The following is a 52,975-nucleotide window of genomic DNA, read 5'->3' as shown; positions in this document are numbered from 1 at the left end:
GCGATCTCGGTGCCGATCGGCCTCACCGCGCCCGACGACATCTGGCGCCGGCTCGGCAACCGCCTGCGCGCGCGCGGCGCCGGCGCGCCGTCCGGCTATGCCGATCCGCAAGGCGCGCTGCCGCTGCGCGAAGCGATCGCCGACTACGTGCGCCGTTCGCGCTCGGTGCGCTGCGATGCCGGCCAGGTCGTGATCACGAGCGGCACGCAGCAGGGGCTGCACCTCGCGAGCCAGCTGCTGCTCGGCGCGGGCGACCGGGCCTGGGTCGAGAACCCGGCCTATCGCGGCATCACCGCGCTGCTCGAGAGCACCGGGCGACACGACGCGATGGTGCGCGTGCCGGTCGACGCCGACGGCCTCGACGTCGACGCCGGCATCCGCCTCGCGCCCGATGCGCGCGCCGCGTTCGTCACGCCGTCGCACCAGTATCCGCTCGGCATGCCGCTCAGCATGGCGCGGCGCAACGCGCTGCTCGCGTGGGCACGTGCACGCCACGCGTGGGTAGTCGAGGACGACTACGACAGCGAGCTACGCTACGAAGGCTATCCGTTCCCGTCGCTGCAGGGTCTCGACCCCGATCGCGTGATCTACCTCGGCACGTTCAGCAAGATCCTGTTTCCGTCGCTGCGGCTCGGCTACGTGATCGCCCCCCACGATCTCGTGCCCGCGTTCTGCGGCGCGCGCGCACTGATGGATCGCCATGTGCCGACCGCCGACCAGCACGTGCTGGCCGCGTTCATCGCGGAAGGCCATCTCGACCGCCACATCCGCCGCGTGCGCGGCGTGTATGCGGAGCAGCGCGCGCTGCTGATCGACACGCTCGGCGCGCGGCTGCCGCGCGAGCGCGCGTGGGTGCAGCCGGGCGATCAGGGGATGCACGTCGTGCTGTGGCTCGCGGACGGCATCGACGATCTCGACGTGGTCGAACGCGCCGCGCAAGCCGGCGTCGCGGTGCGCGCGGTATCGCCGATGTTCGCGCCGGGCACGGCCCGCCCGGGGCTCGTGCTGGGCTTCGGCGGATTCGGCCGCGCGCAGATGGAAGCGGCCGCGCAGCGGCTCGCGGACGTCGTATCGTCAGCGGAATCGCGGCGGCGGGTGCCGCAAAAGGTTGTCGATGGGCAACAAACGTAATCGTCTGTAAATCCTGCAAGCAAACGGCCGTTTTAGCGGGCGTCGCACGTGGGTCGTTTGCTAGGATCGCGCCTCCTCCATCCGCGCTCCTGCCGCCTTGAACCGCTTCGTGCCGCTTCTTCGAGACGCGTGGCTCCGTTGCCGCGCCCGCGTCGCACCGCTGGCCGCCGCCAGCCGCGCGCGCATCCGCGCGCTGTGCGCCGGCGCATGGCATCGCCTGCGCCATCCGACGCGCCGCGGCGTCGCGCTGACGCTCGCCGCGATCCCGCTGGTCGGCCTGCTGGTGCTGCTCGCGTTCGTGCCGTTCACGCCGAGCATCGGCGACATCCGCAAGGCCCGCATCGACCGCCCCGCGCGCGTGCTGTCGGCCGACGGCCAGATCATCGCCGAATTCCGGCCCGTCAACCGCGAATGGGTGCCGCTCAAGCAGATCTCGCCGCACATGGTCGACGCGCTGATCGCGACCGAGGACCACCGCTTCTACGCGCATCACGGCATCGACTGGCGCCGCACGCTCGCGGCCGGGCTGCATACGTTCTCGGGCAGCCGCCAGGGCGGCTCGACGATCACGCAGCAACTCGCGCGCAACCTGTACCCGGACGAAGTCGGCCGCGCACCGACGCTCACGCGCAAGGTGAAGGAGCTGATCACCGCGTTCAAGATCGAGACGGTGTACAGCAAGGACGAGATTCTCGAGACCTACCTGAACACCGTGCCGTTCCTGTACAACGCGTACGGCGTCGAGATGGCCGCGCGTACCTACTTCGGCAAATCGGCCGACCAGCTCGACATCGTCGAAAGCGCGACGCTCGTCGGGATGCTGAAGGGCAACAGCTACTACAACCCGGTGCTGAATCCGGAACGCGCGGTCCAGCGCCGCAACATCGTGCTCGCGCGGATGGCGGCGATGGGCATGCTGTCGCCGCGGCAGCTCGCGCTATTGCAGCGCCGGCCGCTGCGCGTCGACTTCGAGCCGCAGACCGCTCAGCCGGGCCCGGCTCCGCACTTCGCGGTGCAGTTGCGCAAGTGGCTGATCGCCTGGGCCGACCGCAACAACTACGACCTCTACTCGGACGGCCTCGTCGTGCGCACGACGCTCGATGCGCAACTGCAGGACATGGCGACGCAAGCGCTGACGCAGCAAACCGATCGCCTGCAGGCAGTCGCCGACAGCGCATGGCGCGGCCCGTCCGGCTGCGGGCTGCGCAACGACCTGTTCCGCGGCTTCATCCGGCAGACGCCCGACTATCGCGACGCGCGCGCCGCTGGGCTCGCCGATGTCGCCGCGCTGAAGCAGCTCGGCGCGAATCGCGCGTTCATGCATGCGTTGTGCGAACGCAAGACGCAGGTGCAGGCCGGCTTCGTCGCGATCGACCCGCGCAACGGCGCGATTCGCGCATGGGTCGGCAGCCCCGACTTCGGCAGCGAGCCGTTCGATCACGTGGTGCAGGCACGGCGCCAGCCGGGTTCGACGTTCAAGCCGTTCGTCTATGGCGCCGCGTTCGCGGACGGCATGCGGCCGGGCGACACGTTCGTCGATCGCCCCGTCGCGATCCCGATCGGCACGCACGCGGTGTGGCGTCCGACCGATGCCGAGCCGCCGACCGACGCGCCGATGACGCTGCGCGACGCGCTCGCGCTGTCGCGCAACCGCATCACCGCGCAGGTGATGCAGCGCGAAGGCGCGGCCAGGGTCGCGCAGCTCGCTCGCGCGATGGGCGTGCGCGAAAGCCCGCTCGACGCGGTGCCGTCGCTCGCGCTCGGCACGAGCCCCGTCACGCTGAAGGAAATGGTGTCCGCCTACGGGACGATCGCGAATCGCGGCGTATACGTCGCGCCGCAGATGATCACGCGCATCGAGGATCGCGACGGCAAGGTGCTCGCCGCATTCAACAGCGCACCGCCCGAACGCGCGTTGCCGGTGGCCGCCGCGCAGACGCTGGTCGACGTGATGCGCGGCGTCGTCGATTACGGGACCGGCGAGGACATCCGTTCGCGCTACGGGATCCGCGTCGACGTCGCGGGCAAGACCGGCACGACGCAGGACAACACGGACGGCTGGTTCATCCTGATGCATCCGCAACTGGTGGCCGGTGCGTGGGTCGGCTTCGACGACGGCAACGTGACGCTGCGCAGCGACTACTGGGGCGCGGGCGCGCACAGCGCGTTGCCGATCGTCGGGGCGTTCTACGATGCGGCACTGCGTACGCGCGCGATCGATCCGCGTGCGCAGTTCTCGCCCGACTTCCGGCCGCGCAGCGCACCGGCGCCGGCGCCGAAACGGCGTCCGCACCCCGGCCTGTTCGACTGGCTGAGGTTCTTCCGCTGATCGTCGTGCCGGCACGCCACGCCGGCATGGACGACGGCGGCCCCGGCTACCGCCGCGTCGTCGTCGCGTGCCCGTCCGCGTACAGCCATACGGGTACGCCGTCGTCGCGCAACGCGGCGACCGGTTCGCCCATGCTCCAGTTCTGCGCGACCTCGACACGACGGACGTACCACGGCATCAACGTCGTGTGCCCGGCAGCGGCGTCGGGATCGTCGTCGAACAGCGCATCGTCGCCGAGCCGCGTGTAACGCGCCGGATGCAGCACGGTGCCGTCCGCGCGAAACACCGTCGCCCGCACGTCGTCACCGCCCTCGTCCTGCACGCAGGCCAGCCAGCCGTGATCGGCGCCCCAGAACAGGCCGGCCACGTCGTCGTAGCGCCCCTGCACGACCGTCGCGCCCGTCTCGAGATCGCAGATCGCAAACTTCGCCGGCTCGCCCGGCAGCACGCCGATCGCGTAACGCGTGAACAGTTCGCCCGGCACGGCTTCGTCATCGGGCAACCACGGCAGCGCCCCCATGTTGACGAAATCGAACGGCGTCAGCACGTGGCCCTGCCCGTCGACGATCGCGCAACGCCCGTCGTCGCGCCGCACGATATGGCGGATCGCGCCAAGCTCGGACAGCATGTCCGTCCGTTCGTCGTCGGTCAGCGTGGCGATTTCCGCGTAATGCGGCTCGACGACGACCCGGCCTTTCGCATCGACCAGGCCGACATGGCCGTTGCGCCACGCGAGGAAGGCGCCGCATTCGGACGACCATTCGAGCGCGGCCCACTCGGGCGGCGCGCGCCATTGCCCGTCGCGCCCGATCAGCCCCCACTGCTCGCCTTCGGATACCCCCGCGACGGCGCCGTTCACGAATTCATGTGCATCGTCGAAGCGCGGCGGAATCACCCACGCACCGTGCGTGTCGACGAAGCCCCAGCGGCCGTCCAGGCTCGCGGACGCAACCCCGCCGGTGAATTCGCCGAAATCGTCGAGCGACGGTTCGAGCACCCACGTGCCGTCCGTGCCCACGAGCCCGAACCGCTCGCCGACGCGCACGCACGCGACGTCGCCGCTGAAATCCCACACGGCGTCGAACGCCGGTTCGCGCACGATCCGCATCTCGTCGCCACCACTGTCGCCATCGCCATCGGCGAACAGCAGGCCGACCTTCCCGTCGCGCGCGGCCCACAGCAACCGGCGATCGCGTGCGCCGCTCGTCCACAGGTTCGTCCACGCGGGCGGCACGATCACGCGCCACGCGTCGTCGACTTCCCGCCGCACGCCCCACAGGCCGTTGCGCGCGCGAAAGCTGAACGTGCCGTAGCCGAGCCAGTTGCCGTGCACTTCGCCGGCGTCGAACATCTCGGCAAACGCCACGCCGCGCGGCGGCTCCTGTCGCTGGAAATAGTGATGCGACACGCCGCCGAACCCGAAGCCCCACGCCCAGTCGCGCCAGTCGGCGGGTGTATCGATCTCGAGCACGTCGCGCACGCCGCGCACGTCGCGGAAATCCATGCAGTTCGCGACCCGCCACCACAGGCGCGTGCAGTTGTCGCGCTCCTCGCGGATGTATTCGTCCGGATCGCCGCCGTCGAGCCATGACAGTTCGTCGAGATTCGCGGACAGCCGCGGTGCGCCATGCGCATCGCCGAACGCATCGATCGACTCGCCGAGGTGACGCACGAGCGCATCGAACTGGCGCGCGAGCGCCGGATCGTCGCCGGGCAGCGGATACGCGACGACGAACGACGCGAGCCGGCTGAGTCGCGCATGCGCCGCGCGTGCATCGCTGGCGAGGTTCGGCGTGCCGGCGTCGCCGAACACGCGCTGATCCGTTATCGCGTCGCCCGCGCCGCCGTCGGCCAGCAGCACGCGCCACAGCAGCGGAAAGTGATTGTTGGATTCCGCGAACTCGATCGTTCGCGCGTCGTCGCCGTCACCGGCCTGGAGATAGAGCCATGATCGATTGCCCATCGGAAGGGTCGCCCTCGTCGTGTCGTCGTGTATCGCGGTACGTCGGCTCGCACGCCGTCAGCGTGCCGCGGCCGGCGGCGAATCGCCGCGGCGCGCGACCCGATACAGCTCGGTGCCGTCGACCTGGAAACCCTGCACCGTGCGCAGCAGGACGCCCGTGGTCGAATGCTTCGTGGTGAAGCTGTTGCCCGTGATCGACGTGACCTGATACGGCGAGCCAATCGGCATCTTGATCAGCTCGCCGCCCGGCACCTCGAGCACACAGGCGCCCGGCGGCGCCTTGTCAGGGCCGTCGGTTTCCAGCTCGGCCTCTTGCGTCGGTGCCGTTTCGACACTCCATTGGCCGGCGTCGCGCCCGCGCAGCACGATCTTGCCGCCCACTTTCTCGACGCGCAGCGTCGCCGGTTTGCCGGCGGCCGGCGCGTAATCGCCGAGCAGCCCGTCGCAGGCACTGCCGGCTTGCGCGGACATCGAGACGAACAACATCAGACAGAAAACAGGAATACGCACGGCGGGCCTCTCAGGATTCGAATTGTTGTCGGAATGCCGGCGCGGGCGCGCACGGCGGCAGCGGCACGACCGGGTGCCGCCGGACGCCAATATAGCGAACGCGACCGACGTGCGCCAGCCCGCAAGGCTGCATTTCCACCTGAACGAAGTACCGGCCGGCCGATGTGGCAGGCAATGCGCTCAACCGGCCGCGAGCGTCGCGGCCAGCGTGTCGAACTCCGGCGCCCACGCCGCGCGCCACGCGGCCTTCGTCGCGTCGTCGACCCACGCGCCGTCGATCCCGTTCAGCATGAATTGCTTGAGATCGGCGACCGTAAAGCCGAAATGGCTGAACATCAGCTCCCACGCCTCCGACGGGTTGACCTTGTGCAGCGTCGGATCGTCGGTGTTCGGATGGATCTTCAGCCCGAGGCCCGGCATCTTGCGCATCGGATGCCGTTCCGCCCATTGCTCCGGCGGCAGCGTGCGCAGGTAGTACGAATTCGTCGGCACGACGGTGAAGACGATCCCGCGTTCCGCGTAGCGCGCGCACAGCTCGGGGTTGTCGACGATCGTATAGCCGTGATCGACGCGATCGACCTGCAACAGATCCACGGCCGTCTCGACGTTGCGCCACGGCATCCCGAACTCGCCCGCATGCGCGGTCGTGCGGAAACCGGCCGCGCGCGCATTGCGGTAAGCCTTCCAGAACAGCTCCGGCGGCCGGTCGTTCTCGCGATAGTCGATCCCGAGCCCCGCCACTTCGTCCGCGCGATGCGCCTTCATCCATTCGACGATCGCCACGGCCTCGTCCGGATCCTGCTCGCGGTCGATGCTCGGGATCAGGCGCGCGCCGATTCCGAAGTCGCGCGCGGCGTCGCGGATCGCCGTCACGATCGCGGCCTGCGCGTCCGCATACGCAATCCCCGACACCCGTACCGTGCCCGTCGGATTCCAGAAATATTCCGCATGCCGCACGTTGTGCGCGGCCGCATCCTCCAGATACTCGTAAGCGATGCGCCGCAGGTCGTCGGGCCGCGTGAGCAGATACTTGTCGAGCGCGCGCAGCACGTGCAGCACGCCGACCGGCTTCTCGCCGCGCGCATAGAACGCGTCGATCTCCGCGCGCTCGATCGGCGCGCCGCTGCGTTCCGCGAGCGCGACGAACGTGTCGTGCCGCACCGCGCCGAGCAGGTGGCAATGCAGCTCGACCTTCGGCAGCGCGTGGAAGAAGGCCCGATGGGCCGGCGTGATCTCGATGCCCGTGCGCGCGGCCGGGACGTTACCTGGTGTTGCCTTCATTGCAGTCTCGTTTTGGGTAGTGCCGATACGTCGCGAAAGCCGTCTCTCAGTGCGGCTTCACGACGGTCCAGAAGTAATAGCCGAGCGGCAGCGCGAGCACGACGAGCCCCCACGACACGTCGCGCCGGCGGCCGGCCAGCAGCTTGACGAGCACGTAGCACAGCAGCCCGCCCGCGATGCCGGTGCCGAAGCTGTTCGACATCAGCGTGAGCAGCACCATCGACATCACGAGCAGCGCATCGGTGAAGTCGTCGAAATGCGTATGGCGGATCGTTGCGAACATCGACAGCCCGATCAGGATCAGCGCCGGCGCGGTCGCCTCTTTCGGGATCGCGAGCGCGACCGGCACGAACAGCAGCATCGCGGCGAACAGCACGGCCGCGGCCAGCGACGACAGCCCGCTGCGGCCGCCGGCCTCGACGCCTGCCGCCGATTCGATCAGCGCGGTCAGCGCGGGAATGCCGAACACGGGCCCGATCGTCGCCGCGAGCGAATCGACGAGGAACGGCCGGTTGATGTTCGGCAGGTTGCCCTGTTCGTCGAGCAGGTTCGCCTTCGCGCCGACCGCGAGCGCGGTGCCGAGCGTCGAGAAGAATTCCGCCGCGAAGAACGCGAACAGGTACGGCGCGGCCGCGAGGCTCAACGCGCTGCCGATGTCGAGCTTGAACGCGATCGGCGCGACGCTGTGCGGCAGCGACACGAACGACGCGGGCAGATGCGTGACGCCGAGCGGCACGCCCGCCGCTGCGGCGACGAGGATCGCGATCAGGATCGCGCCGGGCACCTTGCGTGCCTGCAGCACGATCGCGACCGCCAGGCCGATCAGTGCGACGAGCGCACCCGGCCGCGAGAAATCGCCGAGCGCGAACGCGTTGGTCTTCGCGTTCGCGACGACCATCCCCGCATTGCGCAGCCCGAGCATCGTTACGAACAGCCCGATCGACGCGCCGAGCCCGAGCTTGATCTGCACCGGTATCAGCTTCATCACGACGCCGCGCGCGCCGAGAATCGTCAGCAGGAAGAACAGGATGCCCGACACGCACGCGATGCCGAGGCCTGTCTGCCAGCCCACATGCTCCGTCGTCGCGAGCGTCACGCCGATGATCACCGAGCCGCCGATGCCGGGGCCGACCAGGAACGGCAGGTTCGCGTAGAGCCCCATCAGCGTCGTGAACAGCACGAACACGACGATCGTCGCGGTTGTCGCCGCGCCGCGCTCCATGCCGCCCGTCGCGAGCAGCGACGGGATCACGACGAGCAGGTACGCGGCCGCGAGAAACGACGTGACGCCCGCGATCGTCTCGGTGCGCACGCTCGTGCCGCGCGCGGCGAGCGCGAAGCGGCGTTCGAGCCAGTTGGCCGGCGCACGCGCCGGCATCGTGTCAGTCGCTGACATGGTGGTTCTCCTGTGATTCCGAATATTGTCCTGTGTCGATGCACGCAGCGCGGTCTTATACTGCCGCGTACCGTATCCCGACCGTTATTGCCCGATGTCGTCCGACCGCTCGTCGCTGCTGCCCGCGCTCACGCTGCGGCAGGTCCAGCACTTCGTCGTGCTCGCCCACGCACGCAGCTTCACGCAGGCCGCGCAGGCGCTGTCGCTCACGCAGCCCGCGCTCACCGCGTCGATCCGCCAGATCGAGTTCCTGCTCGGCGGGCGCCTGTTCGCGCGTTCCGCGCACCGGCTCACGCTCACCACCGCTGGCGAAGCCGTGCTGCCGCTCGCCGAACGCCTGCTCAACCAGGCGCGCGGCACCTTCGACGACATGACGCGGCTCATCGGCGAACGCATCCAGACCGTGCGCATCGCGTTCATCCCGTCGGTCGCCGGCCGCCTGCTGCCCGCGCTCAACGCACTGCGCGACGCCCACCCGACGCTGCGCTTCACGCTCACCGACCTGCCCAACAGCGCACTCGTCGAGGCCGTGCGCGACAGCGTCGCGGATCTCGGCATCGGCGTACGCGAACCCGACAGCGACGACGGCACGCTGCGCTACCGGCAGCTGTTCGAGGACGAGATCGTGATCGTCGTGCGGCACGACGATCCGCTCGCCCGCGCGAAGAGCGTCACGTGGGCGAAGCTCGTCGATCGCGAACTCGCGGTGTTCGTGCGCGGCAGCGTCAGCGAATCGCTGCATCGCACCGGCGGCGCCGAGAAGCTGCGCCTGAACGTCACGTACCGGATGGAATACACCGAGCCGCTCTACGCGCTCGCGCGCAACGGCCTCGCGACCGCCGTGCTGCCGAGCCTCTATACGATGCATCTGCACGATCCCGAACTCGTTGCGTTGCGCGTCGACAAGCCGCGCGTCACGCGGGCGATCTCGCTGATCTCGCTCGCCGGCGACGATCGCGGCCCGCACGTGCGTACGTGCCGCGAGTGGATTGCGAAGCACATCTGATGGCGTCGACCGAGTGCGGTTCGCCGTTCGCCGCACGAGCGCCCGCGCTCAGGGCAGCTTCGCGATACGCTCGACGAGCGTCGCGTAGAAGCGGTCCGCGTCGACCTCGTTGATCCACGTCGCGTTCGCCGCGCGGCCGCTGCGCCCGTTCCAGTCGACGACGGTCTCGCCGAGCGTCCACTGCCCAGTCGTCTCGATCATCACGTTCACCTTGCGCCCGCCGAACAGCGTCGGATCGACGAGGTAGCCGACCGCGGTCGGGTCGTACATCGGCGCGTCTTCAGCGCCGCGCCGCTTCTTGTTGTACGCGAGTTCGGCATCCATGATGTCCGCGACGACCGCGCCGCAGCGGTTGCCGAGCGCACGGAACGGCGCGACGCGCGCCGGCGTGATCGGCGCCTTCACCGCGACATCGCGCGGCAGCACGACGATCGGCACGCCGCTGCCGAACACGACTTCGGCCGCCTGCGGATCGACATAGATGTTGAACTCGGCGGCCGGCGTGATGTTGCCGCGCTCGAAAAACGCGCCGCCCATCAGCACGATCTCGCGCAGCGCACCGCGAATCTGCGGCGCCTCGACCAGCGCGGTCGCGATGTTCGTCAGCGGACCGAGCGCGCACAGCGTCACGCTGTTCGGCGCCGCGCGGCTCAGCGTATCGACGAGATACGACACCGCGTGGCCGGCGGCAAGCGGCGCGCGCGGCACGGGCAGCTCGACGCCTTCGAGCCCCGTCTTGCCGTGCACGTTCGCGGCCGTCACGAGCTCGCGCACGAGCGGCCGCGGGCAGCCCGCGTAGACCGGCAGCGTTTTCGTGCGGCCGGCCCAGTCGCGGATGATCCGCGCATTGCGTTCGGTCAGGTCGAGCGGCACGTTGCCCGCGACGGCGGTCAGCGCGCGCACGTCGAGGCGGTCCTGCGCGCCCAGCGCGAACAGGATCGCGATGGCGTCGTCCTGCCCCGGGTCGGTATCGATGATCACCGTGCGGCGCGCGGCATCGCCGCCGGCGGCGAACGCGCCCGTTTCGGGCAGCAGCGCGGTGCCGGCCAGCGCGGCGGACAGTTTCAGGAAGGTGCGGCGGGATGCAATCGGATGGGTCATGGTCGGGCGCTCAGAAAACGTGCCGGACGCCGAGCGTCGCCATCATCTGGCGCGTGCCGGTCGAGCGCGCATACGCGAAGATCTGCGCATGGTCCGCGTCGCCGGCCGCCTGCTGCGCGATCACCGTCAGCGCGACGTCGGTGCGTTTCGACAGGTAGTAATCGGCCTGCAGGTTCACCTGGTGCCATTTCGGCCGCTTGTCGATCACGTCGTACTTGCCGTTCGTGAACGCATACGCGGCGCCGAGAAAGAGCTGCGGCGTCATCGTGTAGACGATGTTCACGCCGAGGTTCTGCAGGTGCAGGTGCGAATTGTCGAGGTAATCGTAGCGCACGTCGGTAAACATCGCGGCGAACTGCGCGCGGCCGATCGTGTAGAAACCGCCGGTGCCCGCGATCCGCTGCCGGCTGGCGTAAGCCGCGGGCGTCATCGCGCTCTTGCTGAAGATCAGCAGCGGCGACGCGTAGTCGTTCGCGATCGCGCCGTCCTGGTTCGTCGCGCTGTAAGGGTGGTTGTACTGCGCGTAGACCGCGCTCCAGCGCAGCGGGCCCTGCTCGTAGCCGAGCCCGAAGCTGTAGGCGCTGTTGTTCGCGAAGCCCGTCGCATTGCTGAAGCCGTACAGCGCGGTGAATTTCAGGCCGTGGTACACCGGGCTCACGTACTTCACCGAATTCTGCACGCGGATGTCGTTGTAGCCGTTGTCGTTGTCGCCGATGTTCACACCGTTGCTCGCGATGATCACCGGCCCGATGTAGTCGTGGATCGCATCGTACTGGCGGCCGAACGTCAGCGAGCCGTAGGTACGGTCGGCAAGGCCGACGTAGGCCATCCGCCCGAACTCGCGGCCGTTCTGCGCGGCCGTGCCCGTCATCACGTTGAAGCCGTTCTCCAGCTGGAAGATCGCGGACAGCCCTTGCCCGAGATCCTCCTTGCCCTTCAGCCCCCAGCGCGGGTTCTGGTTCGTGCCGGACAGCGCCTGCCAGGCGTTCTTGCCGCCCTGGTTGGTCGCGAACCCGACACCGGCCGAGATGAGACCGTACAGCGTGATGCTGCTTTGCGCACAGGCATGCGTCGCGAAGGCGCCGAGCATCGCGAGCGGGGCGAGCTTGTAGAGAGTTTTCATGCGGGTCGTGTGATCGGTGGTGGTCCAGGCGCGGCAGGGTTCCGCGAAACTGGCCTCGACTATACGAACCCGGATCGGATAATAAAAGTTTGCTTTTCTTATGTATCAATAAATCGGATTTATTCTCATCGTGGCATCGCCAGCAGCCATCAGCCTCGCGGACCGGCGGTCAATCCGCCGTGTCGCCGCCCTTCGGCACCTTCGACCACGCATTGCGCCCCGGCATCGGCGACCAGGCCGGGCGGGTCTTGCGCGCGCTGTCGACCACGACCAGATAACGGCCCGCGATCGGCGTGATGTCGCGGTCGCGACGCAGCACCCACAGCGACTTGCCGGCCTCGACACGCGCCTGATAATCGTCGTCGAGCAGGCCGTGACGATCGAAAAACGTGTTCAGCGACGCCGGAATCCGCACGCAGCCCTTCGAGTGCCGGATGCCGAGCAGCGCTTCGAGCCGGTCGGGATCGGTCGCATGCATCTGGAAGCGCATCGGCGACACGCCGCCCTTGCCCCAGCCGCGCTCGCCGTCCACCCAGCCGAAGTCGTAGATGCGCATGTCGCGGCGACCGTAGCCGCGAATGCCGTTCTCGTTCGTCGTGCCTTCCGCGCGGAAATCCATGTTGTCGGGCGAGTGATGGAACACGCCGAGCGGCGTCAGGAAATGGTCGTACTTGCCCGGCAGCCCGGTGCCGACCGGCGATGCGCCGATCATCAGCCACGCGTTGGCCGGCGTTGCACGGAAGTAGATGAAGAGCGCCTGCACGTTCGGCGCGCGGTCGACCATCGCGACGTATTCGCCGGCGAGGTCGCCGAGATCCGCATCGGCGAGCGCCTCCTGGAGCCGCTGGCTGTAGGCGCGCTGCTCGCTTGCGGGCACGTTCAGGCGCCGCGTGACTTCCTGCGTGAAGCGCTTGCGCATGTCGACCGCGCGCGCCGTCGCATTTTTCGCCTCTTCGGTCGATAGCGGCGGATGACGGCGTGGCGGTGTCGGCGCGGGTGCTTCGGCCTCGCTCGCGGCGGTGGCGGAAGCGGCGGAAGCGGCGGAAGCGGCGGAAGCGGCGGAAGCGGCGGAAGCGGGCGCGGCGGCGGAAGCGGCTGAGGCAGCTGAAGCGGCTGAGGCAGCGGAAGTGCCGGAAGCAGTCGATGCACCCGATACCGCGCTGGCAGGCTCCGCATGACGCTCGTGCGACGCTGCAGACGCGGGCTGTGCGGCCGACGCCCCCGACGACGCATGCGCAGGCAAGCCACGATGCGCATGAGACGCCGCCGACGCGGGCGGTGCAACTGATGAGGATGACGGAGCAACGGACGACGAAGCGTCGGACGCGGCAAACGCGGGCTGCCCGGCAAGCACGGGAACGATCAGGGCAACAGCGAGCGACACATACGCGGCGACTGTGCGGGTAGGGCAACGCGACTTCGACATGCGCCGCGTCAGGCTGAAAAGCATCATGCGTTCGAAGCCATCGGCCGATCCGGCCGCCGCATGCTGCTGTTGCGGGCGGCGCATCTTCCGCGCGAGCCATCGACACGTCCGGCGCATCGTGTGCGCCCGGCGCCGACGCCTCTTCGCGGCGGAGCCGTTCGCCGATGCAACGCGTACGGTCCGATGGCGGCTAATGAGTCGTCAGGCCCTTCATTCTACGCGTCCGAACAGGAATCTTCAGCGACGCAAGTCGCGGTTTCACGGCGAATTTGCGCTTCGTCACGCTTTGTTTCAACTCGTTGCCGCCTGCATCTTTCGATGCATGGCAATCTTGCTGGTTGGACATTCGAGTCCGACAAGGGGCGCTGCTTTTTCGCCGCGGTGCGAGGGCTTCGCCGAATCGATTCGGAAACCGGATCATTCCCGACGAGCCGTACGCACCGTACGCGCAGTGCAATGCCATCGCATGGCACGCATGCAGCACGAACCGTGCGACACGCGTGCACGATCGCCGGTCACTTCGAGATGGCTTCGAGCGCGATGCCCTTCGTGCGCGGCCCCATGAACCCGATCGCGGCCATCACGATCACCATCGCGCCCGCGATGAACGCGAACACGCCGAAGGTGCCGAAGCCCTTCAGCACGGCCGCGATCACGAACGACGAGAAGATCGCCGAGAAGCGGCTCCACGAATAGACGAAGCCGACGGCCCGTGCGCGGATCGACGTCGGGAACAGCTCGGCCTGATACGCGTGGAAGCTGTACGACATGATGTTGCTGGCGAGCGTGAGGCCGATGCCGAGCACGATCAGGAATGCGCCGACCGTCGTCTGGCTGAACAGCAGCCCGCAGACGACGATCGCCGCCGCCATCGCGACGATCACCGACTTGCGCTCGAAGCGGTCGGCGATCACGAGGCCGATCAGCGGGCCGACCGGTGCGGCGAGCGCGATCACGCTCGAATACATCAGGCTCGACGTGATCGTGATGCCCTGCTTGATCAGCAGCGTCGGCACCCAGTTCGCGAAGCCGTAGAAGCCGACCGTCTGGAACACGTTGAAGATCGTCATCATGATCGTGCGGTTGCGATACGGCTGCACCCACATGTCGCGGAAGCTGCCGCGCGGCGGCACGGGCTCGGCGGGCGCCGGCGGCGGCAGCGGCCGTCCGTATTCGGCTTCGACCTTCGCCTCGAGCGCGCGCATGATGCGGTCGGCTTCGTCGACCCGGCCCTGCTGCGCGAGCCAGCGCGGGCTTTCCGGCAGTTCGCGGCGAATCCACCACACGAACAGCGCGCCGTGCGCGCCGATCAGCACGACCCAGCGCCAGCCATCGAGGCCGAACGGTGCGTGCGGCACGAGCAGGTAGGCGAGGAACGCGACCACCGGCACCGCGACGAACCCGACCGCCTGCTCGCACGCGAATGCGCGCCCGCGAATCTGCTTCGGTACGAGCTCGGAGATGTACGTGCCGATCGTCACCATTTCGACGCCGAGGCCGAGACCGACGACGAAGCGCCAGAAGTTCAGCCCGGCCGCGGTGTCCTGGAACGCCATCACGACGTTGGCGGCCGTGTACCACAGCAGCGACCACGTGAAGATCGCGCGGCGGCCGAAGCGGTCGGCGAGGAAGCCGCATGCGATCGTGCCGATGAAGAGGCCCGAGAACAGCGCGGCGATGAAGCTCGCGACGCCTGTGGTGCCGAACAGGCCATGCGTCGTCGCGGAGAGGATGCCGCTTTTCACGAGGCCGGGCGCGACGTAGCCGCTGTAGAGCAGGTCGTAGAGCTCGAAGAAGAAGCCGAGGCTCAGCAGGACGACGAGCTTCCAGACGGTACGCGTGGGCGGTAGGCGGTCGAGGCGGGCCGAGATGGAGCCGGGGTCGACGGGTGGGGATTGGGCGGGTGCCTGCGAAAGGCTGTCCGTTGAGGCCATCGTGGGCGCGTCTCCTGTTCGTGTCGTGTAGTTGTCCGGCGACCTTCGAGCCGCCGTCGGGCGAATCGCTGCATTGTACCGGCACGTCCGCCCGACGCGAGCGCACCCCGGCCCCGATATCCGGAGCGCGACGACGGGCCGGCCGCACGCCGTACGTCGAACTGATTCGGGCGCCCCATTTTTGAGCGGACCAACGTGTAACTTTCGTAACCGTCTGTCGGGTACGGAAAACGCGCGGGAACGGCGACCCGGCGACGCATCGCGGCGGCGCGGGCCCCACCGTCCGGGCCTGATGCGCCGTTTCGCTCGGCCGCACGCCGCCGGAATCTCCACAAACGGGGCACGCAATCAGTACAACCACGCGTTCCACACCCCGGTAACATGCTACCGGGCCAACCACCGGCTTCCGGGCACCTTTCGGCGCCCGGCCTTGTCGGCAAATCGTAAGCATTCCATGTCCATACAACGACTATCCACGTACGCTCGCCGGATCGCGCTGATCGCGTTGCTGCAGTTCGCTGCGATCGCAACCGCGTCGGCGTTTCCGGAGGCCGCTTCCGCCCCGGGCGCAAGCGGCGTCGGCGCGCCCGTGCCGGCCATCTCGCTGAACGACGCCGTCGCGCAGCTCAAGCAGATGCAGGTCGAGCTCGACCGCATCAAGCAGCAGACTTCGACCGCGTCGAGCAGCAAGGAGCTGGACGCGCTCGACGACTCGGCGCAGGAGCTGAGTGCCGACGTCGTGAAACTGCAAAGCGATCTCACGCCGCAACGCGCGCAGATTCAGGCACAGCTCGACGTGCTCGGGCCGCCGCCCGCCGAGGGCGCCGCGCCGGAAACGGCAGCCGTCGCGAAACAACGGGCCACGCTCGACGCGCGCAAGACGCAGCTCGATGCGGCGCTGAAGCAGGCCGCCGACCAGAAGACCAACCTCACGAACCTCGCCGAACAGTTCGCGAAGCTGCATCGCAGCCTGCTGAAGAACCAGCTCGCGTTCCGTTCGGGCGGCATTTTCAGCGCGCAGTTCTGGCTGCCGCTGTTCCATCTTTCGCCGGACGATACCCAGCGGCTCGGGGACTTCGACGAAGAAATCCACGACATGCTGCGCTCGTCGTGGGTGCCCGGACAAAAGGCGATCACCGCGCTGCTGCTGATTGCCGCGATCGCGGCCTGGCTCGGCGGCCGCCGGCTCCTCGAGCGCGGGCTCGCCTGGTTCTGCGTGAACCGCCTGCCGGCCACCCGCTTGCGCCGCAGCGCGCTGGCGCTGTCCATCGCGCTGTCGACCCTGCTGGCCACCGCCGTTGCCGTTCAGATCCTTTACCTCGCCGTCGCGCGCCGTTACGACCTCACGCCGGGGCTGACCGATCTGTGGGACCAGTTCGCGAAGCTCGCCGCGACCTGCGCACTGATCGCCGGGCTCGGCCGCGCACTGCTCTGCACGAAGCATCCGTCGTGGCGCCTCCCCGCGCTCGCCGATCCCGTCGCGCTCGCGATGAAGCCGTTCCCCGGCATCCTGGCCGCGCTGCTGCTCGTGTCCGGCACGCTCGAATCGATCAACCGGATCGTCGACACCAGCCTGTCGGTCACGCTGTTCGGTCGCGGCATCGTGTCGCTCGTCGTCACGCTGACGGTCGGCGCGTCGCTGTTGCGCGCCAACCGCGCGCGCGCCGCGCTCGCGGCGGCGGGCGAGGCACCCGAGCAGCGCTCGACGCTCGCGGGGCTGATCCATGCCTGCGTCACGCTGGCGATCGTCGCATCGCTGATCGCACTCCTGATCGGTTACGTCACGGTCGCGCGCTTCATCACGTACGAACTCGTGTGGTTCGAGATCGTGCTGTGCACGACCTACATCCTGATCCAGTTGACGCGCGACGCGAGCGAAAGCCTGTTCTCGTCGAGCCTGTCGACGGGGCAGCAGATCAAGCACCTGTTCGCGCTCGAGGACCGCCACCTCGACCAGGCGCGCACGGTGCTGTCCGGCTTCGGTACGAGCCTGCTGATGCTGATCGCGGCCATCGCGCTGGTGACGGGCGGCTTCGGCACGACCCCGGGCGACCTGCTCGACAGCGCGGTCGCGATGATCGGCAGCCAGCGGCTGCAGAGCCTGAACATCATGCCCGACCGGATCCTGAACGCCGTAATCGGGTTCGCGATCGGCTTCTACCTGTTGCGCTCGCTGCGACGCTGGCTCGACAGCGAGTTCATGCCCGCGCTCGGCATGGATACCGGGATGCGCGTATCGCTGATCACGCTGTTCACCAACGTCGGCTACGTACTGCTGGTGCTGATGACGCTCGGGCTGCTCGGCGTGCGGTGGAACAACCTCGCGTGGATCGTCAGCGCGTTGTCGGTGGGTATCGGCTTCGGCCTGCAGGAGATCGTGAAGAACTTCGTGTCGGGGCTGATCCTGCTGACCGAGCGCCCGGTGAAGGTCGGCGACATGGTCAGCATCGCGGGCGTCGAAGGCGACATCCGCCGCATCAACGTCCGCGCGACCGAGATCCAGCTCAGCGACCGCTCGACCGTGATCGTGCCGAACTCGCAGCTGATCTCGCAGAACGTACGCAACGTGACGATGGGCAACAGCACGCAGGGCGTCGCGACGCTGGTGCTGACGTTCCCGCTGAACACCGATCCCGAGCAGGTGCGCGACCTGCTGCTCGACGCGTACCGCGAGCACCAGGCGATCCTCGAGAAGCCGGCGCCGTCGGTCACGTTCAGCCAGCTCACGCCGGACGGGATCACGCTGAGCGTGACGGGCTACGTGTCGAGCCCGCGGATCGCGAGTTCGACGAAGAGCGATCTGCTGTTCGAGATCCTCAAGCAGTTGCGCGCGGCGGGCATCACGCTGTCGAGCCCGCAGATGCTGGTCGTGCAGAACATGCCGGCGGCGGAGCAGTGATGCAGGCTATGCGTCGTGTGGATTCGCGCTGACCTGCCGGACAGGCTGTCCGCGGACGATGCGCAAGTTCGCGACATCGTCCGCGGATACCACCCATGCATCGCCGGCCTGGGTCACAAATGCGATGCCGCTGTCCGTGTGCCGGGCGGCGACGAACGGGTCCGACGTCGTCGACATCACGACCCAGTCGACATCGTTTCCCGTGCGCTTGTAGAAGAATCCGTATGACCCGTGCGACGCGCCCTCGCCGCCCGCATAGGTCGCGCCGTCGATCTCGACCGAGAATCGTTCGAATGCGTCGGTGACATCGGATTCTTCGACGCCGATCGTATCGTCCAGTGCTAGTCGCGCACCGGCAATCGTGTAGCCGATCACGCGCGTGCGGCTCAACGCGATGCAATCCGCGTAGAAGAGCGATTCGCTCCGTATCAGATCCGCGAGCGTGTCCATTCGTATCCCCGTCGTGATCGTGTCAATCGATCGTGACCGTCTCTTTCCAGCCGTAGACGATCTCGTCGCTCGCGGCGTCGTCTTCGTAACAGGCAATCGTGATCAGGTTGTCGCTCGGATCGCGCAGATGCGCCGCGTAGCCGGCAATCATCCGTGCCACCATGTCGAACCGTCCACCGCATGCCTTGACGTGGCGACAGTACGCGCCGAAATCCTTTTCGATCTCGATATCCAGGATTGCCTCCTGACTGCGTACGCCTTTTCCTTCCCGATAGACAAACCGACCGACACATCCACCGTCGCCACCCAACAGGACGTCACCCTCTTCCGTGATCGCGAACCCGAGCGCGCGGCTGTAGAAGTCTTCCATTTCCCGCATGCCTTTCCGCTTGACCGGAATGACGACCCTGATCTTGCCCTTGGTGTTTTCCATTTCGCTCCACTAGCTCTCGGCTTCGTGCGCGCGGCATTCACGTCCGGCCGTTACCACACTGCACGACTCATTACCCAGTCACGCGCGGCGGTAGCGGCAGCGGAATCCCGCTCTGCTCCAGAACGGCGATCGTCTTGCGAAGAAACACCAGCGGAAGATCGGTGCCCGCGCCGTACAGATCGACGATTCCGACCTCGACGACAGCTTCGACCAGCGCCGCGAATGTCTGCAACTCGCCATCCGGCAGCGCCGACTCGATGGCTACCGGAACGGGTTCGCCCCTGCCGTTCAGTTCGAGCAATGCGCCTTGCCGCTCCCACTCCGGCAGGCTTCGGGCATCTGCCACGGCGTCGAGATGAGCCAGCAGCGCATCTATGGCCGCGTGCGACACCCCTTTCGCGTCGCAATAGCGACGCAAACAGGAAGACGCATAAACCTGCATGCCGACGGGCGACACCCCCGCGAGGCGCGCAAGACATTCATTTCCGTTCACGATCTCGGCACCGTCAACCCGGGCCGGCACGCACGCGCGCCGCTCCCGGCATGTCATCGAAAAAGCACCGGCGCCGAACGACGCCAACGCGCACGATACCGCATTGCGCCGCGCCAAACACAACGGGCCGGTACCGCAACGCGGCAACCGGCCCGTTTCATCGTCAAGCGGGGCAACATGCACCGCGCGACATCACACGTCGAACTTCACCCCCTGCGCCAGCGGCAGCTGCCGGCTGTAGTTGATCGTATTCGTCGCGCGGCGCATATACGCCTTCCACGCATCCGAACCCGACTCGCGGCCGCCGCCCGTTTCCTTCTCGCCGCCGAACGCGCCGCCGATCTCCGCGCCGCTCGTGCCGATGTTCACGTTGACGATCCCGCAATCGCTGCCCGCTGCCGACATGAACTGCTCGGCCTCGCGCATGTCGTTCGTGAAGATCGCCGACGACAGGCCTTGCGGCACCGCGTTGTGCAGTTCGATCGCGTCGTCGAAGTTGTCGTAGACCATCACGTACAGGATCGGTGCGAACGTCTCGCGCTCGACCACGGCCGATTGCTTCGGCATCCGCACGATGGCCGGACGCACGTAGTACGCATCCGCGTGACCGACGTCGACGCGCTCGCCGCCCTTCACCTCGCCGCCCTGTTCGCGTGCGTCGCCCAGCGCCTTCTGCATCGCATCGAACGATGCACGATCGACCAGCGGGCCGACCAGCGTGCCTTCTTCAAGCGGGTTGCCGACCTTCACCGACGTGTAGGCCTTCTCGATGCGCGGCAGCAGTTGCTCGACCAGGCTGCGATGCACGATCAGGCGGCGCAGCGTCGTGCAGCGCTGGCCGGCCGTGCCGACCGCCGCGAACGTGACCGCGCGCACCACGAGATCCAGGTCCGCGCTCGGCGCGACGATCATCCCGTTGTTGCCGCCGAGTTCGAGGATGCCGCGCGCGAGACGCTGGCTCAGCACCTTCGCGACTTCCTGGCCCATCCGCACGCTGCCCGTCGCGCTGACGACCGGCACCTTCTTCGACGCCGTCAGCACCTCGCCGACATCGCGCATGCCCAGCACCAGCTGGCTCAGGCCCCTCGGCGCGATGCCCGGATGCGTCTTCTCGAACTCGCGGAGCGCCTTCTCGAGCAGCACATGGCACGCGATCGCGGTGAGCGGCGTTTTCTCGGACGGCTTCCACACGACCGAATCGCCGCACACGAACGCGAGCGCCGCGTTCCAGGCCCACACCGCGACCGGGAAGTTGAACGCCGAGATCACGCCGCACACGCCGATCGGGTGCCACGTTTCCATCATCCGGTGGCCCGGGCGCTCGGATGCGATCGTCAGGCCGTAGAGCTGGCGCGACAGGCCGACCGCGAAATCGCAGATGTCGATCATTTCCTGCACTTCGCCGAGGCCTTCCGACGTGATCTTGCCGGCTTCGAGCGTGACGAGGCGGCCCAGTTCGGCCTTGTGCTCACGGAGCACGTTGCCGAACACGCGCACGAATTCGCCGCGCACCGGCGCCGGCACCGTGCGCCACTTGAGGAATGCGTCGTGCGCGGCGTCGATCTTGCGCTCGGCGTCGGCGGGCGTGTCGACGGCCAGCGTCGCGAGCGTCGCGCCGTCGAGCGGCGAACGCGCGGTCAGCGCATTGCCTTTCCACTGGGCGAGATCGATATCGAGCGCGGCAAGAATGTCGTTGAATTGCATCACTTCCTCTTCAGGGACAGATTGATCGGTGCGGCGGCAGCGCCGCCCGCGTGATTCGATTGGAGCGCGTTCGCGCGCCCTGTGCAAGCGGATGCGCCGCGCGGCAGGCCCGGTGCGCCGCACGGCGCATCGCGCCGCGCCACCGCCGGAAGCCCGGCCGGACGGCGCGCTCCCGCCTCGCAAGGCACGATCCATGAAACACATTGTCGGTGGCCACAAGTCGGGCCGCTATTGATATTAACTCACGACTTCATTCCGAAAACGCAACACCTCGGCACGCCGATCCGATGCGCTTGCGCGCCGATATGGGACGTTTCCAAAGCCCGCAGACGAGCATGAGGACGCGTCGCAACACGACGCAAGTTGATGACAATCCTGCATCACCCTGTGCGGAAATATCGTTTGCCGGCCGTGCGTCGGGCACACACAATCGTTGCGACGTCGAGGTGCACCGCACCCGGCGCGCCGCCGGCCGCCACAACGGCAGCCGGACGCCTGACGAAGGCGACACGCATCGCGCCCCGGCTCACCGGCGCGCTTTCGCACCGCATCACCGCTGCCCGGCCCGCAGCCGGCAACGCGTCGCGCTTCGTCACCGAAAAATAATCCCGGAGACAGCGCCCAGCGCCCGCCATGCATTCAGATGCCCGCCCCGATTCACCCCGTCCGTCCGGCTCGCCGCCCGCGAAGCCATCCCTCCACCGTGCGCTGCAGGCACGCCATCTGCGGATGATCGCGATCGGCGGCTCGATCGGCACGGGCCTGTTCGTCGCGTCCGGCGCGTCGATCTCGCAGGCCGGCCCCGGCGGCGCGATGCTCGCGTACATGGTGATCGGCCTGATGGTCTATTTCCTGATGACGAGCCTCGGCGAAATGGCCGCATTCATGCCGGTGTCGGGCTCGTTCGCGACCTACGGCGCGAAGTTCGTCGACGAAGGCTTCGGCTTCGCGCTCGGCTGGAACTACTGGTACAGCTGGGCCGTGACGCTGGCGGTGGAACTCGTCGCCGCGCAGCTCGTGATGCATTACTGGTTCCCGCACGTGCCAGGCGTCTGGTGGAGCGCGCTGTTCCTGACGTTGATCTTCGCGCTCAACGCGCTGTCGGTGCGCGGCTTCGGCGAAGCCGAATACTGGTTCGCGCTGATCAAGGTGCTGACGGTGCTCGCGTTCGTCGGCGTCGGCCTGCTGATGATCTTCGGGATCATGCAGGGCGGCCCGAGCGCGGGCTGGGGCAACTTCACGATCGGCGACGCGCCGTTCGCCGGCGGCTGGGCGACGATGCTCGGCGTCGCGATGATCGCGGGCTTCTCGTTCCAGGGCACCGAAATGATCGGCGTCGCGGCCGGTGAATCGGAAAACCCGCGCACGACGATCCCGCGCGCGGTGAAGCAGATCTTCTGGCGCATCCTGCTGTTCTACGTGTTCGCGATCTTCGTGATCGGCGTGCTGATTCCCTATACCGACCCGAACCTGCTGAAGAGCGACGTGACCGACATCGGCGTGAGCCCGTTCACGCTCGTGTTCCGCCACGCGGGCCTCGCGTTCGCGGCCGGCGTGATGAACGCGGTGATCCTCACGGCCGTGCTGTCGGCCGGCAACTCGGGCATGTACGCGTCGACGCGGATGCTCTACAACCTCGCGGTCGAAGGCCGCGCGCCGAAGATCTTCGCGAAGCTGTCGCGCGGCGGCGTGCCGCGCAACGCGCTGTACGCGACGACAGCCGTCGGCGCGCTGTGTTTCCTCACGTCGCTGTATGGCGACAAGACGGTCTACCTGTGGCTGCTGAACACGTCGGGCATGGCCGGCTTCATCACGTGGCTCGGCATCGCGGTCAGCCACTACCGGTTCCGCAAGGGGTTCCTGAAGCAGGGCTACCGGCTCGACCAGTTGCCGTACCGGTCGAAGTGGTTCCCGTTCGGCCCGCTGTTCGCATTCGCGTTGTGCGCGGTCGTCGCGCTCGGCCAGGATTACCAGGCGTTCCTCTCCGACAAGATCGACTGGGTGGGCGTCGCTGCGACCTACATCGGCCTGCCGTTCTTCCTCGCGATCTGGCTCGGCTATGCACTCGTGCGCAAATGCCGCCTCGTGCGCTACGAAGACATGGAAATCGCGCCGTGGATCGAACGCAACGCGACACCCGAAACCGCGCCGCAGGCCGAAACCGGCTACGCGGGCTACATTGCCCGTCCGGCCAACCCGACGCCGGGCACCTGACCGCGCGGATCGGCCCGCATCGGCCCGCATCGGCCCGCATCGGCCCGCACCCGCCCACTTCGCACCGGCCGCCGCCCAGTCGCGACGGCCGGTGCCCCGCGCCCCCATTCGACGCGGCGCGCGCGTTCAGGCAAGATCGACGCGCGCCGCCTGTTTTTCCGCCGTTACGAGTCAACGAAATCGCATGCAGAACTTCTACGAAGCCACCGTTACCCGCCAGCCCTACCCGCAACTGACCGGCACGATCGACACGCAGGTCTGCATCGTCGGCGGCGGCCTCGCCGGCCTGTGCACGGCGCTCGGCCTCGTCGAGCGCGGCGTGCATGACGTCGTCGTGCTCGACAGCGAGCGGGTAGGCTTCGGCGCATCGGGCCGCAACGGCGGCTTCGTCTTCGGCGGCTACAGCCTCGACAACGCCGACCTGCTGCGCACGCTCGGCCGCGACGAGGGGCGCCGGCTGTACCGGCTCACCGTCGATGCAGTCGACCTGATCCGCGCGCGGATCGCGCGCTACGGCATCGACTGCGACATCGTCGACCAGGGCGTGATGCTCGCGAACTGGTTCGACGATCCTTCGAGGCTCGACAGCGTGCGCACGCTGATGAAGGACGAACTCGGCGTCGACTGGGAACCCGTTTCGACGGCCGCGCTGCGCAAGCGGCTGAAGACGCAGCGCTATTACGGCGGCCTGTTCGAGCCGAACGCGTTCCACTTCCATCCGCTCAAGTACGTGCTCGGCGTCGCGGCGGCCGCATCGCGCGGCGGCGCGCGCGTGTACGAACGCTCGGCCGCGCTCGGCATCGCGCGCGAAGGCGCCGGGTACGTCGTACGCACCGCACAGGGCACGGTGCGCGCGAAGGACGTCGTGTTCGCCGGCGGCGGCTATGCACGCGGCGTGTCGCCGCGCATCGAGCGCGCGGTGCTGCCGATCGCGACCTACGTGATCGCGACCGAGCCGCTCGGCACGCGCCTGCCCGACGCGATCGACGCACCGTACGCGATCTACGACACGCGTTTCGCATTCGACTATTACCGCCCGCTGAAGGACACGCGCATCCTGTGGGGCGGCCGGATCTCCGTGCTCGACCGCGGCCCCGATGCGATCGCCCGCCTGCTGCGGCGCGACCTGCTGCGCGTGTATCCGCAACTGGAAGACGTGAAGGTCGACTACGCGTGGGGCGGGCTGATGAGCTACGCGCGGCACAAGATGCCGCAGATCGGCCGCGACGCGGACGGCGTGTGGCACGCGATCGCGTTCGGCGGCCACGGGATGGCGCCGACCACGGTCGCCGGCGAAGCGCTCGCGGCCGCACTGGCCGAAGGCCGGCCCGTGCCGGAAGGCTTCAACGCGTTCGGGCTCACGCGCACGTTCGGGCTGGCGGGCCTCGCGGCTGCGCAGCTCACGTACACGGCGTACCAGGCCCGCGATGCGCTCGCGTCCTGCCGCCGCTGAGCGACCGCGGCGGCCGAAACCGCCCTGCCGATTAGAGCGGAAGGTCGGCCGGGCGGGGATTTCCCGCATGCTAGAATGCCTTTTCCACGCCGCCGAAGCCACAATAAAGTCACATGAAAGCAGGAAGCAAGGCCGCCACGTCCGATACCCGCACGCTTCCGTCCGATGCGCGGCGCAAATACGATCCCGAGCAAACCAAGCGCAACATCCTCGATGTCGCCACGCAGGAATTCTCCGCGATGGGGCTCGCCGGCGCGCGCGTCGACGCAATCGCCGAGCGTACCAACACGACGAAGCGGATGCTCTACTACTACTTCGAAAGCAAGGAAGGCCTGTACGAGGCCGTGCTGGAGAAGGTGTACGGCGACATCCGCGCACTCGAGCAGGAGCTGCACGTCGGCGACATGGAGCCGCGTGAAGGCATGCGCCGCCTCGTCGAATTCACGTTCGACTATCACGACAAGCATCGCGACTTCGTCCGCCTCGTGTCGATCGAGAACATCCACGGCGCGAAGTATCTCGAACAGCTCAAGTCGTTCAAGAACCGCAACGTCAGCATCATCAAGACGCTCGAGGAACTGGTCGAGCGCGGCGCGGCGAGCGGCGCGTTCCGCAAGGACATCGACGCATTCGACCTGCACCTGCTGATCAGCTCGTTCTGCTTCCACCGCGTGTCGAACCGCTACACGTTCGGCGCCGCGTTCGGACGCGACCCGTCGGCGCCGCGCCTGCGCGCCCGGCATCGCGACACGATCGCCGACGCCGTGCTGCGCTACGTCGCCGCATAAGCGACGATGGCGGCCGGTTTCCCGGCCGGCCTCATACCGGGCGCGCGACATCCGCGCCCGTCGCCCTCTCTCAGGTCAGTCCGTCGGCGCGGCCGACGCCAGTGCGATCCGCGCCTTCTCTTCCGGGCTTCTCGCCACGTAGTACTTCTTCGCCCAGCTCGAATCGGGCGCAAGCGCGAGCCGCGCATGCGCGCCCGTACCGGTGCCCGTGCCGTGCGGCTGCTTCGCATCGATCGCCAGCGCCCGTGCACGATAGTGCTCGTAAAGCCTCAGGAATTCCGCGAGATAGATCGCCGCGATCCGCTTGTCGCGGATCTCGAGCAGGTTCTCGTCGTTGTACTGCTCGGAATTGCGGCTCATGTTCGCCGAGCCCGTATAGACGACCGGATTCGCGCCTTCCGCATCGATCACGATGAACTTGTGATGGATCACGACCGGCGGAAAGGCCGGCGCCGACTCGCCCGGAAAGAGGCGCAGCTCGGGCTCGAAACCCTGCGGCACGGTGGCCGGCGAGAAATACGCGGCATCGATCACGTCGCGGTTGTCGCGGCTGCGGTGATACAGCTCGAGGTTCGCGAGCGTCGCCGCATCGAGCGTCTGGCCGGCCTGCCGCGCGGCATCGGCCTTCGTCGCGCTGCCGGCGTTGATCCTGTTCACCAGCCCGAACATCATCAGCCCGCGGTCGCCGGCCGCGAAGCACGCGTCACGCAGCGCCGCGTCGGTCGGCATGAACAGGCAGAACGACACCGAATGCTTCGCGGCCGCGATCGCGGCGACGATCGTGTCGATCTCGGTGCGCTGCCCCGCCGGTTCCGGCGAAAACGCGAGCCGCACCTGTGCGCTGCCGATCGTCATCGGTTCCGACCAGCCCGGCGACAGCCGCGCGGTCGCCGCGATCGGCGGATTCCCGGCCAGCGCATGCGCACGCGCGTTGTAGAGCGCGGCAAGCTCGGGCGAATCGAACGCGTGCAGCACGTTCGCCTGCTCCGTGAGCCCCTCGGTCGTGAAGTTCGCGGAACCGGTCAGCACGCGCGCGGGCGCCGGGTTCGACGCCGCATCGGTCACGATGAACTTGTCGTGCATGATGTGCGTCCGGTCCCGCGGCGCGAGCGTCGCGAGCCCCTGCAGCGCGTCGACGGCCGGCTGGTTCGGCGACGGTAGCGGCGGCTTGCCCTTGCGCGCCGTCGTGTGCGCGTCGTAGACGATCGCGAGCGACGCTTCGCCGTGAGTGCGCCCGAACGCTTCGAACGCGGGCAGCGCCCACAGCGTGTCGGTCAGGTGATAGACGGCCGACGCCGCGCGCGATGCCGGATCGAGCATCTCCGCGAACACCTGCTCCATGTCGTTCGCAAGCCAGGTGCGCAGCTTCAGCGCCTGCGCGTCGCTCGGCGCCGCATTCGGCGCGAGGCCCAGCGCCGCCACCTGCTTCGCGAACGCCTGCGAACTGACCACCGCGCGGTTGAACCACGTGCCGATGCCGTCCTCGACATGGGCGGGCAGCACGACGTCGCGCACGCCGCCTTGCGCGTCGAGTACCTGCAGATTCGCCGGCGTGCCGACGACCGGATACACGTCGTAGCGAAACGATGCACCGCGATCCTGCGGATCGATGCGTGCGTCCCACCACATGAATTTCTGGATCGGCGCCTGGTCGGTCGGCGCGTCGCCCTGCGTGTGCGCGGCCGGGCCGTCGAACGTCAGGCGGTTCGGCAGCCAGCTGTCCGGCGCGCGCGTCTTGCCGTCGGCCGACCAGAAGCCCGGCGTGCGCCGGATCGCGAAACCGAGGAAATCGGCGCGCGACGCCGCATCGGGCCAGTCGAAGGCCAGCAGGACCAAGGTGGGGGAAAGATAGCTGCGCACACTGACGGTCATTCGTTGCTCCCTGGCCTGGCGGCCGGTCGAGGTGAATGAGTCAGTGTTGACGGCGGTTCTTCCCGCGGAATGACGGTTCGATGAACCTTGTATGTCCGGCGCGCGTCAGTCGCACACGAGCAGCTCGATCCCGCGCGCGGTCAGCGCGCGGCGCACGGCCTTGTCGGGCGCGCGCTCGGTCACGAGATAGCGGGCGGCGGCCGTGCCGTTGATCCGCACCGGCGTCACGCGGCCGAATTTCGAATGATCGGCGACGATCATCGCCGTGCCGGCCGCCGCGATCATCCGGCTGCGCACCTCGGCCGCGAGCCGCGAGTAGTCGGTGCATTCGCCGTCGGGCGTGATGCCGCCGGCGCCGATGAACGCGAAATCGACGTGGTACTGCGCGAGCTGCTGGATCGTGTCGAGCCCGAAGGTGGCGTCCTCGTCGTCGGACAGCTCGCCGCCGAGCAGCGTCACGCGATTGCCGTTGCGTCGCGCGAGCACGAACGCGGTGCGCCAGTCGTTCGTGTAGATCGACAGCCGGTGCCGGTCGGCGAGCGCGAGCGCAACCGCATGCGGCGTGCTGCCCGAATCGATCAGCACCGAGGCATCGTCGGGCACGAACTCGGCGGCGCGCCGCCCGATCGTGCGCTTCGCTTCGGCATTCGCGGCTTCGCGCTCCGACAGGCTCGGCTCACGGCGATCCGCGGCCAGCGCGCCGCCGTGCGTCATCACGAGCAGGCCGCGTGCGGCCAGTGCGTTCAGGTCGCGCCGCACGGTCTCGCGCGACACGTCGAGCGAGCGGACGAGTTCCGCGACCGACAATGCGCCCGACCGCCCGAGCTCCGACAGGATGAATTGATGACGTTGTTCCGCCAGCATCGCGTGTGCGCCCGAGGCGACTGGTAATGGGTAAGCCGCCCATTGTATTACGGCCGTTTGACCGGCATTTGACGGCGGCGGGACGCCGGACGGGCCGCGTTTCCCGAAAGCGAAATTCTGTATTGCCCGACGCGCGCGAATCGGCGCGGCGCCGGTTGCTACACTTTGCGCTTCGCAGAACGACAGACCAAGCAAAGGGGCTCACGCCATGTATCGCAAAGGCAGTGTGATCGAAATCCAGTTTCCGCCCGAACGACTCAACGACGCGGCCGGCGATCCGTACTGGATCGACCTGACGCTCGACGAGGCCCGCCGGCTCTACGAACAGCTCGCCGCGCGCTTCGCGACCGACGCCCGCGCCAATCAGCCGCTCGACACGTTCTCGATCGACTGATCTCCGCTGCTTCACGCCCGCCCGCTGCGCATGCCGGGCGGCGCCCATCCCGTACCCGCGGCACCGCCCGGCCCGCACCGACGGCCGCACGTGGTGCACATTCGGCACGCAGCATGAGTGCAGGATTCGACAAGACGCCGGCATCGCTTCCCCCGATACTGGCCGACTTCACGATTCTGTCCGGCCGCATCGCGGCCCGCCATGCATGCTGACCTCGCTCGTCGCCGCCGCTTTCGTCGCACTCTGGTCCACCGGCTTCATCGTTGCGCGGGCCATCAAGCCCTACGCCGATCCCAACCTGTTCCTGCTCGCGCGTTTCGCGGGCACGGCCGCGCTGTTCGGCGCGGTGGCGCTCGTCGCGCGCGCGCCGTGGCCGGCCCGGCGCGAATGGCCGCGCCACCTGATCGCGGGCGCGCTGCTGCAGGGCGTCTATCTCGGCGCGAGCTACTGGGCCGTCGCGCAAGGACTGAACGCAGGCGTCATGGCGCTGCTCGGCGCACTGCAGCCGCTCGCCACCGCCGTGCTCGCCGTGCCGCTGTTCAACGAGCGCCTGCCCGCGCGCGGCTGGCTCGGGATGGCGCTCGGGCTCGCCGGCGTCGCGCTCGTGCTGGCGCCGAAGGTGACGGGCGGTGTCGCGCCGGCGCCGGGCGCCGCGCCTGCGTGGCTCGTCGTCGCCGTCTCGGTGCTCGCGGTCGGGTCGATCACCGCCGGCTCGCTGTACCAGAAGGGCAAGCTCGCGCAAAGCGACCTGCGCACGGCGGTTGCCGTGCAGAATTTCGGCGCGGCGATCGTCGCGGCCGTCTTCGTCGCGCTGCTTCACGAAACCCGCTGGATCGGCGCGCCGGCGCTGTGGGTGTCGCTGGTGTGGGGCGTCGTGTTCCTGTCCGGCGGCGCGGTCACGATGCTGATGTGGATGCTGCGCCGCGGCAACGCCGCGCGCGCGACGTCGCTGCTGTTCCTCGCGCCGCCGCTGGCCGCGCTGCAGGGCTACTGGCTGTTCGGCGAAACGCTCGCGGCGATCCAGCTCGCCGGCTTCGCGCTCGCGCTGGTGGGCGTCGTGCTCGCGCGGCGCTGACGCGCGCCGCCGGGCCGGTGCCCGCGTCGGCGCCGGCCGCAGGGATGCCCGTCACGCGGCACCCTGCACCCGCCCGGCGCACCGTGCACCACGGCGATGCAGCCCGTCTCGCCGATGCAACGCAAAACCGCCGGAACGCACGCCCGGCGCGGCACCGCGCCGCGATTGCGCTTATGATGGGCGCCTTGCATTTCGTTCCGGAACTTCCTTCATGACATCCGCCGATTACGCCAGCCGCCAGCGCGCGATCATTGCCGAACTGAACGTTGCCCCGCACTTCGACGCCGAGGCCGAGATCGACCGCCGCATCGATTTCCTCGCGCAATATCTTCGTTCGACCGGCCTGCGGACCTACGTGCTCGGCATCAGCGGCGGCGTCGATTCGTCGACGGCCGGCCGGCTCGCGCAACTGGCGGTCGAGCGCCTGCGCGCCGACGACTACGATGCGCGCTTCATCGCGATGCGCTTGCCGAACGGCGTGCAGAACGACGAAGCCGATGCCCAGCGCGCGCTCGCGTTCGTGCGCGCGGACGAGGTGCTGACGGTCGACGTGAAGCCGGCCGCCGACGCGATGCTCCGCTCGCTGGTCGCCTCCGGCCACGCATTCGACACGCCGGCGCAGCAGGATTTCGTGCACGGCAACATCAAGGCGCGCGAGCGCATGATCGCGCAGTATGCGGTGGCCGGCGCACGGCGCGGCATCGTGATCGGTACCGACCATGCGGCCGAATCGCTGATGGGTTTCTTCACGAAGTTCGGCGACGGCGGCGCGGACATCCTGCCGCTCGCGGGCCTGAGCAAGCGGCGCGTCCGCGCGGTCGCGCGTGCGCTCGGCGGCGAGGAGCTGATCGTGATGAAGGTGCCGACGGCCGATCTCGAGGAGCTGCGCCCGCTGCGGCCCGACGAGCACGCATACGGCGTGACCTACGACGAGATCGACGACTTCCTCGAAGGCAAGCCGGTCGAAGACCGCGTGTACGAAACGGTGCTGCGCTTCTTCGACGCTTCGCGCCACAAGCGCGCGCTGCCGTACACGCCGTTCGACTGGCCGGCCGCGTAAATCGCGACCGCGGCACAACGACTGCCGCGTCGCCATCCTGCGCTACGGGGCCTGGCGACCGGCCGGCAGCGTCGGAGCCCAACCGCCGCGCGCGGCCGTGACGGCTACGCGCGGCAACCCGGCGGCGGGCAACCCTATGCGTGCCCGCCCGTCTTCGACGCCTGCAGCGCGCGAATCCGCATCCGCGCCCCCGTATCGCTCACCGTCGCGTCGTACATCGCCGCGAGATCGCGCTTGAGCGCGGTACGCGAGCCGCCGTCGAGATACACCATGTGCCCCGACGGATAAAAACGCGCGGACAGGTTCTGCCGCACCTTCTGGTCCTCGAGCGGCATCTGCTGCAGGTCGATCACGGTCTGGTAGAACGGCGTGACGAAATCGTAGAAACCGTTCGCCGACAGCACCTTCAGGTCGACGTTCAGCGCCATCACCGCGGCGAGATCGCCGGCCGTATAGAGGATCACGTTCCCCTGCGCATCGATACCCTGCTGCGCGCCGGTCGGATCGATGTGGCTGAAATCCCAGTGCTGGAACGCCTGGTCGTTCAGGTCGGTGAATGCGGAATTCGACGTGAACTTCAGCTGCTCGTTCAGGTAGCTGTTCCACATCGCCGTATAAACGCCCGTCACGGCCGTCATCGTCGGATCGTTGCCGCCCGAGTTCGGATCGATCTTGCCGGCGATGCCCGACGAGATCCCGGTCACGCGGCCGTCGTACGAGCCGAGCGCGAGCCCCTGCGCATGCAGCAGCGTCGTCAGGAACAGCGAATTGCCGCGCGCGTCGTAGCCGGCGATGTCGAGGCTCCACGATTGCAGCGTCGCCGTATCGATGCCCGTGTATTGCGACAGCTTCTGCACGGCGGCCGGGTTCGCATGCGGGACCGTGCGCAACGCGTTCAGGTAGTCGGTGCGCGCGAACTGCGCGACTTCCTCGACGAACGCGCCGAGATCGGTCGGCGCCGGCGTGACGCCGAGCTTCTTGTGATACCACGCATCGGCCGCCGCGGTCGGCAGCGCGCCGACCGGGTTGCCGGCCTGCCGGTAGTCGAGGATCGACGATTGCAGCGTGACGCCGTTCAGGTCGACACCGTCCTCGTGCAGCTTGTACGCGAGCACGCAGCTGCGCGCGGTGCCGTACGATTCGCCGAACAGGTATTTGGGCGAATTCCAGCGGTTGTTCTTCGTCAGGTAGCGCTTGATGAACTGCTTCAGCGAATCCGCATCCTGGTCGACGCCCCAGAAGTTGCGGTTCTTGTTCGGCGCGACGGCCGCCGAATAGCCGGTGCCGACCGGGTTGATGAACACCAGGTCGCTGTGGTCGATCATGCTGTCCGGGTTGTCTTCCATCTGGTACGGCGCGGGCGGCGTGAACCCCGGCATCGACGTCTTGATGCGCTTCGGCGCGAACGAGCCCAACAGCACGAACACCGACGACGAGCCGGGCCCGCCGTTGTAGAAGAACGTCACGGGCCGCGTTTCTTCCTTCGCGCCGTCGGCCGTGAACGCGACGTAGAAGAGCTTCGCGGCCGGCAGCGAACTGCTCGGGTCGACCGTCACGAGATGGCCGGCCGTCGCCGTGTAGGCGATGCGCTTCCCGTCGATCAGGATCGTGTGATGCGTGATCGCGGCCGCCTCGGTGGTGTCGGTCACCGAATCGTCGGGGCCGTTGCCGTACGCGACCGGATCGAAGAACGGCTGGTCACGACCGTGGCTCAACGCGACCGGGTTGACGGTCGGCGGCACGCCATGCGAATTGTGGTCGCCGTGATGCAGCGGATACACGCCGCCGGAAGATGCGGAATCGATGCCCATCGTGCTGCTCCTGGAGGTGAGAAAAAGGCGCGGGCAGGCAGCCCGCGCCATGCGGAAAGACGTGTACCGCGGCCGTCAGCTCGACGGCTTGCGCGTCAGGATCGCAGCGAGCTGCGCACCGTTCGGGCTGCCGAGGCCCGTGCAGGCATCCCAGCCCTGCGCGGCCGCGTAGGTCCCGTTCGAGCCGTGCGTGATGTCGCGCAGCGCACCGGGATTCCTGTAGAGCACCGGATTGACCCAGCCGGCGGACGCCCCGCCCGCCGCACTCGCCGCCGCACTAGCCGCCGCGTTGATCCGCGCGATCAGCGCGGCCCACAGCGGCGCGACCGCACTCGTGCCGCCCATCACCGTGGCCGTGCCGGCGATCGACACTTCGTAGCCGGTCTGCGGCGATGCATCGCCGGCGACGTCCGGCACGCCGCGCTTCGCGAGCGGCACGCGGCTGCCGTCGGCCAGCGTCGCGGCAAGCCCCTGCTGCCACACCGGCAGGTCGAACAGCGTGCTGACACCGCCCCCGCCCGCGCCGCCGCCGGCTGCCTCGTCGTTCCACGTGACCTCGCTGCGAATGCCCTGCCCGGGCAGCGCGTCGAGCTGCGTGCCGCCGCAGCCGAGCACATATGGGCTCGATGCGGGGAAGTCGACATGATCGGCGCCGTCCTGCAACCCGTCGCCCGAGCCGCTGTCGCCGGAGGCCGCGCACACCGTGATGCCCTGCGCGGCCGCCGCCTGCAGCACGCGGTTGAACGCCTGCGCGGACTGCGCCTGCCAGATGGCCTCCGGGCCGCCCCAGCTGATCGAGATCACCGACGGTTTGTTGGTCCTGTCGCTGACGGCCGCGTTGACGGCCTGGATGAAGCCCGCGTCGCTGTTCGGCGCGAAATAGACGGCGATCTTCGCGGCCGGCGCGATCGCGCCGGCGATCTCGATGTCGAGCGCGACTTCACCGTCCGGACCGCTCGGATCGCCGGTCGGCGTGTTGCGGCCGGTGCCGACGTTGACGTCGACGAGCGTCGGCGGCTTCGTGATGCCGAGCCCGCGGAAATACTGCTGGATGTCCGCCGCGCGATAGCCGCCGCCGAGCTCGATGATCGCGATGCACTGCCCGGCGCCGTCCCCGGCCGGGAAGCCGTACAGCGATGCGAGCTGAACCGGGGTGAACGTGACGCCCGCCGCGCCGCCGCGCGCGGGCGTGAACGGCGGCCGCAGCCGGAAGTGCGGCCGCGCCTGCGGACGGCTGTCGAGGCCGAGCACGGCCGTGACGGCGTCGCCGAGATCGTCGGGCAGCGCGATCGGGCCGGAGCGGCCGCGATACTGGCCGATCGACCGATGCTCGAAGCGCTCGAGCTTGACGCCGAACGCGGCTTCGAACTGCTGGATCGTGCCGGACACCACGACGACGCTTTCGACCGGATCGACGCGATCGACCGTCAGCTGGTGGCGACGCGCGAAGTCCTCGGCCTTGCGAATGTCGTCAGGATTGGCGGAAAAACGTTGCGCAAAGGTTTCGCGCGACACCGGTTTCGCTTGCGCGTCGCCGGTGGCGAGCTGGTGAAGCAGCGTATCGAGTTGCCCTTCTTCCTGCCGCCGCAACATGATCGTGACGTGGATGCGTTCTGCCGGATCGCACGGCCCGAGGCACTTGGACTCGGCGACGATTCGGGGTTCACGGTCGGCGTGAAGATGCCTTGCCATGTTCAGACCCTCCTTGGTACCGCGTTGCACGGAACAGCCAGGAAATCGGACAGGGCCGGCGGGAGACGGTTCCGTTCGGTCGTTCGGGTTCGCGACAGCGCGAAGTAACAGGGAGTTTAGATCAGTCAGACGATTTGCGCGCACGCCCTTCTGCGGCGGGCGCACGCGCGGGCCGGCGTTGCGCGCGGCCCTCGTCGGATGCGGCGACGCGCCGCGCGACCTGCGCCGGCGCAGCGCCGCGGCGCCACTCAGTCCATCGACAGACGCAGCGCAAAGCCGATCAGCGCCGCGGAAAACGTCCACCGCTGCACCGTCTGCGCGAGCGGATGCGCACGCATCCACGCGGCGATCCGCGACGCGCCGAACACGCACGCGAGGTCGAAGCACACGCCGGCCGCCACCAGCAGCGCGCCCAGTTCGAACATCTGCAACACCACCGGCCCGGCCTCGGGGCGCACGAACTGCGGCAGCAGCACCGAGCAGAACAACAGCGCCTTCGGGTTCAGCAGGTTGGTGAGCAGGCCCTTCACGAACGACTGCCGCAACTCGCCCGCCGTGGCCGCCGCGTCGCCGTCGCCGAGCGCGAACACGGGCGAACGGAACACCTGGATCGCGACATACGCGAGATACAGCGCGCCGCCGTAGCGGATCACTTCGTACAGCCACGGCGCGCTGCGGATCAGCGCCGCGACACCGCAGGCGGACAGCGTCACGTGCGCGGTGCGCGCGAGCGACAGGCCCGCGGCGGCCGCCATTCCCGGCCGCACGCCGCGGCCGATGCTGGTCTGCAGCACGAGCGCCATGTCCGGCCCCGGCACCGCGTAGATGGCCGCCAGCGCGGCGAGATAAATCAACAGCAAATGCGTGGAAATCATGGTCTGCCCCTCTCCTCTTACGGCGATATGTTGCCGCTGGAGCGCGAGGGATTATTGGCCATCTTTGGCTCAGGATTGGCGATCCGTAGGGGAATCCGCCACAATCGTCGAATCCGCATCAGGAATCCGCCATCATGACCGAACTCGACAAGACCGACCGCGCCATCCTTGCCGCGGTGCAGCGCGACGGCCGCCTGCCGATCGCCCGCCTCGCCGACACCGTGGGCCTCTCCGAGACCCCTTGCGCGCGCCGCCTGAAGCGCCTCGAAAACGACGGCTACATCGAGCGATACCGCGCGCAGCTGTCGCGCCAGGCGCTCGGCTACGGCGTCGTTGCGTTCGTGCTCGTGCGGTTCGCGACGCACGACCGCAAGACCGCCGACCGCTTCGAGCGGGAAGTGCTCGGCATCGAGCGGATCCTGGCATGCCACAACGTGGCGGGCACCGCCGATTATCTGCTGCAGGTCGTGGCGCGCGATCTCGACGATTACGGCACGTTCCTGCGCGAATCGCTGCGGATGCTGCCGGGCGTGACGTCGATCGAATCGGCGCTGTCGCTGCGCGAGGTCAAGCACGACGCGGGGCTGCCGGTGCCGTGATGCCGGCACGTGCACGGTTCACGCAAGCCGGGCCCGACACCCGTTTCATCACTTCGACGCCCGTCGATGTGGGCCGCGTCGGGCCGCGCCGCCGCAACACTCGTTCACATTGTCGATGCCGGCCGGCTACGCGATGTCGGTCGGCTGGTGCGCGCGTTCCAGATCTTCTAGAAACGCTTCCACGAGCGGATTGCCGCGCCCGTTGCGGGCGACGACCATGTGGAACGTGACGTCGTAGCGCAGTTGCTCCGGATTGAGCGGCGCGAGCAGCCCCTGCGCGACGTAGGGCGCCGCGAAATGCTGCGGCAGGTAGCCGAGGTGGTGGCCGGACAGGATCAGCAGCGCGACGGCCTCCATGTTGTCGGCCGTCGCGGTCACGCGGTCGGGCGTCGTCGACATCTGCGCTTCGGGCAGCGGATACGAGCGCCACGCCCATTCGAAACCCGCGACGTCGGCCGGCGTCAGCGCGCCCGCGCCGTCGAACAGCGGATGGCCACGCCCGCAGTACGCGACCTGGCGCTCGATGAACAGCGGCGTGTAGTGCAGCGACGGCACCCGGTGCCAGAAGTAGCCGACCGCGATCTGGATCTCGTCGCTCAGCAGCTTCTCCTCGAGATCGCCCGGCGCCCGCACGGAGATCGAGAAGCGCACGGCCTCGTCGCGCGTGCGGAACGCGGCGATCGCCTCGGCGATCCGCGCGTTCTGGCTCACCGGCGTATGGCCGATCAGGCCGATGTGCAGCGTGCCGACCAGCTGGCGGTCCATGTGCCGCGCGGCCATCCCGAATTCGTCGAGCGCCGCGAGCAGCTTGCGGCTCATCGCGTGGAACCGCTCGCCCTTCGGCGTGAGCCGGAAACCGCTGCGGCCGCGCTCGCAGAGCCGGTAGCCGAGCCGCGTCTCCAGCGACGAAAGCTGCGCGCTGATCGTCGACTGCCCGACGTTCAGCACGGCCTGCGCGGCCGACACGCCGCCCGCATCCGTGACCGCGAGAAACACGCGGATCAACCGCAGATCGAGGGTCGACAGATTCCCCAGCACGTTCATCCCCTTCCATACATCGATGAAAATCGATGTTTACGTCGATATCTTCGCATTCTTCTTTCCCGGCGGAGCGCGTAAAACTGTGCGCCAGGCCGCGTCGCATGATACGGCAACCCCACATCGGAAGAGACAGCCCATGAACGACCACACCCATTTCCAGCCGCTCGGCGGCAATGAAATGCCGCGCTGCGGCGGCATCGCGACGATGATGCGCCTGCCGCACGTGGCGAGCGCCGAAGGCCTCGACGCCTGCTTCGTCGGCGTGCCGTTCGACCTCGGCACCTCCAACCGCACCGGCGCACGCTTCGGCCCGCGCCAGATCCGCACCGAATCCGTGCTGCTGCGCCCGTACAACATGGCCACGCGCGCCGCGCCGTTCGATTCGCTGCAGATCGCCGACATCGGCGACGTCGCGATCAATCCGTACAACCTGCACGATTCCATCGCGCGCATCGAAGCCGCGTACGACGCGATCCTCGAGCATGACTGCAAGCCGATCACGCTGGGCGGCGACCACACGATCGCGCTGCCGATCCTGCGCGCGATCCACCGCAAGCACGGCAAGGTTGCATTGATCCACGTCGATGCACACGCCGACGTGAACGACACGATGATGGGCGAAAAGATCGCGCACGGCACGCCGTTCCGCCGCGCGGTCGAGGAAGGCCTGCTGCACGGCGACAAGGTCACGCAGATCGGCCTGCGCGGCACCGGCTACGCGGCCGAGGATTTCGACTGGTGCCGCGAGCAGGGCTTCCGCGTCGTCCAGGCCGAGGAATGCTGGAACAAGTCGCTCGCGCCGCTGATGGAAGAAGTGCGCGCGCGCGTCGGCGATACGCCCGTCTACATCAGCTTCGACATCGACGGCATCGACCCGGCCTACGCGCCGGGCACCGGCACGCCGGAAATCGCGGGCCTCACGGTGCCGCAGGCGCTCGAGATCATCCGCGGCGCGAAGGGGCTGAACATCGTCGGTTGCGATCTCGTCGAAGTCGCGCCGCCGTACGACCCGTTCGGCACCACGGCGCTGCTCGGCGCGAACCTCGCCTACGAGCTGCTGTGCGTGCTGCCGGGCGTCGCGTATCGCGACTGATTCCCGCGCCACCCCTATTCCAAAATCAAAGGATTCCAGAGGAGCACATATCAAGATGGGGACTTCCGTCAAGCAACCCAAACGGGCCGCGCTCGCGTCGTTCGTCGGCACCACGATCGAGTGGTACGACTTCTATAGCTACGCGACCGCCGCCGCCATCGTGTTCGGGCCGCTGTTCTTTCCCGGCGAAAACCGCTTCATCAGCCTCCTCGCATCGTTCGGCTCGTTCGCAGTGGGCTTCTTCGCACGGCCGCTCGGCGGCGTGATGTTCGGCTATCTCGGCGACCGCTTCGGCCGCAAGCGCTCGCTGCTCGCGACGCTGATGCTGATGGCGGTGTCGACGGTCGCGATCGGCCTGCTGCCGACCCATGCGCAAGCCGGTGTGATTGCACCGGTCCTGCTCGTGCTGATGCGGGTGCTGCAAGGCATCGCGGTCGGCGGCGAATGGGGCGGCGCGGTGCTGCTCGCCGGCGAGCATGCGCCGGAAGGCAAACGCACGTTCTTCGCGTCGTTCGCGCAGCTCGGCAGCGCGAGCGGCCTGATCCTGTCGATGCTCGCGTTCGGCGCGATCAGCACGCTGTCGAAGGAAGACATGATGAGCTGGGGCTGGCGCGTGCCGTTCCTCGCGAGTTCCGTGCTGCTGATCGTCGGCTTCGTGATCCGCGCGAGCGTGTCCGAATCGCCCGAGTTCGAGGAAGTCAGGAAGAGCGGCAACATCGCGCAAAAACCGCTGCGCGAAGCGCTCAAGTACTGGCCGCTGCTGCTGCTCGCGATCGGCGCGAACGTGTACGGCATCGCCGGCGTGTATTTCAGCAACATCTTCATGATCAGCTACGCGACGCAGTTCCTGTCGCTCGACCGGTCGATGGTGCTGCATTGCATGACGATCGTCGCGGTGCTGCAGTTCGTCGTGCAGCTCGCGGCCGCGTTCCTCGCGCAGCGCTTCGGCACCACGCGCGTGCTGCTGATCACCGGCGCATGGGCCGCGATCGTCCCGTTCGTGATGCTGCCGCTCGTGCACATGGGCACGCCGCTGTCGATCACGGTCGGCGTCGGCCTCGCGACGCTCGCGGAGTCGGGCTACTACTCGGTGGTCGCGGGCTTCGTCAGCGGCATCTTCATCGCACGCATCCGCTACACGGCGATCTCGATCGCGTACCAGGTGTGCGGCGCGCTCGCCGGCGGCCTCACGCCGCTCGTCGCGACCATCATCGCGCAGAACACCGCGCCGCAATGGTGGCCGCTCGCGCTCCAGTACACGAGCGCCGCGCTCCTGTCGTCGCTGTGCGTGTGGTTGATCTCGCGCCGCGTCAGCATCGACGATGCCGGCGCGCCCGGCAAGACGAACGAGCCGCTGCCGCGCGGCGCACGCACGGCGTAACGCAAGTGCACGCATGACGCAAAACGGCCCGCTTCCGCGGGCCGCTTTTTTTGCCGTCCGATCTTCGATCGCAACGGCGGCGTGCAGCGCTCGCTGCGTTATTGCACCTGGCTGCGCAGCGTCTTCGCGGCAGCGACCATGTTCGTCAGCGCCGGAATCACTTCCGCCCACTGGCGCGTCTTCAGCCCGCAGTCCGGATTGACCCACAGACGCTCCGCCGGAATCCGTTCCGCCGCCTTCCTCATCAGGCCGACGATATGTTCCTGCGTCGGGATGTTCGGCGAGTGAATGTCGTACACGCCCGGCCCGATCTCGTTCGGATACTTGAAGTCGTCGAACGCGTCGAGCAGCTCCATGTCCGAGCGCGAGGTCTCGATCGTGATCACGTCCGCATCCATGTCGGCGATCGACGCGATGATGTCGTTGAACTCCGAATAGCACATGTGCGTATGGATCTGCGTGTCGTCCTGCACGCCGTTCGCGGTGATGCGGAACGACTCGACCGCCCACTTCAGGTACGCGCCCCATTGCGCGCGGCGCAGCGGCAGCCCTTCGCGCAGTGCAGCCTCGTCGATCTGGATCACGCGCACGCCGGCCTTCTCGAGATCGAGCACTTCTTCGCGGATCGCCAGCGCGAGCTGGTAGCACGACACCGAGCGCGGCTGGTCGTCGCGCACGAACGACCAGTTCAGGATCGTCACGGGGCCGGTCAGCATGCCCTTCATCGGCTTGTTCGTCAGCGACTGCGCATACGTGATCCATTCGACCGTCATCGCCTTCGGGCGGCTGATGTCGCCGAACAGGATCGGCGGCTTCACGCAGCGCGAACCGTACGACTGCACCCAGCCGAACTGGCTGAACGCGTAGCCGTCGAGCTGCTCGCCGAAGTATTCGACCATGTCGTTGCGCTCGGCTTCACCGTGCACCAGCACGTCGAGTTCCAGTGCTTCCTGCTCGCGCACGCTGCGTTCGATTTCAGCCTGCATCGCGGCCCGGTAGCCCGCATCGTCCAGCGCACCGGCCTTGAACTGGCTGCGCGCGTGACGGATTTCGCCGGTCTGCGGGAACGAGCCGATCGTCGTCGTCGGGAACGCCGGCAGCTTCAGGCGTGCCGACTGCTTCGACGCACGCTGCGTGTAGGGGCTCACGCGGTTGCCGAGCTGCGCGTCGATCCGGGCGATCGCGGCCTTCACCGCCGGGTTGTGCACGCGCGGCGAGTGGCGGCGCGAATGGATCGCGGCGGCGTTCGCGGCCAGTGCATCGGCCACCTTGTCGCGGCCTTCGTTCAGCGCGGTCGCGAGCACCTTCAGCTCGTCGAGCTTCTGCAGCGCAAACGCGAGCCACGAGCGGATTTCCGCATCGAGCTTCTCCTCGCTCGCGAGATCGACCGGCACGTGCAACAGCGAGCACGACGGGGCGAGCCACAGGCGATCGCCCAGTTGCTTCGCGAGCGGCTCGAGCCAGTCGAGCGTCGCGTTCAGGTCCGTCTTCCAGATGTTGCGGCCGTTGATCGCGCCAACCGACAGCACGCGCCCGGCCGGCAGTTCACGCACCAGCGCGTCGACTTCGTCGCGTGCGTTGATCGCATCGACATGCAGGCCGTCGACCGGCAGCGAACTCGCGAGCGCCAGGTTGTCCTGAAGCTGGCCGAAGTAGGTGGCGAGCAGCAGCTTGATGCGGCGCGTTTCCAGCGCCGCATAGGCGGTGCGCAATGCCTGACGCCACTCGGCGTCGAGTTCGGTGACGAGAATCGGTTCGTCGATCTGCACCCATTCGACGCCCTGCGCGGTCAGCGTGTCGAGCAGCGCGCCGTATACGGGCAGCAGCTTCGGCAGCAGCGCGAGGCGGTCGGAATCGTCCTTCGCCTTGCCGAGCCACAGGTACGTGACGGGGCCGAGGATGACCGGCTTCACGGCCACGCCCTGCGCCTGCGCTTCCGCCAGTTGCTGGAGCAGGCGCGACGGGTCGAGCGAGAAGTTCGTGTCCGCGTGGAATTCCGGCACGATGTAGTGGTAGTTCGTATCGAACCACTTCGTCATTTCACCGGCGGAGACCCCACCGCAGCACGCTGCATGCTCGTCCGCCGACTGCGCCGAACGGCCGCGCGCGACACGGAAATAGTTGTCGAGCACATCGCCGTGGAAACCCTGCACGCGCTTCGGCAGGTTGCCGAGCGTGAAGCTCATGTCGAGCACCTGATCGTAGAACGCGAAGTCGCCGATCGGGGCCAGGTCCAGGTCGCGCTGGTCGTTCCAGTGACGCTTGCGCAGCTCGGCGCCGAGCGCCTTCAGCTCGTCGCGCGACGATTCGCCCTTCCAGTAGCGTTCGAGACCGAACTTGAGTTCGCGCTTCGCACCGATGCGCGGAAAACCGAGGTTGTGTGTCGTGACCATGAGCTGCCGTCCAGAAGAAGTGAAGATCCGGCAGCCATCATAGGGATTTCATCTCATGAAATAAAATGGCATTATTTCATTCATCCATTAAATCCGTTCATGTATCCGTTGCACGAGCGATATCCATGCTGGAACGATTCCATCTCGTCGTGATCCGTGAAGTCGAGCGCCAGGGCTCACTGACCGCGGCCGCCCACGCGCTGCACCTCACGCAATCGGCACTCAGCCACACCGTCCGGAAAATCGAGCAGCAGCTCGGCACGCCGATCTGGGATCGGGAGGGCCGCGGCCTGCGGCTCACCCAGGGCGGGCAGTATCTGCTGAAGCTGGCGAACCGGCTGCTGCCGCAGTTCGAGCTCGCCGAGGAGCGGATGAAGCAGTACGCGAAGGGCGAGCGCGGCACGCTGCGCATCGGGATGGAGTGCCACCCGTGCTACCAGTGGCTGCTGAAGGTCGTGTCGCCGTACCTGTCGCGCTGGCCCGACGTCGACGTGGACGTGAAGCAGCGCTTCCAGTTCGGCGGCATCGGCGCCCTGTTCGGCCATGACATCGACGTGCTCGTGACGCCCGATCCGCTGAACAAGCCGGGCCTGCGCTTCGACCCCGTGTTCGACTACGAGCAGGTGCTGGTGGTCGCCGATTCGCACCGGTTCGCGAACGCCGATTACGTGACGCCCGAACAGCTGACCGACGAGATCCTGATCACCTATCCGGTCGAAACCGACCGGCTCGACATCTACAACCAGTTCCTGACGCCGGCCGGCATCGTGCCGAGGCGGCACAAGTCGATCGAGACGACCGACATCATGCTGCAGATGGTGGCGAGCGAGCGCGGCGTGGCCGCGCTGCCGAGATGGCTTGCCGACGAATACGCCGACCGGATGCCGGTCGTGCCGGTCAAGCTCGGCAAGAAGGGGATCGCGAAGCAGATCTTCCTCGGCATCCGCGAAGCGGACGCATCGATCGACTATCTGGCCGCGTTCGTCGCGCTGGCGCGCGAATCGACGGGGAGCGCGCCACGCATGCTGCGCTAGGCGTGCCCCGTTGCCGTGCGCGTCAGGCGGCGCGCATGGCGATGCGCTCGCCGCGCTCGACCCATGCGCCGAACAGGAGGCCGATCGTCGTCCACATGATCACCTGCATGCCGATGGCCGCCACGCGGAACTTCCACAGCAAGGCCGCCGGGAAATCGGCCGGCAACTCGCTGACAGACGGCAACCCGATCTGCACGGCCGCGATGATCGCGACGAACACGAGCCCGGCGACGATCGACGCGTTCCACTGGCCGAGCTTCGCCAGCAGATGGCGGCGCACGCTGACCGAGAACACCATCGTCGCGACGGAGATCGCGATCATCAGGAAGAACAGGCCGGTGCGATAGCCGATCGTGTCGGGGTCGCCGACCGACGGCGGATTGGCCGGGTACTTGAGGTTCGGCACGATCACGAGCGCGATGAACGCCGCCAGCGCGAGCCACGCGGCCAGCGGACGGGCCGGGAGGCGGCTGCCTCGCCCGTAGGCATACGCGAAGACCAGCGAGAACAGCCCGCCGAATGCCGCGCCATAGGTCACGACGCCCGTCAGCAAGCCGAGGCCGGCCTGCGTGTGGCGGCTGACCAGCTCCGGCTCCGGTGCGTCGCCCTTGGCGGCGTCGGTTTTTTCTTCAAAGGAGATTGCCTGATCGACTTGCGGTTCGCCGACGACCTTCGCGAAACCGAACGTGAGGAGGCCTGCGGCGATGCCTGCGAGCATCCCGCGCATGAGCAGCTTTCCGACCATCGTGAACTCCGCGTCAGTGGCAGGGGAAGCCGAGCAGGTGGCGGCCGTCGTGGACGAATTCGTGGACGTACATGCCCGGCACGAGCGACGTCGCACCTTGTTCCGCGCCGACGAAATAAAGCGCGAGCAACAGGATCAGGCCGACGAACACGGCCCACGGCAACAGTTCACGGACGGGAATGGGCGCCGGCACGACCGCCGGCTTCAGCACTGCTTCGCTCATGGATGCACCTCAGGGGAATCGCGCCCCGACAAATGTTGGATGGGTACGAAGGCAGGTCTGGCTTCCGGGATCATCGATCACCGGTTACAGTGGCGCGACCGCGCCGGGCTTGCACCGGCTTCCGCGCTTCGTATCGGGCGAATTGTACGCGCGAACGTTCGCGTATTGAAGCGGTGTCAGGCGAACACGTGCGCCCGTCCCGGATCATCCGAAAACCGACATGAACATGCCTACCTCGCTGCGCCTGATCGCACACGCATCGACCCGGGCGATGCGCACCGGCGCGTTTCCCGACGACGATCCGCTCGATACACGCGGGCTCGCCGAAGCCGCTGCGCTACGCGGCCGATGGGCAGGTACCGCCGGCGCGCTCCTGCTGTGCAGCCCCGCATGCTGCGCGCGGCAGACCGCCGATGCGCTCGGACTTCATGTCGACATCGACGACGCACTGCGCGACATCGATTACGGCAACTGGCGAGGCCAGCGCCTGCACGACCTCGCACGCGACTTGCCGGACGAACTGGATGCGTGGATCGCAGACCCGTCGGCGTCGCCGCACGGCGGTGAATCGTTCGAAGCAGCCATGCACCGCGTCGGCACGTGGTTGAACGGGCTGCGGCACGATCGCGACATCGTCGCAATCACGCATGCGCCGATCGTCCGCGCGGCCATCGCCCATGTGCGGCGGATGGATTCGAAGGCAGCGGCCCGCATCGACGTCGCGCCGCTGTCCTGCACGACGCTTGTTGCGTCACCGAACGGATGGACGTTGAGCGCGGACGGCAACGCGTAGAGCGCCATTGCGCTCACTATGTGGACGACGATGCGGGCTGGCACGTCACGTTGCGCATACACACCTTCAATCGCCTTACACGTCGGCAAGACACGCCGTTCGTGGTCCCGACTGTCATCAAACTGACTGCTGGCCGCAGATAGGATCGGACGCGGTTCCCTCACGAGATGGCGTCATGAATCAACCTGCTTCGTCCGCACCGAACAACCCGGGCTCCGTCGAACGCACCAGACAGGTCGGCTATGCCGTCTTCCTGCTGGTGCTGGCGCTCGGCGCACTCTATATCGCCACGCACCTGATCGACGATCTGTCGCCGATCCGCGAAGGCAAGCTGTTCCCGTACCTGCTGCTCGGCGCGGCGCTGCTGATCGCGCTCGGCTTCGAATTCGTCAACGGCTTCCACGACACCGCGAACGCGGTCGCCACCGTGATCTATACGCACTCGCTGACGCCGAACGTCGCGGTGATCTGGTCCGGCATGTGGAACTTCCTCGGCGTGATGGTCTCGAGCGGTGCCGTTGCGTTCGGCATCCTGCAGTTGCTGCCGGTCGAGCTGATCCTGCAGGTCGGCAGCGGCGCGGGCTTCGCGATGGTGTTCGCGCTGCTGATCGCCGCCATCATGTGGAACCTCGCGACCTGGTATTTCGGGTTGCCGTCGTCGAGTTCGCATACGCTGATCGGTTCGATCATCGGCGTAGGGCTGATGAACCAGCTGATGCACGGGCCGTCCGGCACGAGCGGCGTCGACTGGGGCCAGGCGCTCGGTGTCGGCAAGTCGCTGCTGTTCTCGCCGATCGTCGGCTTTCTGTGCGCAGCGCTGCTGCTGCTCGTGCTGAAGACGCTCGTGCGGGTTCCGGAGTTGTACAAGGAGCCGCCGAAAGACCAGCCGCCGCCGTTCTGGATTCGCTGCCTGCTGATCCTGACCTGCACGGGCGTGTCGTTTGCGCACGGGTCGAACGACGGGCAGAAAGGGATGGGGCTCATCATGCTGATCCTGATCGGCACGGTGCCGACCGCCTATGCGCTGAACAAGGCCGTCACGCCGGCCGAGACGCAGACCTTCGTGGCGGTCGCGAACCAGGCGGCCGCGACGTTCGGGAAGTACACGAACGGCGTCGCGCCGTCCGCGAACCCGCGTGCCGACGTCGAGCGCTACGTGCAGCATCGCGAACTGACGCCCGCGGTGCTGCCGGCCGTCCAGCAGCTGTCGACGTCGCTCGCGACCGCGGTCGGCGCGTCGGGCTCGATGGCAGCCGTGCCGCAGCGCGACGTCGACAACGTGCGCAACACGATGTATCTGGTATCCGAAGCAATCCGCCTGATCGAGAAGTCGGGTCAGCCCGCGTTCGCGGCCGACGACAAGCTGGCGATCGACAACTATCACAAGCAGCTCGACCACGCGACCAAATTCATTCCGACGTGGGTGAAGGTTGCCGTCGCGATCGCGCTGGGCCTCGGCACGATGGTCGGCTGGAAGCGGATCGTCGTGACCGTCGGCGAGAAAATCGGCAAGCAGCATCTGACGTACGGACAAGGCGCATCGGCCGAACTCGTCGCGATGCTGACGATCGGCGCCGCCGACGTGTACGGATTGCCCGTGTCGACGACACACGTGCTGTCGTCGGGGGTCGCGGGCACGATGGCGGCGAACGGCTCCGGGCTGCAGTGGAGCACGGTGCGCAGCCTCGTGCTCGCGTGGGTGCTGACGCTGCCGGCGTCGATCGCGCTTGCCGGCGGGCTCTACTGGTTGTTCCGGTCGGTGGCTTGATTCACGTTGCGACGGGTGGCCGGTGTGAGCCGGCCGCCTGTCGTGGAAGATTCGCCGCTCGCTTCTTCGCTTCTTCGCTTCTTCGCTTCTTCGCTTCTTCGCCTCTCCGCACTGATACGTCGCCGCCTTCGATGTGTCCGTGCGCGTCCCGTGCCTTTCCCTCTTGCTTCCGGATTGAAGCGCAAGATCTGGAGCGCATCGGCAAACGAACGTCGCTAGACTGGGTTCATCGACTTTCTTCGTGGCTCCAACCGTGCACGCAATGCTTCCGGGCATTCCGCTCGACTCGGCGCCACATCGCTGACGAACCAAGGGACGCCCGTGAACATCGCCGATCTGCAGCCTGCCGTCGAATCGCCGGACATCGCACAACGCGTCGACGCCATCGACTGGCCGACTGTCGGCGCCGAGCTCGATCGCTATGGATGCGCGCGTGTGCCAGGCCTGATTTCGACGAACGAATGCGATGCGCTCGCGTCGCTCTATCCGCGGGATGCGCTTTATCGTTCACGCGTCGTGATGGCGCGGCACGGATTCGGCCGCGGCGAATACAAGTATTTCGCGTACCCGCTGCCCGCAGTCATTGCCGAGCTTCGCACGACGATCTACCCGCATCTCGCACCCATCGCGAATCGCTGGAACCAGGCACTCGGAATCGACGTCCGCTATCCGAACGACCACACGACATTCCTCGATCGCTGCCGGGCGGCGGGGCAGACGCGACCGACGCCGCTGATCCTGCAATACGGTCCCGACGACTACAACTGTCTCCATCAGGATCTTTATGGCGAGCACGTGTTTCCGCTGCAGGCCGCGATCCTGCTGTCGGCGCCGGGCCGCGATTTCACGGGCGGGGAATTCGTGTTGACGGAACAGCGGCCACGCATGCAATCACGGGCGGAAGTGGTGCCGCTGATGCAAGGCGACGCGGTGATCTTCGCCGTGCATGGCAGACCCGTGCAGGGGACGCGCGGCGTCTATCGCGTCAACCTGCGCCACGGCGTGAGCCGGATTCGCAGTGGCCACCGCCACACGGTCGGCATCATCTTTCATGACGCGCAGTGACGGCAGCGAGGACGAGCGTGGTGCGGTCCCGACGTTCGTCACGCGGATGATTTCCGGTTCGCGCTGGGTGCACCGCGCTACGCTACTGCCCCCCACGCCCGCAGCAGCAACAAAGGGCCGACTGCGCTGACCGTCAGGCCATCGCAACCACCACAACGGATCGACGTTTCGGGTGAGCGACGAAAAACAGTCGCGCTCACCTGTCGCGGTGCAAATTGGATGCGTCGTTCGACCTACCCTCGCGCCACACTCGCCCGCAGCCGGTCGCCTGCATCGGAGGCCAGCCGCGCATAACCCGGCAACGTCAGCAGCGCGAGCACGCCGGCCGCGACGAATGCCCAGCGGAAATCGTCGAGCACGTAATGCATGCCGGCGGCATCGCCGCGCACCAACGCCGCGAGCCGCAGCGACAATGCACCGAACGCGATCCCCATCCCGATCGTCATCTGCTGTGCGGCACTCCACAGCGTGCTGGCTGCACTCGTCTGATGAGCCGGGATATCCGCATAGGCGAGTGTCGCGAGCGTCGTGAACTGCATCGACCGCGTGAGTCCGTAGACGAATACGACGAGCAGCGTGATTGCCAGCGGCGTCGACGCGGTCAGCCAGCCGCACGCAATCGTGAAGATGCCGACAATTGTCACGTCGACGAGCGCAACGCGCCGGAAACCATATCGGTCGAGAATCCACGACGTTCCCGCCTTCATCCCCAGATTGCCGAGCGCACTCGCGAGCAGCAACAGGCCGGACTGGAACGGCGACAACCCGAAGCCGATCTGGAACAACAGCGGCAGCAGGTACGGCACGGCGTTGATCGCCATCCGCGTGATCGAGCCGGAGATCACCGTCACCGAGAAGGTCGGCACCTTCAGCGTGGTGAAGTCGAGCAGCGGATGCGCGCAGCGTCGCGCATGCCACCACGCAGCCGCGCCGAACAGCACACTCGCCCCCACCAGGACGCCCGCGCGCGTGAAGTCGACATCCTGCTGGCCGGCCGCTTCGGTACCGATCAACAGACAAGTCAATGCACCACCGGCCAGCACGAATCCAGCCCAGTCGAGCGGCCGTTGCTCGTCGGCCCGCGTGTTCCGGACGATTAGCCAGGTACAGACGAGCGCGGCAATACCGAACGGGACGTTCAGCAGGAAGATCCAGCGCCATGACGCATAGGTCGTGATGAAGCCACCGATCGGCGGCCCGACGACCGGCGCGACGATGCCCGGCCACGTGATCGTCGCGATCGCTCGCATCAGCTTCGCCTTCTCGGTGCTGCGCACGACGATCATCCGTCCGACCGGCACCATCATCGCCCCGCCGACGCCCTGCAGTAGCCGTGCAGCCGTGAACGTCACGACACCTTCGGACAGCCCGCACAGCACCGACGCACCGGTAAAGACGACAATCGCACTCGCGAATACCGTACGCGATCCATAGCGGTCCGCGATCCAGCCGCTGATCGGGATGAACACCGCCAACGCGAGCATATAGGCGGTCATCCCGAGGCTCAGCGCGTTCGGACCGACACCGAACGAATGCGCCATTTGCGGCAGCGCGGTCGCGATCACGGTCGTGTCGAGGTACTCCATGAAGAACGTTGCGGCGACGAGATACGGCAAGAAGTCGGTCGTCCGACTACCTTGGGCAGGGCTGTCAGTCATGAACTGTGCGAGAGACGGAATACGGAGGATACCGACCGCCAGCGGACGCCTGAAAGCACTGGGAATCGGGACGAATGGCGATATTACCCCGAAGGGCCTGCTCCCCGCTCTGCAGCGCATGCCGTGCGAACGGACTTTATGCGCATAGATTTTTATGACGATTTCGTGGTGCGTTCGCAGAAGGGTTCACGCCGATCAGGTCGACAGGGCTCGTCGAAAGACCGGCGGATGAAGCAGGGAATTTTGCCAGAAGGCGACATTTATCGACCATCTTCGGCGAACGTCGCGCATCATCGATCATCAAAACATCGCCACTGGATGTATCGACATCGACCGGACGCTAACTGAAGGTGGATCGGCGTGGTCCGCAGAGAACGTACCGAGGATATCAACGATGCTTGGTGGCGGATTGCTCGGGGATGGCAGATCCTGATCCACGACCGTCGGCCGCCTCGGCTCCGTTCGCAGTATTGCTTACGCCTGTGCCGTGCATTTCCGCCGCCGAAATGCAAAAACCCCCGCCTTTCGGGCGGGGGTTTCTAGCTTAGGGAGCCTGACGATTACCTACTTTCACACGGGAATCCGCACTATCATCGGCGTAGAGTCGTTTCACGGTCCTGTTCGGGATGGGAAGGGGTGGGACCGACTCGCTATGGTCATCAGGCAAAGAGGGTTGTTCTGCTGGCATGGCCAACAGAACCAATCTTGGAAGAAGCAGTAATTTTGAGTTGTGTGTATCACACACGAGAATCCAACCGTCCGACGCGCTCTGTAGCGCGAAACAGACTTGTTATAGGATCAAGCCTTACGGGCAATTAGTATCAGTTAGCTGAACGCATTACTGCGCTTACACACCTGACCTATCAACGTCCTGGTCTCGAACGACCCTTCAAGGGGATCTAGTCCCCAGGGATATCTCATCTTAAGGCGAGTTTCCCGCTTAGATGCTTTCAGCGGTTATCTCTTCCGAACATAGCTACCCGGCGATGCCACTGGCGTGACAACCGGTACACCAGAGGTTCGTCCACTCCGGTCCTCTCGTACTAGGAGCAGCCCCCTTCAAATATCCAACGCCCACGGCAGATAGGGACCAAACTGTCTCACGACGTTTTAAACCCAGCTCACGTACCTCTTTAAATGGCGAACAGCCATACCCTTGGGACCGGCTACAGCCCCAGGATGAGATGAGCCGACATCGAGGTGCCAAACACCGCCGTCGATATGAACTCTTGGGCGGTATCAGCCTGTTATCCCCAGAGTACCTTTTATCCGTTGAGCGATGGCCCTTCCATACAGAACCACCGGATCACTATGACCTGCTTTCGCACCTGCTCGACTTGTCGGTCTCGCAGTTAAGCACGCTTATGCCATTGCACTATCAGCACGATTTCCGACCGTACCTAGCGTACCTTCGTACTCCTCCGTTACGCTTTGGGAGGAGACCGCCCCAGTCAAACTGCCTACCATGCACTGTCCCCGACCCGGATCACGGGCCAAGGTTAGAACCTCAAACAAACCAGGGTGGTATTTCAAGGACGGCTCCACCGAAACTAGCGTTCCGGTTTCATAGCCTCCCACCTATCCTACACAGATCGGTTCAAAGTCCAATGCAAAGCTACAGTAAAGGTTCATGGGGTCTTTCCGTCTAGCCGCGGGTAGATTGCATCATCACAAACACTTCAACTTCGCTGAGTCTCGGGAGGAGACAGTGTGGCCATCGTTACGCCATTCGTGCAGGTCGGAACTTACCCGACAAGGAATTTCGCTACCTTAGGACCGTTATAGTTACGGCCGCCGTTTACCGGGACTTCAATCAAGAGCTTGCACCCCATCATTTAATCTTCCGGCACCGGGCAGGCGTCACACCCTATACGTCCACTTTCGTGTTTGCAGAGTGCTGTGTTTTTATTAAACAGTCGCAGCCACCAGTTTATTGCAACCCCTTCACCCTCCTGGCGCAGGCCAGTCAAGCTACAAGGGCGTACCTTATCCCGAAGTTACGGTACCAATTTGCCGAGTTCCTTCTCCCGAGTTCTCTCAAGCGCCTTAGAATACTCATCTCGCCCACCTGTGTCGGTTTGCGGTACGGTCATCGTTAGACTGAAGCTTAGAGGCTTTTCTTGGAACCACTTCCAATTGCTTCGCTTCCGAAGAAGCTCGCGCCACACCCTTGAATTACGCACCCGGATTTGCCTAAGTGCCTTCTCCAATGCAGCGACCGGGACTTCCAACACCCGGACAACCTTCCGCGATCCGTCCCCCCATCGCATCTAACAATGGTGCAGGAATATTGACCTGCTTCCCATCAGCTACGCATTTCTGCCTCGCCTTAGGGGCCGACTCACCCTACGCCGATGAACGTTGCGTAGGAAACCTTGGGCTTACGGCGAGGGGGCCTTTCACCCCCTTTATCGCTACTCATGTCAGCATTCGCACTTCCGATACCTCCAGCACCCTTTACAAGGCACCTTCGCAGGCTTACGGAACGCTCTCCTACCATGCGTGCAAGCACGCATCCGCAGCTTCGGTATATAGCTTAGCCCCGTTACATCTTCCGCGCAGGACGACTCGATCAGTGAGCTATTACGCTTTCTTTAAAGGGTGGCTGCTTCTAAGCCAACCTCCTGACTGTTTTAGCCTTCCCACTTCGTTTCCCACTTAGCTATATTTGGGGACCTTAGCTGGCGGTCTGGGTTGTTTCCCTCTTGACACCGGACGTTAGCACCCGATGTCTGTCTCCCGTGATTGCACTCTTCGGTATTCGGAGTTTGCTATGGCGGGGTAATCTGCAATAGACCCCCCAACCATGACAGTGCTCTACCCCCGAAGGTGAGACACGAGGCACTACCTAAATAGTTTTCGGAGAGAACCAGCTATTTCCAGGTTTGTTTAGCCTTTCACCCCTATCCACAGCTCATCCCCTAACTTTTCAACGTTAGTGGGTTCGGACCTCCAGTACGTGTTACCGCACCTTCATCCTGGCCATGGATAGATCACCTGGTTTCGGGTCTACGCCCAGCAACTGAACGCCCTATTCGGACTCGCTTTCGCTACGCCTGCCCTATACGGTTAAGCTTGCTACTGAACGTAAGTCGCTGACCCATTATACAAAAGGTACGCCGTCACCCCTTACGAGGCTCCGACTGTTTGTATGCATGCGGTTTCAGGATCTATTTCACTCCCCTCCCGGGGTTCTTTTCGCCTTTCCCTCACGGTACTGGTTCACTATCGGTCGATCACGAGTATTTAGCCTTGGAGGATGGTCCCCCCATCTTCAGACAGGATTTCACGTGTCCCGCCCTACTTGTCGCACACCTAGTTCTTTCATACTGTTTTCGCCTACAGGGCTATCACCTGCTATGGCCGCACTTTCCAGAGCGTTCGGCTAACAATACAAATAAAGAGTGCAAGGCTCATCCCATTTCGCTCGCCACTACTTTGGGAATCTCGGTTGATTTCTTTTCCTGCGGTTACTTAGATGTTTCAGTTCACCGCGTTCGCTTCACATGGCCTATGTATTCAGCCATGGATACTCCAAAAGGAGTGGGTTTCCCCATTCGGACATCTACGGATCAAAGCTTGTTTGCCAGCTCCCCGTAGCTTTTCGCAGGCTACCGCGTCCTTCATCGCCTGTGATCGCCAAGGCATCCACCACATGCACTTGTTCGCTTGACCCTATAACGAGTCTGTCTCGTTACAGGTTGAGTTCTCGCGTTGTGCCGTATTCCAATTGAGTCAAACATAGAGTTCGAATCATCTTGAGATACATCGATACAATCACAACCCGGATAGTTTCCACGTCCATCTCAAGACGCTTCCGCTATCCAAATTACTTACTTCTTCCAGATTGTTAAAGAACGACAGCCGATACTTTCGTACCGCTCTGACTGGCTCAATCGCCAATG

At 66.6% G+C, this 52,975-nt stretch carries 39 protein-coding genes, 2 rRNA genes and 1 riboswitch; of the genes, 17 read left to right on the top strand and 24 right to left on the bottom strand.

Annotation, left to right across the window (positions count from 1 at the left end; all coding sequences use genetic code 11):
• A partial coding sequence (locus tag ABY44_RS27770; RefSeq protein ID WP_431642768.1) for a PLP-dependent aminotransferase family protein occupies positions 1–1,131 on the top strand: 1,131 nt, incomplete at its 5' end.
• A 97-nt stretch (positions 1,132–1,228) separates the two neighbouring features.
• A complete protein-coding gene (locus ABY44_RS27765) occupies positions 1,229–3,460 on the top strand; it encodes a penicillin-binding protein 1A (RefSeq protein WP_060170509.1) in 2,232 nt (743 codons plus the stop codon).
• 46 nt (positions 3,461–3,506) lie between these two features.
• On the opposite strand, the gene ABY44_RS27760 is transcribed toward ABY44_RS27765, so the two are convergent.
• The 4 genes from ABY44_RS27760 to ABY44_RS27745 form a co-directional block, all read right to left on the bottom strand.
• A complete protein-coding gene (locus tag ABY44_RS27760) occupies positions 3,507–5,423 on the bottom strand; it encodes a WG repeat-containing protein (RefSeq protein ID WP_060170506.1) in 1,917 nt (638 codons plus the stop codon).
• A 57-nt stretch (positions 5,424–5,480) separates the two neighbouring features.
• The gene (locus ABY44_RS27755) at positions 5,481–5,933 is read right to left on the bottom strand and encodes a hypothetical protein (protein WP_226112773.1); all 453 of its coding nucleotides are present in this window, start codon (positions 5,931–5,933) and stop codon (positions 5,481–5,483) included.
• 180 nt (positions 5,934–6,113) lie between these two features.
• The gene (gene add, locus ABY44_RS27750; protein WP_060170504.1) at positions 6,114–7,214 is read right to left on the bottom strand and encodes an adenosine deaminase; all 1,101 of its coding nucleotides are present in this window, start codon (positions 7,212–7,214) and stop codon (positions 6,114–6,116) included.
• A gap of 46 nt (positions 7,215–7,260) precedes the next feature.
• Positions 7,261–8,610, bottom strand: coding sequence for an NCS2 family permease (locus ABY44_RS27745; protein WP_060170502.1), 1,350 nt, complete (start codon positions 8,608–8,610; stop codon positions 7,261–7,263).
• A 94-nt stretch (positions 8,611–8,704) separates the two neighbouring features.
• On the opposite strand from ABY44_RS27745, the gene ABY44_RS27740 reads away from it, so the two are divergent.
• On the top strand, positions 8,705–9,616 hold the full coding sequence (locus tag ABY44_RS27740; RefSeq protein ID WP_027790547.1) for a LysR family transcriptional regulator: 912 nt from the start codon (positions 8,705–8,707) through the stop codon (positions 9,614–9,616).
• A gap of 48 nt (positions 9,617–9,664) precedes the next feature.
• On the opposite strand, the gene ABY44_RS27735 is transcribed toward ABY44_RS27740, so the two are convergent.
• The 4 genes from ABY44_RS27735 to ABY44_RS27720 form a co-directional block, all read right to left on the bottom strand.
• Positions 9,665–10,717 carry a nucleoside hydrolase gene (locus ABY44_RS27735; protein ID WP_060170499.1) on the bottom strand — a complete coding sequence of 351 codons (1,053 nt, stop codon included), beginning with the start codon at positions 10,715–10,717 and terminating at the stop codon, positions 9,665–9,667.
• Positions 10,718–10,727: 10 nt separating this feature from the next.
• Positions 10,728–11,840: a porin gene (locus tag ABY44_RS27730; protein WP_059697066.1), complete on the bottom strand. Its 1,113-nt coding sequence runs from the start codon at positions 11,838–11,840 to the stop codon at positions 10,728–10,730.
• A gap of 169 nt (positions 11,841–12,009) precedes the next feature.
• Positions 12,010–13,383 carry a hypothetical protein gene (locus ABY44_RS27725; protein WP_431642766.1) on the bottom strand — a complete coding sequence of 458 codons (1,374 nt, stop codon included), beginning with the start codon at positions 13,381–13,383 and terminating at the stop codon, positions 12,010–12,012.
• A gap of 398 nt (positions 13,384–13,781) precedes the next feature.
• Positions 13,782–15,200 (bottom strand): MFS transporter, encoded by a 1,419-nt coding sequence (locus ABY44_RS27720; protein WP_027790543.1) that lies wholly within the window; start codon positions 15,198–15,200, stop codon positions 13,782–13,784.
• Positions 15,201–15,654: 454 nt separating this feature from the next.
• Here ABY44_RS27720 and ABY44_RS27715 point away from each other — a divergent pair, with 454 nt between their 5' ends.
• Entirely contained in the window at positions 15,655–18,099 is a 2,445-nt protein-coding gene (locus ABY44_RS27715; RefSeq protein ID WP_060170495.1) for a DUF3772 domain-containing protein, read from the top strand.
• A 6-nt stretch (positions 18,100–18,105) separates the two neighbouring features.
• Here ABY44_RS27715 and ABY44_RS27710 read toward each other — a convergent pair whose 3' ends face one another.
• The 4 genes from ABY44_RS27710 to amaB form a co-directional block, all read right to left on the bottom strand.
• A complete protein-coding gene (locus ABY44_RS27710) occupies positions 18,106–18,549 on the bottom strand; it encodes a hypothetical protein (RefSeq protein WP_060170493.1) in 444 nt (147 codons plus the stop codon).
• 22 nt (positions 18,550–18,571) lie between these two features.
• Complete coding sequence (locus ABY44_RS27705) at positions 18,572–18,982, bottom strand: VOC family protein (protein WP_060170491.1); 411 nt, start codon at positions 18,980–18,982, stop codon at positions 18,572–18,574.
• A gap of 70 nt (positions 18,983–19,052) precedes the next feature.
• The gene (locus ABY44_RS27700; protein WP_136470244.1) at positions 19,053–19,562 is read right to left on the bottom strand and encodes a phosphoenolpyruvate carboxylase; all 510 of its coding nucleotides are present in this window, start codon (positions 19,560–19,562) and stop codon (positions 19,053–19,055) included.
• A 105-nt stretch (positions 19,563–19,667) separates the two neighbouring features.
• Positions 19,668–21,179, bottom strand: coding sequence for an L-piperidine-6-carboxylate dehydrogenase (amaB, locus tag ABY44_RS27695; RefSeq protein ID WP_060170486.1), 1,512 nt, complete (start codon positions 21,177–21,179; stop codon positions 19,668–19,670).
• Between the two features lie 633 nt (positions 21,180–21,812).
• Here amaB and ABY44_RS27690 point away from each other — a divergent pair.
• The 3 genes from ABY44_RS27690 to ABY44_RS27680 all read left to right on the top strand — a co-directional run bounded on the left by ABY44_RS27690 (position 21,813) and on the right by ABY44_RS27680 (position 25,634).
• Positions 21,813–23,393 carry an amino acid permease gene (locus ABY44_RS27690; RefSeq protein ID WP_060170484.1) on the top strand — a complete coding sequence of 527 codons (1,581 nt, stop codon included), beginning with the start codon at positions 21,813–21,815 and terminating at the stop codon, positions 23,391–23,393.
• A 184-nt stretch (positions 23,394–23,577) separates the two neighbouring features.
• Positions 23,578–24,846: an NAD(P)/FAD-dependent oxidoreductase gene (locus ABY44_RS27685; RefSeq protein ID WP_059697059.1), complete on the top strand. Its 1,269-nt coding sequence runs from the start codon at positions 23,578–23,580 to the stop codon at positions 24,844–24,846.
• Between the two features lie 113 nt (positions 24,847–24,959).
• A complete protein-coding gene (locus ABY44_RS27680) occupies positions 24,960–25,634 on the top strand; it encodes a TetR family transcriptional regulator (RefSeq protein WP_027790537.1) in 675 nt (224 codons plus the stop codon).
• A 75-nt stretch (positions 25,635–25,709) separates the two neighbouring features.
• Here the strand turns inward: ABY44_RS27680 and ABY44_RS27675 are convergent, their stop codons facing one another.
• Entirely contained in the window at positions 25,710–27,506 is a 1,797-nt protein-coding gene (locus ABY44_RS27675; RefSeq protein ID WP_060170482.1) for a phospholipase D-like domain-containing protein, read from the bottom strand.
• 105 nt (positions 27,507–27,611) lie between these two features.
• Positions 27,612–28,370, bottom strand: a complete 759-nt coding sequence (locus ABY44_RS27670) for a DeoR/GlpR family DNA-binding transcription regulator (protein ID WP_021161157.1) — start codon at positions 28,368–28,370, stop codon at positions 27,612–27,614.
• 208 nt (positions 28,371–28,578) lie between these two features.
• On the opposite strand from ABY44_RS27670, the gene ABY44_RS27665 reads away from it, so the two are divergent.
• The 3 genes from ABY44_RS27665 (at position 28,579) to nadE (ending at position 30,899) form a co-directional block, all read left to right on the top strand.
• Positions 28,579–28,764, top strand: a complete 186-nt coding sequence (locus ABY44_RS27665) for a hypothetical protein (RefSeq protein ID WP_006480515.1) — start codon at positions 28,579–28,581, stop codon at positions 28,762–28,764.
• A gap of 205 nt (positions 28,765–28,969) precedes the next feature.
• On the top strand, positions 28,970–29,839 hold the full coding sequence (locus ABY44_RS27660; RefSeq protein ID WP_027790534.1) for a DMT family transporter: 870 nt from the start codon (positions 28,970–28,972) through the stop codon (positions 29,837–29,839).
• A 211-nt stretch (positions 29,840–30,050) separates the two neighbouring features.
• Positions 30,051–30,899, top strand: coding sequence for an ammonia-dependent NAD(+) synthetase (gene nadE / locus ABY44_RS27655; RefSeq protein ID WP_027790533.1), 849 nt, complete (start codon positions 30,051–30,053; stop codon positions 30,897–30,899).
• 134 nt (positions 30,900–31,033) lie between these two features.
• On the opposite strand, the gene ABY44_RS27650 is transcribed toward nadE, so the two are convergent.
• The 3 genes from ABY44_RS27650 to ABY44_RS27640 all read right to left on the bottom strand — a co-directional run bounded on the left by ABY44_RS27650 (position 31,034) and on the right by ABY44_RS27640 (position 35,277).
• Positions 31,034–32,710, bottom strand: a complete 1,677-nt coding sequence (locus tag ABY44_RS27650) for a S10 family peptidase (RefSeq protein WP_060083293.1) — start codon at positions 32,708–32,710, stop codon at positions 31,034–31,036.
• Positions 32,711–32,785: 75 nt separating this feature from the next.
• Positions 32,786–34,402 carry a S53 family peptidase gene (locus tag ABY44_RS27645; protein WP_060170480.1) on the bottom strand — a complete coding sequence of 539 codons (1,617 nt, stop codon included), beginning with the start codon at positions 34,400–34,402 and terminating at the stop codon, positions 32,786–32,788.
• Between the two features lie 248 nt (positions 34,403–34,650).
• Positions 34,651–35,277 (bottom strand): LysE family translocator, encoded by a 627-nt coding sequence (locus ABY44_RS27640; protein ID WP_027790530.1) that lies wholly within the window; start codon positions 35,275–35,277, stop codon positions 34,651–34,653.
• A 134-nt stretch (positions 35,278–35,411) separates the two neighbouring features.
• On the opposite strand from ABY44_RS27640, the gene ABY44_RS27635 reads away from it, so the two are divergent.
• Entirely contained in the window at positions 35,412–35,876 is a 465-nt protein-coding gene (locus tag ABY44_RS27635) for an Lrp/AsnC family transcriptional regulator (protein WP_027790529.1), read from the top strand.
• 126 nt (positions 35,877–36,002) lie between these two features.
• Here the strand turns inward: ABY44_RS27635 and ABY44_RS27630 are convergent, their stop codons facing one another.
• Positions 36,003–36,914 carry a LysR family transcriptional regulator gene (locus ABY44_RS27630; RefSeq protein WP_027790528.1) on the bottom strand — a complete coding sequence of 304 codons (912 nt, stop codon included), beginning with the start codon at positions 36,912–36,914 and terminating at the stop codon, positions 36,003–36,005.
• A gap of 139 nt (positions 36,915–37,053) precedes the next feature.
• On the opposite strand from ABY44_RS27630, the gene speB reads away from it, so the two are divergent.
• Positions 37,054–38,010, top strand: a complete 957-nt coding sequence (speB, locus tag ABY44_RS27625; protein ID WP_011353980.1) for an agmatinase — start codon at positions 37,054–37,056, stop codon at positions 38,008–38,010.
• Between the two features lie 55 nt (positions 38,011–38,065).
• Positions 38,066–39,391: an MFS transporter gene (locus ABY44_RS27620; protein WP_060170476.1), complete on the top strand. Its 1,326-nt coding sequence runs from the start codon at positions 38,066–38,068 to the stop codon at positions 39,389–39,391.
• Positions 39,392–39,489: 98 nt separating this feature from the next.
• Here the strand turns inward: ABY44_RS27620 and metE are convergent, their stop codons facing one another.
• Positions 39,490–41,784 carry a 5-methyltetrahydropteroyltriglutamate--homocysteine S-methyltransferase gene (gene metE, locus ABY44_RS27615; RefSeq protein WP_060170474.1) on the bottom strand — a complete coding sequence of 765 codons (2,295 nt, stop codon included), beginning with the start codon at positions 41,782–41,784 and terminating at the stop codon, positions 39,490–39,492.
• A 125-nt stretch (positions 41,785–41,909) separates the two neighbouring features.
• Here metE and ABY44_RS27610 point away from each other — a divergent pair, with 125 nt between their 5' ends.
• Entirely contained in the window at positions 41,910–42,818 is a 909-nt protein-coding gene (locus ABY44_RS27610; RefSeq protein ID WP_059697053.1) for a LysR family transcriptional regulator, read from the top strand.
• A gap of 22 nt (positions 42,819–42,840) precedes the next feature.
• Here the strand turns inward: ABY44_RS27610 and ABY44_RS27605 are convergent, their stop codons facing one another.
• The gene (locus tag ABY44_RS27605) at positions 42,841–43,563 is read right to left on the bottom strand and encodes a CbtA family protein (RefSeq protein ID WP_060170472.1); all 723 of its coding nucleotides are present in this window, start codon (positions 43,561–43,563) and stop codon (positions 42,841–42,843) included.
• A 13-nt stretch (positions 43,564–43,576) separates the two neighbouring features.
• Complete coding sequence (locus ABY44_RS27600; RefSeq protein WP_006488502.1) at positions 43,577–43,786, bottom strand: CbtB domain-containing protein; 210 nt, start codon at positions 43,784–43,786, stop codon at positions 43,577–43,579.
• Positions 43,787–43,819: 33 nt separating this feature from the next.
• A riboswitch (cobalamin riboswitch) is annotated at positions 43,820–43,957 on the bottom strand.
• 49 nt (positions 43,958–44,006) lie between these two features.
• Here ABY44_RS27600 and ABY44_RS27595 point away from each other — a divergent pair.
• The 3 genes from ABY44_RS27595 to ABY44_RS27585 all read left to right on the top strand — a co-directional run bounded on the left by ABY44_RS27595 (position 44,007) and on the right by ABY44_RS27585 (position 47,412).
• Positions 44,007–44,579, top strand: a complete 573-nt coding sequence (locus tag ABY44_RS27595; protein WP_060170470.1) for a histidine phosphatase family protein — start codon at positions 44,007–44,009, stop codon at positions 44,577–44,579.
• 175 nt (positions 44,580–44,754) lie between these two features.
• Positions 44,755–46,347, top strand: coding sequence for an inorganic phosphate transporter (locus ABY44_RS27590; RefSeq protein ID WP_060170469.1), 1,593 nt, complete (start codon positions 44,755–44,757; stop codon positions 46,345–46,347).
• A gap of 321 nt (positions 46,348–46,668) precedes the next feature.
• Positions 46,669–47,412 carry a 2OG-Fe(II) oxygenase gene (locus ABY44_RS27585; protein WP_060170467.1) on the top strand — a complete coding sequence of 248 codons (744 nt, stop codon included), beginning with the start codon at positions 46,669–46,671 and terminating at the stop codon, positions 47,410–47,412.
• A gap of 233 nt (positions 47,413–47,645) precedes the next feature.
• On the opposite strand, the gene ABY44_RS27580 is transcribed toward ABY44_RS27585, so the two are convergent.
• The 3 genes from ABY44_RS27580 to ABY44_RS27570 all read right to left on the bottom strand — a co-directional run bounded on the left by ABY44_RS27580 (position 47,646) and on the right by ABY44_RS27570 (position 52,745).
• The gene (locus ABY44_RS27580; RefSeq protein ID WP_060170465.1) at positions 47,646–49,070 is read right to left on the bottom strand and encodes an MFS transporter; all 1,425 of its coding nucleotides are present in this window, start codon (positions 49,068–49,070) and stop codon (positions 47,646–47,648) included.
• A 551-nt stretch (positions 49,071–49,621) separates the two neighbouring features.
• A 5S ribosomal RNA gene (gene rrf / locus ABY44_RS27575) occupies positions 49,622–49,734 on the bottom strand.
• Between the two features lie 130 nt (positions 49,735–49,864).
• Positions 49,865–52,745, bottom strand: a 23S ribosomal RNA gene (locus tag ABY44_RS27570).
• Positions 52,746–52,975: the final 230 nt, after the last annotated feature.

This window comes from Burkholderia sp. ZZQ-2, from assembly GCF_050768715.1.
GTDB lineage: Bacteria > Pseudomonadota > Gammaproteobacteria > Burkholderiales > Burkholderiaceae > Burkholderia > Burkholderia cepacia.
This window is presented reverse-complemented; position numbering and strand designations above follow the sequence as displayed.

Excerpts from the sequence above, each read along its gene's own strand:
- add (WP_060170504.1), bottom strand. The coding sequence starts at position 7,214 with ATGAAGGCAACACCAGGTAACGTCCCGGCCGCGCGCACGGGCATCGAG.
- metE (WP_060170474.1), bottom strand. The coding sequence starts at position 41,784 with ATGGTCACGACACACAACCTCGGTTTTCCGCGCATCGGTGCGAAGCGC.
- ABY44_RS27745 (WP_060170502.1), bottom strand. The coding sequence starts at position 8,610 with ATGTCAGCGACTGACACGATGCCGGCGCGTGCGCCGGCCAACTGGCTC.
- ABY44_RS27680 (WP_027790537.1), top strand. The coding sequence starts at position 24,960 with ATGAAAGCAGGAAGCAAGGCCGCCACGTCCGATACCCGCACGCTTCCG.
- ABY44_RS27590 (WP_060170469.1), top strand. The coding sequence starts at position 44,755 with ATGAATCAACCTGCTTCGTCCGCACCGAACAACCCGGGCTCCGTCGAA.
- ABY44_RS27690 (WP_060170484.1), top strand. The coding sequence starts at position 21,813 with ATGCATTCAGATGCCCGCCCCGATTCACCCCGTCCGTCCGGCTCGCCG.
- ABY44_RS27665 (WP_006480515.1), top strand. The coding sequence starts at position 28,579 with ATGTATCGCAAAGGCAGTGTGATCGAAATCCAGTTTCCGCCCGAACGA.
- ABY44_RS27760 (WP_060170506.1), bottom strand. The coding sequence starts at position 5,423 with ATGGGCAATCGATCATGGCTCTATCTCCAGGCCGGTGACGGCGACGAC.
- nadE (WP_027790533.1), top strand. The coding sequence starts at position 30,051 with ATGACATCCGCCGATTACGCCAGCCGCCAGCGCGCGATCATTGCCGAA.
- ABY44_RS27660 (WP_027790534.1), top strand. The coding sequence starts at position 28,970 with ATGCTGACCTCGCTCGTCGCCGCCGCTTTCGTCGCACTCTGGTCCACC.
- ABY44_RS27730 (WP_059697066.1), bottom strand. The coding sequence starts at position 11,840 with ATGAAAACTCTCTACAAGCTCGCCCCGCTCGCGATGCTCGGCGCCTTC.
- ABY44_RS27710 (WP_060170493.1), bottom strand. The coding sequence starts at position 18,549 with ATGGACACGCTCGCGGATCTGATACGGAGCGAATCGCTCTTCTACGCG.
- ABY44_RS27725 (WP_431642766.1), bottom strand. The coding sequence starts at position 13,383 with ATGCGCCGGACGTGTCGATGGCTCGCGCGGAAGATGCGCCGCCCGCAA.
- ABY44_RS27635 (WP_027790529.1), top strand. The coding sequence starts at position 35,412 with ATGACCGAACTCGACAAGACCGACCGCGCCATCCTTGCCGCGGTGCAG.
- ABY44_RS27610 (WP_059697053.1), top strand. The coding sequence starts at position 41,910 with ATGCTGGAACGATTCCATCTCGTCGTGATCCGTGAAGTCGAGCGCCAG.
- ABY44_RS27580 (WP_060170465.1), bottom strand. The coding sequence starts at position 49,070 with ATGACTGACAGCCCTGCCCAAGGTAGTCGGACGACCGACTTCTTGCCG.
- amaB (WP_060170486.1), bottom strand. The coding sequence starts at position 21,179 with ATGCAATTCAACGACATTCTTGCCGCGCTCGATATCGATCTCGCCCAG.
- speB (WP_011353980.1), top strand. The coding sequence starts at position 37,054 with ATGAACGACCACACCCATTTCCAGCCGCTCGGCGGCAATGAAATGCCG.
- ABY44_RS27620 (WP_060170476.1), top strand. The coding sequence starts at position 38,066 with ATGGGGACTTCCGTCAAGCAACCCAAACGGGCCGCGCTCGCGTCGTTC.
- ABY44_RS27645 (WP_060170480.1), bottom strand. The coding sequence starts at position 34,402 with ATGGCAAGGCATCTTCACGCCGACCGTGAACCCCGAATCGTCGCCGAG.
- ABY44_RS27685 (WP_059697059.1), top strand. The coding sequence starts at position 23,578 with ATGCAGAACTTCTACGAAGCCACCGTTACCCGCCAGCCCTACCCGCAA.
- ABY44_RS27640 (WP_027790530.1), bottom strand. The coding sequence starts at position 35,277 with ATGATTTCCACGCATTTGCTGTTGATTTATCTCGCCGCGCTGGCGGCC.
- ABY44_RS27670 (WP_021161157.1), bottom strand. The coding sequence starts at position 28,370 with ATGCTGGCGGAACAACGTCATCAATTCATCCTGTCGGAGCTCGGGCGG.
- ABY44_RS27740 (WP_027790547.1), top strand. The coding sequence starts at position 8,705 with ATGTCGTCCGACCGCTCGTCGCTGCTGCCCGCGCTCACGCTGCGGCAG.
- ABY44_RS27675 (WP_060170482.1), bottom strand. The coding sequence starts at position 27,506 with ATGACCGTCAGTGTGCGCAGCTATCTTTCCCCCACCTTGGTCCTGCTG.
- ABY44_RS27600 (WP_006488502.1), bottom strand. The coding sequence starts at position 43,786 with ATGAGCGAAGCAGTGCTGAAGCCGGCGGTCGTGCCGGCGCCCATTCCC.
- ABY44_RS27735 (WP_060170499.1), bottom strand. The coding sequence starts at position 10,717 with ATGACCCATCCGATTGCATCCCGCCGCACCTTCCTGAAACTGTCCGCC.
- ABY44_RS27595 (WP_060170470.1), top strand. The coding sequence starts at position 44,007 with ATGAACATGCCTACCTCGCTGCGCCTGATCGCACACGCATCGACCCGG.
- ABY44_RS27605 (WP_060170472.1), bottom strand. The coding sequence starts at position 43,563 with ATGGTCGGAAAGCTGCTCATGCGCGGGATGCTCGCAGGCATCGCCGCA.
- ABY44_RS27715 (WP_060170495.1), top strand. The coding sequence starts at position 15,655 with ATGTCCATACAACGACTATCCACGTACGCTCGCCGGATCGCGCTGATC.
- ABY44_RS27720 (WP_027790543.1), bottom strand. The coding sequence starts at position 15,200 with ATGGCCTCAACGGACAGCCTTTCGCAGGCACCCGCCCAATCCCCACCC.
- ABY44_RS27650 (WP_060083293.1), bottom strand. The coding sequence starts at position 32,710 with ATGGGCATCGATTCCGCATCTTCCGGCGGCGTGTATCCGCTGCATCAC.
- ABY44_RS27705 (WP_060170491.1), bottom strand. The coding sequence starts at position 18,982 with ATGGAAAACACCAAGGGCAAGATCAGGGTCGTCATTCCGGTCAAGCGG.